At 28.4% G+C, this 57,671-nt stretch carries 57 protein-coding genes and 2 tRNA genes (2 of these 59 only partly in view); 32 read left to right on the plus strand and 27 right to left on the minus strand.

Annotation, left to right across the window (positions count from 1 at the left end; translation table 11 throughout):
* From Q0776_RS07985 to Q0776_RS08030, 10 genes are all read right to left on the minus strand, one after another.
* Nucleotides 1-2,220, minus strand: the 5' portion of a protein-coding gene (locus tag Q0776_RS07985; protein ID WP_298366819.1) for an exo-alpha-sialidase. The gene continues 1,062 nt to the left of window position 1, outside the view; the window shows 2,220 of its 3,282 coding nt (coding positions 1-2,220); the start codon lies at nucleotides 2,218-2,220; the stop codon falls past the left edge of the window.
* A 331-nt stretch (nucleotides 2,221-2,551) separates the two neighbouring features.
* Complete coding sequence (locus Q0776_RS07990) at nucleotides 2,552-3,859, minus strand: MFS transporter (RefSeq protein WP_298366820.1); 1,308 nt, start codon at nucleotides 3,857-3,859, stop codon at nucleotides 2,552-2,554.
* A gap of 6 nt (nucleotides 3,860-3,865) precedes the next feature.
* On the minus strand, nucleotides 3,866-4,780 hold the full coding sequence (locus Q0776_RS07995; protein WP_298366821.1) for an EamA family transporter: 915 nt from the start codon (nucleotides 4,778-4,780) through the stop codon (nucleotides 3,866-3,868).
* 78 nt (nucleotides 4,781-4,858) lie between these two features.
* A complete protein-coding gene (locus tag Q0776_RS08000; protein ID WP_298366823.1) occupies nucleotides 4,859-6,412 on the minus strand; it encodes a DEAD/DEAH box helicase in 1,554 nt (517 codons plus the stop codon).
* 76 nt (nucleotides 6,413-6,488) lie between these two features.
* Nucleotides 6,489-6,965 (minus strand): hypothetical protein, encoded by a 477-nt coding sequence (locus Q0776_RS08005; protein WP_298366825.1) that lies wholly within the window; start codon nucleotides 6,963-6,965, stop codon nucleotides 6,489-6,491.
* Nucleotides 6,966-6,979: 14 nt separating this feature from the next.
* Complete coding sequence (locus Q0776_RS08010; RefSeq protein ID WP_298366826.1) at nucleotides 6,980-7,834, minus strand: biotin-dependent carboxyltransferase family protein; 855 nt, start codon at nucleotides 7,832-7,834, stop codon at nucleotides 6,980-6,982.
* Complete coding sequence (gene pxpB / locus Q0776_RS08015; RefSeq protein ID WP_298366829.1) at nucleotides 7,827-8,558, minus strand: 5-oxoprolinase subunit PxpB; 732 nt, start codon at nucleotides 8,556-8,558, stop codon at nucleotides 7,827-7,829. Before pxpB ends, Q0776_RS08010 begins: the two co-directional genes overlap by 8 nt.
* Before the next feature lie 8 nt (nucleotides 8,559-8,566).
* On the minus strand, nucleotides 8,567-9,283 hold the full coding sequence (pxpA, locus tag Q0776_RS08020) for a 5-oxoprolinase subunit PxpA (RefSeq protein WP_298366831.1): 717 nt from the start codon (nucleotides 9,281-9,283) through the stop codon (nucleotides 8,567-8,569).
* Complete coding sequence (locus tag Q0776_RS08025) at nucleotides 9,280-10,482, minus strand: Nramp family divalent metal transporter (protein WP_298366833.1); 1,203 nt, start codon at nucleotides 10,480-10,482, stop codon at nucleotides 9,280-9,282. The genes pxpA and Q0776_RS08025 overlap by 4 nt, the downstream gene beginning before the upstream one ends.
* Before the next feature lie 172 nt (nucleotides 10,483-10,654).
* Nucleotides 10,655-11,095 carry a cold shock domain-containing protein gene (locus Q0776_RS08030; RefSeq protein ID WP_298366836.1) on the minus strand — a complete coding sequence of 147 codons (441 nt, stop codon included), beginning with the start codon at nucleotides 11,093-11,095 and terminating at the stop codon, nucleotides 10,655-10,657.
* 325 nt (nucleotides 11,096-11,420) lie between these two features.
* Here Q0776_RS08030 and Q0776_RS08035 point away from each other — a divergent pair, with 325 nt between their 5' ends.
* Both Q0776_RS08035 and Q0776_RS08040 read left to right on the plus strand, forming a co-directional pair.
* Nucleotides 11,421-11,858, plus strand: a complete 438-nt coding sequence (locus tag Q0776_RS08035; protein ID WP_298366839.1) for a hypothetical protein — start codon at nucleotides 11,421-11,423, stop codon at nucleotides 11,856-11,858.
* 74 nt (nucleotides 11,859-11,932) lie between these two features.
* On the plus strand, nucleotides 11,933-13,168 hold the full coding sequence (locus Q0776_RS08040) for a glycosyltransferase (RefSeq protein WP_298366841.1): 1,236 nt from the start codon (nucleotides 11,933-11,935) through the stop codon (nucleotides 13,166-13,168).
* Here Q0776_RS08040 and Q0776_RS08045 read toward each other — a convergent pair.
* The 7 genes from Q0776_RS08045 to Q0776_RS08075 form a co-directional block, all read right to left on the minus strand.
* The gene (locus Q0776_RS08045) at nucleotides 13,161-13,562 is read right to left on the minus strand and encodes a thioesterase family protein (RefSeq protein WP_298366843.1); all 402 of its coding nucleotides are present in this window, start codon (nucleotides 13,560-13,562) and stop codon (nucleotides 13,161-13,163) included. The genes Q0776_RS08040 and Q0776_RS08045 overlap by 8 nt on opposite strands.
* Nucleotides 13,563-13,945: 383 nt before the next feature.
* Nucleotides 13,946-14,089, minus strand: a complete 144-nt coding sequence (locus Q0776_RS08050; RefSeq protein WP_298366845.1) for a hypothetical protein — start codon at nucleotides 14,087-14,089, stop codon at nucleotides 13,946-13,948.
* Nucleotides 14,090-14,105: 16 nt separating this feature from the next.
* Nucleotides 14,106-14,600 carry a CAP domain-containing protein gene (locus Q0776_RS08055; RefSeq protein WP_298366848.1) on the minus strand — a complete coding sequence of 165 codons (495 nt, stop codon included), beginning with the start codon at nucleotides 14,598-14,600 and terminating at the stop codon, nucleotides 14,106-14,108.
* A 61-nt stretch (nucleotides 14,601-14,661) separates the two neighbouring features.
* Nucleotides 14,662-14,901: a hypothetical protein gene (locus tag Q0776_RS08060; RefSeq protein ID WP_298366851.1), complete on the minus strand. Its 240-nt coding sequence runs from the start codon at nucleotides 14,899-14,901 to the stop codon at nucleotides 14,662-14,664.
* 259 nt (nucleotides 14,902-15,160) lie between these two features.
* The gene (locus Q0776_RS08065; protein ID WP_298366853.1) at nucleotides 15,161-15,607 is read right to left on the minus strand and encodes a MarR family winged helix-turn-helix transcriptional regulator; all 447 of its coding nucleotides are present in this window, start codon (nucleotides 15,605-15,607) and stop codon (nucleotides 15,161-15,163) included.
* Between the two features lie 451 nt (nucleotides 15,608-16,058).
* Nucleotides 16,059-16,562: a hypothetical protein gene (locus Q0776_RS08070; protein WP_298366855.1), complete on the minus strand. Its 504-nt coding sequence runs from the start codon at nucleotides 16,560-16,562 to the stop codon at nucleotides 16,059-16,061.
* A 9-nt stretch (nucleotides 16,563-16,571) separates the two neighbouring features.
* Nucleotides 16,572-17,201 (minus strand): DUF2202 domain-containing protein, encoded by a 630-nt coding sequence (locus tag Q0776_RS08075; protein WP_298366875.1) that lies wholly within the window; start codon nucleotides 17,199-17,201, stop codon nucleotides 16,572-16,574.
* Between the two features lie 173 nt (nucleotides 17,202-17,374).
* Between Q0776_RS08075 and Q0776_RS08080 the strand changes: the two genes are divergently transcribed.
* The 9 genes from Q0776_RS08080 to Q0776_RS08120 all read left to right on the plus strand — a co-directional run bounded on the left by Q0776_RS08080 (nucleotide 17,375) and on the right by Q0776_RS08120 (nucleotide 27,810).
* Complete coding sequence (locus Q0776_RS08080; protein ID WP_298366877.1) at nucleotides 17,375-17,932, plus strand: hypothetical protein; 558 nt, start codon at nucleotides 17,375-17,377, stop codon at nucleotides 17,930-17,932.
* A 63-nt stretch (nucleotides 17,933-17,995) separates the two neighbouring features.
* Nucleotides 17,996-19,228 carry a peptidase T gene (pepT, locus tag Q0776_RS08085; protein WP_298366880.1) on the plus strand — a complete coding sequence of 411 codons (1,233 nt, stop codon included), beginning with the start codon at nucleotides 17,996-17,998 and terminating at the stop codon, nucleotides 19,226-19,228.
* Between the two features lie 153 nt (nucleotides 19,229-19,381).
* Nucleotides 19,382-20,587, plus strand: coding sequence for a diaminopimelate decarboxylase (lysA, locus tag Q0776_RS08090; RefSeq protein WP_298366882.1), 1,206 nt, complete (start codon nucleotides 19,382-19,384; stop codon nucleotides 20,585-20,587).
* A gap of 360 nt (nucleotides 20,588-20,947) precedes the next feature.
* Complete coding sequence (gene thrA, locus Q0776_RS08095; protein WP_298366885.1) at nucleotides 20,948-23,392, plus strand: bifunctional aspartate kinase/homoserine dehydrogenase I; 2,445 nt, start codon at nucleotides 20,948-20,950, stop codon at nucleotides 23,390-23,392.
* 3 nt (nucleotides 23,393-23,395) lie between these two features.
* Nucleotides 23,396-24,319, plus strand: a complete 924-nt coding sequence (locus Q0776_RS08100; RefSeq protein ID WP_298366888.1) for a homoserine kinase — start codon at nucleotides 23,396-23,398, stop codon at nucleotides 24,317-24,319.
* 6 nt (nucleotides 24,320-24,325) lie between these two features.
* Nucleotides 24,326-25,618, plus strand: a complete 1,293-nt coding sequence (gene thrC / locus Q0776_RS08105; protein ID WP_298366890.1) for a threonine synthase — start codon at nucleotides 24,326-24,328, stop codon at nucleotides 25,616-25,618.
* Nucleotides 25,619-25,649: 31 nt separating this feature from the next.
* Nucleotides 25,650-26,903 carry an ammonium transporter gene (locus tag Q0776_RS08110; protein ID WP_298366891.1) on the plus strand — a complete coding sequence of 418 codons (1,254 nt, stop codon included), beginning with the start codon at nucleotides 25,650-25,652 and terminating at the stop codon, nucleotides 26,901-26,903.
* A 24-nt stretch (nucleotides 26,904-26,927) separates the two neighbouring features.
* Nucleotides 26,928-27,269, plus strand: coding sequence for a P-II family nitrogen regulator (locus Q0776_RS08115; protein ID WP_298366894.1), 342 nt, complete (start codon nucleotides 26,928-26,930; stop codon nucleotides 27,267-27,269).
* A gap of 46 nt (nucleotides 27,270-27,315) precedes the next feature.
* Nucleotides 27,316-27,810, plus strand: a complete 495-nt coding sequence (locus Q0776_RS08120) for a DUF6265 family protein (protein WP_298366896.1) — start codon at nucleotides 27,316-27,318, stop codon at nucleotides 27,808-27,810.
* A 5-nt stretch (nucleotides 27,811-27,815) separates the two neighbouring features.
* On the opposite strand, the gene Q0776_RS08125 is transcribed toward Q0776_RS08120, so the two are convergent.
* Complete coding sequence (locus Q0776_RS08125; protein WP_298366899.1) at nucleotides 27,816-29,234, minus strand: aminopeptidase P N-terminal domain-containing protein; 1,419 nt, start codon at nucleotides 29,232-29,234, stop codon at nucleotides 27,816-27,818.
* 187 nt (nucleotides 29,235-29,421) lie between these two features.
* Between Q0776_RS08125 and gcvT the strand changes: the two genes are divergently transcribed.
* Nucleotides 29,422-30,504: a glycine cleavage system aminomethyltransferase GcvT gene (gene gcvT, locus Q0776_RS08130; protein WP_298366901.1), complete on the plus strand. Its 1,083-nt coding sequence runs from the start codon at nucleotides 29,422-29,424 to the stop codon at nucleotides 30,502-30,504.
* A 50-nt stretch (nucleotides 30,505-30,554) separates the two neighbouring features.
* On the opposite strand, the gene Q0776_RS08135 is transcribed toward gcvT, so the two are convergent.
* On the minus strand, nucleotides 30,555-31,100 hold the full coding sequence (locus tag Q0776_RS08135; RefSeq protein WP_298366905.1) for a 1-acyl-sn-glycerol-3-phosphate acyltransferase: 546 nt from the start codon (nucleotides 31,098-31,100) through the stop codon (nucleotides 30,555-30,557).
* An 84-nt stretch (nucleotides 31,101-31,184) separates the two neighbouring features.
* On the opposite strand from Q0776_RS08135, the gene rmuC reads away from it, so the two are divergent.
* On the plus strand, nucleotides 31,185-32,507 hold the full coding sequence (gene rmuC / locus Q0776_RS08140; RefSeq protein ID WP_298366908.1) for a DNA recombination protein RmuC: 1,323 nt from the start codon (nucleotides 31,185-31,187) through the stop codon (nucleotides 32,505-32,507).
* A gap of 44 nt (nucleotides 32,508-32,551) precedes the next feature.
* Here the strand turns inward: rmuC and Q0776_RS08145 are convergent, their stop codons facing one another.
* Nucleotides 32,552-33,262, minus strand: a complete 711-nt coding sequence (locus tag Q0776_RS08145; RefSeq protein ID WP_298366910.1) for a peroxiredoxin — start codon at nucleotides 33,260-33,262, stop codon at nucleotides 32,552-32,554.
* A gap of 151 nt (nucleotides 33,263-33,413) precedes the next feature.
* Entirely contained in the window at nucleotides 33,414-34,688 is a 1,275-nt protein-coding gene (gene glyA, locus Q0776_RS08150) for a serine hydroxymethyltransferase (RefSeq protein WP_298366911.1), read from the minus strand.
* Between the two features lie 120 nt (nucleotides 34,689-34,808).
* Here glyA and fahA point away from each other — a divergent pair, with 120 nt between their 5' ends.
* Together fahA and Q0776_RS08160 are read left to right on the plus strand one after the other, a co-directional pair.
* Nucleotides 34,809-36,092 (plus strand): fumarylacetoacetase, encoded by a 1,284-nt coding sequence (fahA, locus tag Q0776_RS08155; protein WP_298366914.1) that lies wholly within the window; start codon nucleotides 34,809-34,811, stop codon nucleotides 36,090-36,092.
* Between the two features lie 110 nt (nucleotides 36,093-36,202).
* Nucleotides 36,203-37,393 carry a hypothetical protein gene (locus Q0776_RS08160; RefSeq protein ID WP_298366916.1) on the plus strand — a complete coding sequence of 397 codons (1,191 nt, stop codon included), beginning with the start codon at nucleotides 36,203-36,205 and terminating at the stop codon, nucleotides 37,391-37,393.
* 15 nt (nucleotides 37,394-37,408) lie between these two features.
* Here Q0776_RS08160 and ytxJ read toward each other — a convergent pair whose 3' ends face one another.
* Nucleotides 37,409-37,744: a bacillithiol system redox-active protein YtxJ gene (gene ytxJ / locus Q0776_RS08165; protein ID WP_298366918.1), complete on the minus strand. Its 336-nt coding sequence runs from the start codon at nucleotides 37,742-37,744 to the stop codon at nucleotides 37,409-37,411.
* Nucleotides 37,745-37,873: 129 nt separating this feature from the next.
* Here ytxJ and clpB point away from each other — a divergent pair, with 129 nt between their 5' ends.
* The 8 genes from clpB (at nucleotide 37,874) to Q0776_RS08205 (ending at nucleotide 45,297) form a co-directional block, all read left to right on the plus strand.
* Nucleotides 37,874-40,462, plus strand: a complete 2,589-nt coding sequence (gene clpB, locus Q0776_RS08170; RefSeq protein ID WP_298366920.1) for an ATP-dependent chaperone ClpB — start codon at nucleotides 37,874-37,876, stop codon at nucleotides 40,460-40,462.
* A gap of 81 nt (nucleotides 40,463-40,543) precedes the next feature.
* Nucleotides 40,544-41,041, plus strand: coding sequence for a histidine phosphatase family protein (locus Q0776_RS08175; RefSeq protein WP_298366922.1), 498 nt, complete (start codon nucleotides 40,544-40,546; stop codon nucleotides 41,039-41,041).
* Nucleotides 41,042-41,153: 112 nt separating this feature from the next.
* On the plus strand, nucleotides 41,154-41,582 hold the full coding sequence (locus tag Q0776_RS08180; RefSeq protein ID WP_298366923.1) for an Hsp20/alpha crystallin family protein: 429 nt from the start codon (nucleotides 41,154-41,156) through the stop codon (nucleotides 41,580-41,582).
* A gap of 89 nt (nucleotides 41,583-41,671) precedes the next feature.
* Entirely contained in the window at nucleotides 41,672-42,130 is a 459-nt protein-coding gene (gene smpB, locus Q0776_RS08185; RefSeq protein ID WP_298366925.1) for an SsrA-binding protein SmpB, read from the plus strand.
* Nucleotides 42,131-42,136: 6 nt separating this feature from the next.
* Nucleotides 42,137-43,045: a geranylgeranylglycerol-phosphate geranylgeranyltransferase gene (locus Q0776_RS08190; protein ID WP_298366926.1), complete on the plus strand. Its 909-nt coding sequence runs from the start codon at nucleotides 42,137-42,139 to the stop codon at nucleotides 43,043-43,045.
* Complete coding sequence (locus Q0776_RS08195) at nucleotides 43,046-43,627, plus strand: Maf family nucleotide pyrophosphatase (protein WP_298366928.1); 582 nt, start codon at nucleotides 43,046-43,048, stop codon at nucleotides 43,625-43,627.
* Nucleotides 43,628-43,681: 54 nt separating this feature from the next.
* Nucleotides 43,682-44,635 (plus strand): transketolase C-terminal domain-containing protein, encoded by a 954-nt coding sequence (locus tag Q0776_RS08200; RefSeq protein WP_298366930.1) that lies wholly within the window; start codon nucleotides 43,682-43,684, stop codon nucleotides 44,633-44,635.
* Between the two features lie 50 nt (nucleotides 44,636-44,685).
* Complete coding sequence (locus tag Q0776_RS08205) at nucleotides 44,686-45,297, plus strand: porin family protein (protein WP_298366932.1); 612 nt, start codon at nucleotides 44,686-44,688, stop codon at nucleotides 45,295-45,297.
* A 203-nt stretch (nucleotides 45,298-45,500) separates the two neighbouring features.
* On the opposite strand, the gene Q0776_RS08210 is transcribed toward Q0776_RS08205, so the two are convergent.
* On the minus strand, nucleotides 45,501-46,292 hold the full coding sequence (locus tag Q0776_RS08210) for an FKBP-type peptidyl-prolyl cis-trans isomerase (protein WP_298366936.1): 792 nt from the start codon (nucleotides 46,290-46,292) through the stop codon (nucleotides 45,501-45,503).
* Nucleotides 46,293-46,379: 87 nt separating this feature from the next.
* Here Q0776_RS08210 and Q0776_RS08215 point away from each other — a divergent pair, with 87 nt between their 5' ends.
* Genes Q0776_RS08215 through Q0776_RS08230 form a run of 4 tightly spaced genes read left to right on the plus strand, consistent with a single transcriptional unit; the run spans nucleotide 46,380 to nucleotide 48,617 of the window.
* Nucleotides 46,380-46,751, plus strand: a complete 372-nt coding sequence (locus tag Q0776_RS08215; protein ID WP_298366939.1) for an RNA-binding S4 domain-containing protein — start codon at nucleotides 46,380-46,382, stop codon at nucleotides 46,749-46,751.
* The gene (locus tag Q0776_RS08220) at nucleotides 46,738-47,526 is read left to right on the plus strand and encodes an SDR family oxidoreductase (RefSeq protein ID WP_366139056.1); all 789 of its coding nucleotides are present in this window, start codon (nucleotides 46,738-46,740) and stop codon (nucleotides 47,524-47,526) included. Before Q0776_RS08215 ends, Q0776_RS08220 begins: the two co-directional genes overlap by 14 nt.
* 3 nt (nucleotides 47,527-47,529) lie before the next feature.
* Nucleotides 47,530-48,114, plus strand: a complete 585-nt coding sequence (locus Q0776_RS08225) for an SAM-dependent methyltransferase (protein WP_298366941.1) — start codon at nucleotides 47,530-47,532, stop codon at nucleotides 48,112-48,114.
* A gap of 5 nt (nucleotides 48,115-48,119) precedes the next feature.
* Nucleotides 48,120-48,617 carry a phosphoribosyltransferase family protein gene (locus tag Q0776_RS08230; protein WP_298366944.1) on the plus strand — a complete coding sequence of 166 codons (498 nt, stop codon included), beginning with the start codon at nucleotides 48,120-48,122 and terminating at the stop codon, nucleotides 48,615-48,617.
* On the opposite strand, the gene Q0776_RS08235 is transcribed toward Q0776_RS08230, so the two are convergent.
* Nucleotides 48,609-49,118: a shikimate kinase gene (locus tag Q0776_RS08235; RefSeq protein WP_298366947.1), complete on the minus strand. Its 510-nt coding sequence runs from the start codon at nucleotides 49,116-49,118 to the stop codon at nucleotides 48,609-48,611. The two genes, Q0776_RS08230 and Q0776_RS08235, sit on opposite strands and share 9 nt — an antisense overlap.
* 116 nt (nucleotides 49,119-49,234) lie before the next feature.
* Here Q0776_RS08235 and Q0776_RS08240 point away from each other — a divergent pair.
* The 5 genes from Q0776_RS08240 (at nucleotide 49,235) to Q0776_RS08260 (ending at nucleotide 52,511) form a co-directional block, all read left to right on the plus strand.
* Nucleotides 49,235-49,307: transfer RNA gene (locus Q0776_RS08240), tRNA-Lys, on the plus strand.
* Between the two features lie 48 nt (nucleotides 49,308-49,355).
* Nucleotides 49,356-49,439: transfer RNA gene (locus tag Q0776_RS08245), tRNA-Leu, on the plus strand.
* Between the two features lie 264 nt (nucleotides 49,440-49,703).
* Nucleotides 49,704-50,408 carry a hypothetical protein gene (locus tag Q0776_RS08250; RefSeq protein ID WP_298366949.1) on the plus strand — a complete coding sequence of 235 codons (705 nt, stop codon included), beginning with the start codon at nucleotides 49,704-49,706 and terminating at the stop codon, nucleotides 50,406-50,408.
* Nucleotides 50,409-50,519: 111 nt separating this feature from the next.
* A complete protein-coding gene (locus tag Q0776_RS08255; RefSeq protein ID WP_298366951.1) occupies nucleotides 50,520-51,338 on the plus strand; it encodes a carboxypeptidase-like regulatory domain-containing protein in 819 nt (272 codons plus the stop codon).
* A 60-nt stretch (nucleotides 51,339-51,398) separates the two neighbouring features.
* Nucleotides 51,399-52,511, plus strand: coding sequence for a hypothetical protein (locus Q0776_RS08260; protein WP_298366955.1), 1,113 nt, complete (start codon nucleotides 51,399-51,401; stop codon nucleotides 52,509-52,511).
* A 52-nt stretch (nucleotides 52,512-52,563) separates the two neighbouring features.
* Here the strand turns inward: Q0776_RS08260 and Q0776_RS08265 are convergent, their stop codons facing one another.
* From Q0776_RS08265 to Q0776_RS08275, 3 genes are all read right to left on the minus strand, one after another.
* Nucleotides 52,564-53,394 carry a prohibitin family protein gene (locus Q0776_RS08265; RefSeq protein WP_298366957.1) on the minus strand — a complete coding sequence of 277 codons (831 nt, stop codon included), beginning with the start codon at nucleotides 53,392-53,394 and terminating at the stop codon, nucleotides 52,564-52,566.
* 99 nt (nucleotides 53,395-53,493) lie between these two features.
* Nucleotides 53,494-54,618, minus strand: coding sequence for an efflux RND transporter periplasmic adaptor subunit (locus Q0776_RS08270; protein ID WP_298366959.1), 1,125 nt, complete (start codon nucleotides 54,616-54,618; stop codon nucleotides 53,494-53,496).
* Between the two features lie 2 nt (nucleotides 54,619-54,620).
* Nucleotides 54,621-57,671 carry the 3' portion of a CusA/CzcA family heavy metal efflux RND transporter gene (locus tag Q0776_RS08275; protein WP_298366961.1) on the minus strand. Its footprint extends 1,278 nt past the window's final position, so the window shows 3,051 of its 4,329 coding nt (coding positions 1,279-4,329); the start codon falls outside the window, past its right edge; it ends in the stop codon at nucleotides 54,621-54,623.

Consider the following 57,671-nt stretch of genomic DNA (forward strand, 5'->3'; position numbering starts at 1 on the left):
TCTTAACGCAGAATAATCATCTAACACATAAAACCCTCTACCAAATGTACCAAGTACTAAATCACTCTCACGTTCTTGAATAGTAATATCTCTAACAGCTATAGTAGGTAAACCATTTGATAATTGACTCCAAGATAAACCTTTATCAGATGAAAAGAAAGCCCCAAATTCAGTTCCACAAAAAATTAGATTTTCATTTAAATGATCCTCTTCTATTGAATAAACACTTCCACGTTCGGGTAAATTAGAACTTATATTTTTCCAGTTTTTACCTTTGTCTTCCGATTTAAATATATAAGGTTTAAAATCGCCATATTTATGATGGTTGAAAGCTACATAAATTACGTTTTTATTATGTTTAGACAAATAAACTGCATTTACATAAGACTGTTTTGGAGCTCCCGGAATTAAATCAACTTTATTCCAAGTAGCACCGCCGTTTTCAGAAATATGAATTAACCCATCATCTGTTCCAATAGCTAATAAATTCTCATCAATTGGAGATTCAGAAAGCGCAACAATACTCCCGTATAATGATGTTGAACCATTTTTTGCAACAGCATCAATACTTAAAACTCTGTCATATACCTTAAGCGTATTTCTATCAATTTGTCGCGATAAATCATTACTTAAAACATCCCAACTATTTCCATAATCATTAGAACGAAACACTTTATTAGCTGCAAAGTATAATCTTCCTTTTGCATGTTTACTAACTGCTAATGGAGCGTCCCAATTAAAACGGTAAGCATCTTCATTTTTTCTCTCTTTTGGTTGAATTCCAACCTTTTCTCCACTTTTTCTATCAAAACGAACCAAAACTCCATATTGCGATTGTGCATAAACAATATCCGGATTATATGGGTCTATTTGAGATTCAAACCCATCACCTCCATTTGTTATAAACCAATCGGAATTTGTAATACCATGATTAGTAATTACTCTTGAAGGACCACCTAAACTAAAATTATCTTGAGTTCCACCATAAACATTATAAAACGGAAAATCATTATCTACGGCTACTTTATAAAATTGTGTTACTGGTAAATTTTCTTTAAAATCCCAATTTTTTGCGGCATCAAAGGTTTCATACATTCCTCCATCGCAACCCACTAACCAATGTTTATTATTATTTGGATTTATCCACATACAATGGTTGTCTACGTGCTTATAAACTTCTCCTACTTTTTCGAAAGTTTTACCTCCGTTATGTGAAACAGACATCCAAGTGTCCATTGAATAAATTGTGTTTTCGTCAACAGGATCGGCAATAATTTCTTGATAATAATTACCACTTGTTACATGATTTCCACGTTTTTTCCAACTTGCGCCTCTATTTGTAGATGCAAAAAATCCACCTTTATTGTCTGCTGCCTCAACAATAGCATAAATAATTTCTGGATTTACAGGTGAAATAGCTAAACCAATTCTACCAAGTTCAGTTGTTGGTAAACCTTTCTCTATTTTATTCCAAGTAACTCCACCATCAATACTTTTTTGTAATCCAGAACCTGGTCCTCCTCCAACATACGTAAACACGTGTCTTCTGCGCTGAAATGTTGATGCATAAAGAATATCTGGATTTCTTGGATCCATTACAACATCATTTACACCTGTATGCTCATCAACATCTATAATTGATTCCCAAGTTTTTCCTCCATTTATAGTTTTATATAAACCTCTTTCACCTCCTTTACTCCATAAAGGACCAATTGCTGCAACATATACAATATCAGAATTTTTAGGGTGAACTATAACTTTTCCAATATGTTCCGATGTTTTTAAGCCCATATGCTCCCAAGTATTTCCACCATCTAATGATTTATATACGCCATCACCATATGAAACTGATCGTTGATTATTGTTTTCCCCTGTTCCAACCCAAATAACATTTGAATTATTTGGATCCATTGTTATACATCCAATAGAATAAGACCCTTGCTTATCAAATATAGGTTGATAGTCCACTCCAGAATTTATAGTTTTCCAAACTCCTCCTGAAGCTGTTGCAACATAATATTCAAAAGGATTGTTAGGATTCACTGCAATATCTGAAATTCTTCCAGAGGTTAAAGATGGACCAATACTACGCCATTTTAATCCGTCAATTTTAATAGTTTCTGTAAGTTGCTTAACCTCTTTTTTATTTTTCTTTTGAGCGTTTATTGAAAATAAACCAAAAAATAGTACTGAGATGTAAATAAGAATAGACTTTCTCATATATTTATTACTTTATAAAATGTTTAATTATTTAAGTTTTGCTATCAAATATAAGAAAGTAAATTGGTAATCAAATAAATATGTTTATAACATATGTTGCAAATTTAGATTGCTTAAATAAGCAACTTTTATATACAATTAACTCATAGTTATCTAGTAATTAATCATATTACTACAAATTTTTTCATTAGAATAATAGATACTTTTAATTATTACGGTTTTAAAAAATTTATAAAACTTACCAATTACCTAATAATTCTAAATAAATAAGTAAAATTCGAAACACTTAAGAATTTCATAAAAATAAATTCTTTAGAATTAGATTATTTAGTTATTCTTTTAATTTTGGGCGTTTTATTTTTAAAGAAGCTATTAGTAAAAATAAAACAAATGCAAATCCAATATATCCAATATAGCTATATGAACCAAAATTTGTAAAACTTGCACTAAACATACTTGGAGCAATTGCACTAGCAATTACTAAAAAGCTCATAATTTTACCAGTTATTGAACCTAAATATTTTCTTCCAAAGTACTTTGGCCAAGATACAGCGTTTACTACCGAGAAAAGCCCTCCTAAAACTCCTAAACCACCAATAATCATATATACACCAAATAGATAGTCTAAAAATATTAAACCTATTGAGGCTATAATTCCACTTAGAAGCATTGCATATAAATAAATTTTATGGTCTATATAATCACTTAATATGTTGCATAAAATAGAAACTGAAACTGCAATTATAGAAATTGGTAAAAATATTGCAATTGCCTGATCTTTAGTGTATTTTTGACTTTCAAAAATAGATATTACATGAAAAGTAAAACCTGTAATAAAAAAGCTGTTAAAAGCTAAGATTAAACCAAACATCCAAAAAATCCTAGTTTTTTTTGCTTCTTTTAAAGTGAAATTTATTTCTTGTTTATTACTAATTTCACTTTCTACATTCTTAATTCCATCTATTTTCAGATTAAAATCTTCGGGATTGTTTTTGTAAAATTGGAATACAAAAAAACTAAAAATAAATAAACATAGCGACATTATTTGCCAGGTTAATTGCCAACCATTGGCATCAATAAGTTTACTAATTATAATTGGTGAAATTGAAAAACCTAAAGAAATAGCAATACTACTTATAGAGTTAACTTTCCCTCTATTTTTACTAAACCAAATCATAATCATATTACGAGAAGCCATAGTTAGTATTCCTTGTCCACTTAACCGAATAAAGAAAAAGAAAACTGTTATAACACTAAAGGAAATTACCCAAGAATTAATACTGAATAATTTTTTTAAAAAATCACTTATTTCTACTGAAACCGAACATAATAAAAGGGAAAAAGCTAAAAATAATGTTGCTAAAAAGGCAATATAACGTGCACCAAATTTATCGAACCAAAATCCTGCTTTTGCTACTAAAAAAGAGCTTAAAAAAGTTCCTATCATATATGCATTGCTAAACTGGTTTCTAGAAAGTCCAAGAGCATCTTTAACAGGATCTGTAAAAACAGATACACCAACTGTTTGACCTGGAATACTTGCCCAAATACCAATAGTTCCTATTAACAAAACAATATAGCCGTAATAGAAGGGGAATTTTGTTGGGTTTACAAAAGTATACCTATTTAAATCTTGCATTATTAGTTATTTTTTAAATCTAGAATATAACGTAAGTTTTTTCTTTGTGTTTATAAAAAATACACCTGTTAATAAAACAATTGCTGCAATAACAGATTGGGTAGATATTTGTTCATTTAAAAAATACCAACCTAAAAATAAAGCAATTATGGGATTTACATAGGTGGATGTTGCTACTTTTTCTGGCGAAACAACTCTTAATAAAAAATTAAATGCTGTAAATGCAACTATTCCTCCAAAAACAATTAGACCTATTATAGAATAAAGTACTGGTTGGCTCCAATTAGATATTGGTACCCAGTGTTCTCCAAATAAAAAACTGGCAATTAACAGCATTATTCCTCCTGTAAACATTTGATAACCTGTATTAATAAAAAAATTAGAAGGTAAGTCTGCTTTTGCAACAAAAAGACTACCGTAACCCCAACTTAACATACACGAAAAAATCATTAACATTCCTGTAACGGTTCCTTCTTGAGTTACTATTTCCTTTTGGCTAACTAATAAATAGATTCCAATAATCCCCAATAAAACTCCAATAATTGACATTGGTTGTATTTTTTTACCTTCAAAAATTAACATTAAAAGCAAAACTACTAATGGTTGTGCAGATATTTCTAAGGCGGTAAAACCACTATCAACAAATTTCAAAGCCCAAACCACTACTCCATTTCCATAGGTTAAAAATAAAAATCCTGCAATGGTACAATTTATAAGTTGCTGACGTGTAATCGTCAATTTTAATCCTATTACTTTTGCAATGATGAAAATTAAAATTGAAGCCGATAAAAACCGAATAGCAGCTAGTAAAAACGGCTCAATTTCTGCAACAGCAATCTTATTTAATAAATATGTTGACCCCCAAATAACATAAATTGAAAAGAAAGCTAAAATTACTAGTACTTTGTTATTTGACTTCATTCAATAAATCTTTAACAATTGATAAATTTACTTCATTCCATTTCATCAATTGAAAGGAACACTTATTGAACTAACTATTTAATCTTCGGGAGGATAACCGTTAATTTCCTCGAAAATTGCATCAAAATTTGCCAATAAATAAGCTCTAAGTTTTTGTCTGTAATCTTCTTTTAACCAATCTGTAAAACTATTGGTACTTTTACAAATACATTTAAGGTATTGCTGAATTCTATGGTCAATATCGTCACCTATTTCTTTGGCTAATATTAAAGCATCATATACATCTTCACTATTTTCTGTACAAATTCGAGCATGTTGTTCAATAGATCTAGACAATACAACTTTTGAAGATTCTCCACTTTGAATAGCATCGGTATATGCCTTTTTAATGTTAAAACTTACATCGTCTGTTTTTGAAAATTTTTCTCTTAACTCTTTAGGCATTTCATACCTGAAATTGCTTTCTAATTCTTCATCATTAATTAAATTATCTAAATAATAATTTGGTGACTTAAATATTTTTTGCCAATTTAAATTTGCACCCCACATTCCAAATCTGTGAAAATTATTACCTAAATCAATTACATTAAATGAAGTTTTATCCTTTAAAATTCGAGATCCTCTACCAATCATTTGATAATATAATGTCAAAGATCGTGTTGCTCTATTTAAAATTATGGTGTCAACTGTAGGTTCATCAAATCCGGTTGTTAAGATACTAACTGAAGTTAAAATTGCATTTGGTGTTTTCTTAAACCATCTTAAAATAAATTCTCTTTCTCTTTTTGTAGCGGTATTATCTAAATGCATTATGGAATAACCAGCCATTTTAAAAGCTTCAAATACATTTATAGATGTATTAATACCATTGTTAAAAATCAATGTTTTTTTGCCTTTTGACCGCTCTTCATAAGCTTGTACTAACTTATTTAACATATCGCTATTTGAATATAAATCGTCTGAAGATTTTACTGTATAATCTCCATTTACTCCAACTACCAATGATGTTAATCCAACATTATATGAATAGGTTTTGGCACGTGCTAAAAATTTGTTTTTTATTAACGTTTCAATAGACTCACCAATAATTAATTCTTCGTAATTATCAGTCATAGGTAACTGAATATTAGAACTTAAAGGTGTAGCTGTTACTCCTAAAATAAATGAATTATGGAAAAATTTTAATAATTTAGTAAAAGAGTTATAATGTGCCTCATCAATAATTACTAAACCAATATCTGAAATATCTAATTTATTATCATTCAATCTATTGTTTAAAGTTTCAACCATTGCAACGTAGCAAGAATAATCTTGATGATCGTCCAAATTAGCTTTACTATCAATAACTTTATTAACAACACCAAAATCAGATAACATAGAACAAGTTTGTTTACACAACTCAATTCTATGCGTTAATATTAAAACTTTACTTTTATGGTGTTTTAAATATTGACGAACCAGTTCTGAAAAAATAACAGTTTTACCACCACCTGTAGGCAATTGAAATAATAAATGGTAGTCGTTTGGAGCTTCTTCAAATCTTTTGAAAATTTTATTAATAGCTTCTCTCTGATAATTATAAAGTTGTTTACCAGTTTTCTTTTCTTCTAGTTCTATTGTAGTTAACGTCACAGCTTAATTTTAAAAAACATACAAAAATAGGGTCTTTAAAAGGTCTTTTAAAGTATTTTACTATTTATTTTTAAAATTATTTTTTTAAACCTTGTATTTCAAGGCTATAATCGTACTGTAAATCCTCGTGAAGTGTTCCAATTATTTTTTCAATTAATGCAATTTGACGCTTAAAAATATTTAGTAGTTGTACATTTTTATAAATTGAAGGTTTTAAATTTTTTAATTGGTTACAAAAAAACAGTAATAATTCTACCTCGGTCTCTTTCTTTTTTGAATAACGAATATATGTTTTTATAATTCTTAAAATTTTCCGAACGCTTTTTTTTATAAAATAATAACTCGAAGTATTAATTTCACTAAACATGTTTTTTACTTCTTCTTTTATATTCGAAATATATAGTTCTTCATTTGAGGCTTCATACAACAAGTAGGTTAAAAGTTCTTTATTTTCTTTTTTAAATTTTGAAAGTCTTAAAACTAATTCCATTAAATCTGTGTTTGATAAATAGCTTAATTCATTTTTTAATTCTTTTACCGTTGCTGCTTTCATCTATATTAATTCGTTTATTTGTAGCTATTTAATTTAAATTTAACACTGTCATTTGTAGTTTTTTGAGCCAAAATAGCAATTGATTTTTCCGATAACTGCAATACCCTTGGATATCCCCCTGTAGTTTGAGAATCTTTCATTAAAATTATTAACTTTCCTTCTGGAGTTAATTGAATAGTTCCGGGAATAACCGGACTTGTTATCATAGAAATTGAATGTTTTAAAACTGTTTCACGAAGCCTATAACCCATTCTATTATTTTTACTCGAAACATTAAATTTGGTTGAAAGTAATTTATTTTGTTGTTGCTTGGAAAACATATCATATTCAGGCCCAGGGAAAACTTCTAGAATATCAGTTTCAAAAAAAGGTGTTTGATTGGTTAAAATTCCTTTAGAATCAAAGCTTTTAAAATTTTGAATAGAAATAGCAATTCTGTCATTTTTATTTAATTTCATTCTACTAGTAATCCCCGCGTAATAGGATTTACTATTTAAAATATTTTCTTCCAAAAAACCTCCTAAAACGGCCAAATAACATCTAAACCCAGTTATTAAAATACCAAATGATAGTACGTCCCCTTTATTTATAGTGTATACCTTATTATTTAAAATTGAAACGTTATTTATTTTAGGAGAAATATTAGCACCAGAAATTGCAATTTTTGTTGATACAAAAAATTCTAAGGTTGGACCTTGCATCGTAATCTCCATTACCGAATTAGTTAAATTATTATTCAGAAGTGAATTTGCAATATTAGCCGAAAATGAGTCCATTGTTCCAGCCAATGGTATTCCAAGTTGACGAAATCCAAACCTTCCTCTATCTTGTATACTTGAATATATTCCCGGTTTTAAAACTTTAATCATTTATAAAATGCTTTTGTAAATTAAATGTACCCATTTTACATTTCTCTTCAATTATTTCAAATTCATTAAATGAAACTGGGTAAAATTGAATGCAGTCACCAGTAGAAATTTCAATTGGCTTTTTTCTATTTATATTAAAAATATAAATGGGTGTTTTACCAATTATTTGCCATCCTCCTGGAGAGTTTTGAGGATAAATACCTGTTTGGCTACCTCCAATTCCAATAGATCCTTTTGGAACCACTAACCGAGGTTGAACTCTTCTCGGGAAATTTAACTTATCATTTAAACCGCCTAAATATAAAAACCCTGGTAAAAAACCAATCCCATAAACTGTATATATTGCATTAGAATGTAATGCTATAATTTCCTCTTCATCTAATTGCATTTCGAATGAAATAAAATGGAGATCCATTCCAAATATTTCATCGTAACAAACAGGGATTTTCCATAATATTTTGGATGTTTTTGTTTCTATTGAAACTGTTTCGTATATTTTTAAAAGTTCTTCTTTGAGTTGCTTAAACTCTATATTCAAATTATCGTACAAAACTAACATAGAGCTATATACGAAATTTATATCAATAATTTGTTTAATGTTTTTTTGTTTTATTCTTTCTGAAAAATCACAAATATCATTAAGTATTTCTTTTGAAATTACTTTTGGCCATTCAATTAAAATAGCATTTTCTCCATACTGTTTAAAAATAATATTGAATGGCATTTTTTTACTTATTTATTAAAATTAATAGCAATTTCATTAATAATTTTGTTAGCATTTTCAGTGTCTGAATGAATGCAAAATGTATCTGCTTTTATAAACACTTTTTTACCAGAAATTGTTTTTACAAAATTATTTAGAAAAATATTAGAAATTTGATTTATCACATCCTTGGGTGAGTTTAAAACAGCATATTCTTTGTTTCTAGAAACTAAACTAAGATCGTTATTATAACTTCTATCTCCAAAAGCTTCAAAAATAACTGAAAAGCCCATTTTTTCTGCAATATTAGATATTACCGAATTATAAGGAACATATAGTTTTACATTTTTTTTATACTCGAAAATTGCGTCTAAAAAAAGTTTTGATAATTCGTTATTTTTAGCAATATCATTATACAAGGCTCCGTGAGGTTTTATATGGTTTAACATTCCTCCTTTTTCCAAAACGATAGACTCTACTAATTTTATTTGCCCTCGAATAGAATTTATAAATTCTAATGAATCCATTTTTAGAGTTATACGTCCAAAATTATCCTTATCTGGATACGAAGGATGTGCCCCAATTTTAACACCATATTTAATGGCTAAATTAACAACGGTTTTTATAGTTTGAGCATTTCCGGCGTGTCCTCCACAAGCAATATTACAAGACTGAATAAAAGGCATTAAATGTTGTTCATTATTAATACCTTCTCCTACATCACAATTTACATCTAACTTTTTCATAATAATTCTAACACTTTTAGAACACTTTTAAAACCTAATACCAATGTTATAAAAATTACTATTGTTGATACTACATTTTGAAATTTAGTATTTCTATATACACCTAAAACCGATGATTTGTTTACAATCCACAATAAAAACAAGGCCACAACAGGTAATAAAATTCCATTTGCTATTTGGGCGAACTTAATTACCTCAATGGGGTTTAATTCTAAAGATGAAAATAAAACTCCAGTAATCAATATCACAAACCAAACACTTCTAAATTTAAAAGATTTTAGTCCGCCATTCCAACCGAAGCAATTATTTGCAACAAATGAAGCAGCTAAAGGCGCCGTAATAGCAGATGTAATACCAGCAGCAAACATCCCAATACCTAAAAAATATTTTGCATATACACCATACAACGGCAACAAACCTGCTGTTAAATCTTTAACACTCTGAATATTAGTGCTATTTATAGATGCTGCGGTAATAATTATTGACATTGAAACAATACCTCCTAAAATAATAGAAATTAAAGTGTCCTTTTGAGCATATTTTAAGTCTGAAGAATTCTTCCATTTTTCAGAAACTAGTGATGCGTGTAAAAATAAATTATATGGAACAACTGTTGTTCCAATCAAACCTATTATTATTAAAATACTATTTTGAGGAATTGAAGGAATAAACATTCCTTGTAAAATGGCAGAAATTGATGGTTTTGTAATAATTGCCGTAATTAAAAAAGAAAAACTCATTAGAAGAACAAGTCCTATTAATATTTTTTCTAATATTTTGTAATTCCCTATCCACAATATAATAAAAGCTATAATGCCAATTAAAAATGGATATATATTTATTGTTGTAAACTTAAAAACTTCATTAATACCAATAGAAGCTCCTGTAATATTTCCGGCTTCATAAGCTGTATTACCAATTACAATGGCCGAAAAGATTAATATTAATGCAATTTTTCTTAGAATTGGAGATGAAATTTGTTCTTTAATTACTAAAGCTAATCCTTTTTGAGTAATAATTCCAACTTTTGCCGACATCCCTTGTAAAACAATTGTTGCAATTACCGATAAGGTTAAAGCCCATAAAAGTTTAAAACCAAAATTAACTCCTGAAATAGAACAAATTGTAACTGTTCCTGGACCAATAAATGCTGCTGTAACTAATGCTCCAGGCCCTATATTTTTAAACCATTTAATCATTTAAAAGTAAATTGATTTACTCAAAAATACTTAAAAATGTTCTAATAATGGTTGCAAATAACTAATATTAAAAATATAGTTAAATAATTTATTATAAATTTTAAAAACTAACTGTTTTAAACGAAAAAAAGCTACAAATTGTAGCTTTTTTTAAAAATTATATTGTTAAAACTTAAATTTTCTTAACTCTTACTGCGTTCATACCTTTTAATCCTTTTTCTAGCTCGAAAGTAACTTTATCATTTTCTTTAATTTCTTCTAATAAACCACTAACGTGAACAAAAAACTTTTCTTGAGAATTGGTGTCTATTATAAAACCAAAACCTTTTGAACTATCAAAAAATGAAACCTTTCCTTGTCTATCTGCAGCTACTTCCTCTTCTCTATCCTCTTTTTTAGGAATTCCAATTTCAATGCTTTCTGCATCAACCTTAATTTTTTTGGTAGGATCTGGAGGAGTACTAGTCAATTGACCATATTCATCTACATATACAAACATGCTATCCTGCCCGCTTGCTTTACGTTCTTCTTTTCTAAGAAGTTTGTCTTTCTTTTTCTTTAATCTTTTCTTTTCTCTCTCTTTTTTACCAAATGTTTCTTGTGATCCTGCCATTAAAAATTATTATTAAGTTTTTTAAATGATTAAATATTAATTGGTTAAAACTTTTATACCAACAACCATACGTTAGTAAAGTTTAAATTTAAGATTAAAATTTATTAATTATAAATGAAGTTTTTATTAATAAATTGCAACAAATTCAGCAATATTAAAGCGCTTAACCAGTGCAAATATAAGGTTTACAATTTAATTTATTATTAAACTTTAATAATTATCTCTTTTTCATATAAAAAGAACTGTAAACATGCATTTTTTTATTACTTGTTTTACATTGTTAATTTTCATAATTTACAATTTAATATTTTTAAAAAAATCAATTATGAATTTATCTGCAAACAAACCTACCAAAGCTTTTTGGTTAATTGGTATTATAGCATTATTTTGGAATATTATGGGTGTTATGGCATATCTAATGCAAGCATTTATTACTGATGAGGCAAAGGCCTTACTACCAGAACCGGAACAAGCTTATTATAATGGAATTCCTGTTTGGGTAACTGCTGCGTTTGCTATAGCTGTATTTTCTGGTTTGTTGGGATGTATTGCGCTTCTATTAAAAAGAAAAATAGCTTATTTACTATTCATTATCTCTTTAATAACTGTAATTATTCAGTTTATTTACAACTTTTTTATTCAAGAGTTTATGGATGTCTCTGGCTTTTCTAAAATAATTATGCCAATTATTGTAATGTTAATCGCATTTTTTTTAGTTTGGTATTCTAAAGAATGTATTAAAAAGGGATGGCTATTTAAATAATCTAAGATTTATATAATTTTTTACGCAATCTTAGTATGCATTTTCAATTTAGAACTTCTACTTTTAATTTTCAAATGAAAAAATTATTAATAATAGGTTTTGTTTGGCCCGAGCCAAGTTCAACTGCTGCAGGAACAAGAATGTTACAATTAATTGAATTATTTCAAAAAAATAATTTCAATATTACCTTTGCATGTTCAGCAGCTAAAACAACAAACTCTTTTAATTTAGAAAGTTTAAATATTGAATGCAAAGAAATTGCACTAAACTGTAGTTCTTTTGATAAATTTATTAAAAACCTACAACCAAATTATGTGTTATTTGATCGGTTTTTAACCGAAGAACAATTTGGCTGGAGAGTTTCTGAAGTTTGTCCAGAAACCATTAGAATATTAGATACTGAAGATCTCCATTTTTTAAGAAAATCTAGAGAACTAGCCTTAAAAGATAACAAAACAGATTTTTTAGAATATTTACATAATGACATTACAATAAGGGAAATTGCCAGTATTTATAGGTGTGATTTAACCTTAATTATTTCTAAATACGAGAAAACCTTATTAACCAAATTTTTTAATATAAATAAGTCTTTATTAATTTATATTCCTTTTTTGTTGGAATCATTGAAATTAGAAAAATTAAGATCCTATCCTACATTTACTGATAGGAAAAATTTCGTTTCAATTGGCAACTTTAAACATAAGCCAAATTGGAATGCAGTGTTAAATTTAAAACACCATATTTGGCCTATTATTAAAGAAAAATTACCAAATAGCGAATTGCATATTTATGGAGCTTATTGTACAGAAAAAGTTTTTCAATTAAATAATAATTCTGAAGGATTTATAGTAAAAGGATGGGCTAAAGATATTGAAAATGTTTTTAAACATTCACGTGTTTGTCTTGCTCCACTTGAATTTGGCGCAGGATTAAAAGGTAAATTAATTAATTCTATGGAATTTGGCACACCAAATGTAACCACAAGTATTGGTGCAGAAAGTATGCATGGAAATTTAAATTGGAATGGTTTTATTTGTAACGATAATGAAACATTTTCTTTAAAAGCTGTGGAATTATATTCTTCTTCTAAAATTTGGGAGGAATTTCAAAATAATGGTGTTAAAATTATTAATAAATGTTATTCAAAGAAAAAGTTTGAAACAAAACTTTTAACAAAAATTAAAGTAATTGAAAATAATTTAAAACTTCATAGAAAAATGAATTTTATTGGCTGTATGTTATCGCATCATACTTTAAAAAGTACAAAATATATGTCTAAATGGATTGAGGAAAAAAATAAAATCAATTAGGTTTATATTTATTTAAAATTTCGAGAATATCTTTCGGAATTTTTGTAGGTTTCATTGTTTTTTTATTTAATAAACACCAATACGTTTTAACAGAACATAATAATTTATCAGCTCTATTTATTGTAACATATCTTACAGATTTTAAACCATTTAACTCTCCAATCCAAGTTTTAATTGTTAGTTTATCACCAAGTAATGCTGAAGAATAATAATCCACCTCATGCCTAACAACAACCCAAACAAAGTTATCTTTAAAATCTTTTGTGGAAATTTTTGTCCAATGTTTTTCAGCAATAAGCTGCGCCCATTCTAAATATGCAACATTATTTACATGATTTAAATAATCTATTGACTTTTCTTCAACAATAAGGTTATGTAAATATACTTTTGACATAATATACTTAAGTTTCTACGGATTTTTGGCTCTTTAGTAAGGAATAAGCATATAAAATAAGCTATTTTTAAATAAAGTGTAAAATTAGTTGGAATTATTAATGTTAAATTATAATTTTACTTCACCTATTTAGTTCAAGAATATGAAAATTTTTAAATTTTATTTCTTACAATAATATTTAAAAATTTACAGTCGTAATACTTGTTACAAAGAAATTTTCGTGGGGACGACAGTTTTTACAAGATTTTTGCGACTGTTTTAATTTGAACTTATTAATTATAATAAAACAGTTGTAAATATTGATATCTTACGATACTACCGTTGTGGGGACGACACTTGAATATTACAACTGTTTTAATTTTAGGGACGACAAAATCTCAAATTTATATGGCTATACAAGTTCTAAAACTTGTTATTTTTTCTTTTTGATTATTTAAAAATGTAAAATTTGGCACTAATGTATTTATATACATAGTTTCTGAATTATTGCTTCTTGTTTTTTCTACAATTTTCTCTTTAACTAACATAACTAAGGGTTTTATATTATTGTTTTATATAAATATGGGTAAAATAATTTCTTCCTTCATTATCCGTTTTTGTAGAAATTCCAAAATGTGTATAATCAGGATTAACAATTATTTTTTTATGATGCTCACTATTGAGCCAAGCGTTAACAACACTTTCCGCAGAATTGAAACCATAGGCAACATTTTCACCTACAGTTTTAGCATTTGCATTATGTACAAGTTTTTCATGCCTTTCTGGAAAATTATCATGATTTGCCTCTCCGACCTTTACCATATAACTCGAGTGTGTTTCAGCTACACTTGAAATTATATTTAATTTTTCCAACGTTTTTATACCGTTAGTCCTTCTAAATTCGTTAATAATATTAAGAATCTCATTTTCAATTGGAGAATAGGACACTTTTGTTTCTATAAATGATTCTTCGTAAATTTCAACATCATCCTTAGAACAAGATATTAAAACTGTTGTTATAAAAAGACATAGGGTTAATTTAATCAATGTAGTTTTCATAATTGCGGGGTTTTTACAAAACGAATTAACTTATTACTTTCAAAAAAATACAGCCGCAAATTTATCGTACCAAACTACCGTTGTGGGAACAAAATAATGGAGATAAATTTGATGCGGCTGCTTTTGAAATACCATAATTTTGCACTTGTTTAGCCATTAAAAAAATAGATAAACTAGTATAAAATGTGGCATCCATACACTTAAATAAAACTTGTTTAGTTTTATTATTATTAAGTGAATTGCTATAGAAAATAGCAGAGAGAATAATAATTACGAATAGTATTAATAATTCTATAATCATTGTTTTGGGGTTTGGGGTTTAAATTGTTATGGGGTTGATTTATGTTTTTTTCTTAAAAAAGAGGCAGAAACAAAGTTCTTACTAACCATCTAACTTATAAAAGCATTTTCGGGTTGCTTTTTGAAGTATGTGACTACAGTGAATCCACCTCTAAATGTTTGTTAATTTTTCATAATATTATTTTTAATTTATTACCTAACTAATTGATGTTTAAGGGGTGAAAAACACCAATTAGTTATTGGCAATTACTTGGGGTTGATTATTTATTTCTAATTTTTATTAATAATTTATTTAATGTTTCTAATTCAGTTAATGTTAAATTACTTACAATATCATTTTCAAAATCAGTATGAATTACTTCAATTTCATCTAACAGATTTAAACCTTCCTCTGTTATTCTAATTTCAACCTTCCTCCTATTCTCTTCATTTTGAAATCGGGTAATTAATCCTTTCAATCTAAGCTTTTCAACTAATCTTGTGGTATTACTATTTTTACTAACCATTTCAGCCTGTAAGCTTTGGAGGTCAGCTGGTAATCCATTCATTTTTTTTAAAGAACGTAACACTTGAAATTGTTGAATAGATATAGCGAACTGTTTTAAATGATCAGAGAACTTTTCATTCATCCAGTTACCTGCATGCAATATATTTGCAATTGTATAATCAGGTACGTTTAACGCTTCCTTTTTATCATCTTTATTCAACTTCGGGGGGACAACTAATTTCTATACTACTATTGTATAGACAACAAATGTATATACAATTATTAAATTATGCAAATAAAATTGTTGAAAACTCATATAAAAAACCACATACGATGGTTCTTATTAAAATTACAACAATAAAATTCTATAAGTTCTTAGTTCAAATACATAGAAGATATAATTACTCTAATATTATGATATACAGCTTTTTAGATACGTTTTTAATTGCTTTCAAAACTACATTTACTCTTTATCCGATGGTATAATTACAAGAAGAAAAAAAAGAAAAATTTTTAATATAACATTTTTAAAATTGTTAATAACTCAACATAATTGTTTAAAACCTTACTCCAGTTTTAATGATATTTTGATTATTAACCTTATTATTAGTGATTATTAATTGATTAAAATTACAATATTAAAAGAAGAAATTTATCCTTCTTTTATGTATTTAATTCGAATTTCTTATTCTACCTCTACCCTTACCCAAACCATTTCCCATTCCGTTAGGATGTTCTTCTGTAAAATGTTTATCAAACCATTGTGGCTTTTCTAATTCATTATTATAAACATAAGTTGCAATTTTAACAATATCATTTTTTTCAAAAGGTTGTTTTGGCATTACGTTAAAATTCATTACAGCTCCTCTCATTAATGCCTTTTCTTCTTTAGGGTCTAGTATCCAATTTGTAAAAGCGTTTACAAAATCCGACTCGTTTTTATAGGACATTTTATAACGTCTTTTAACAGCAACCATAGGCGGTGCAATTATTGCATCATGCGATGGTGAAATAACGGAATGACAAGCATAGCAATGTTGTTTTAATAACTTTAGTCCTTCATTTTCTAAATGCTCTTCATTAGACAATTGAGTGAGTTGTTTATTCTTTTTATTAGTATTACAACTAACAATAGATAAAATAACAAGTAGACTTAATAATTTAAATAGTTTCATAATTTTATTTTAATTGGTGCCACAAAATTCATTCGAAGTTGAGATTATTTCCTCAAATTCTTGATTTGAGATATAATTAGCCGTATAGTAGCCCGATTGTTGAACCACTTGTTTGTAAAAGTTTCTTAAATGGTTTCTAGATCCACATTTTAATAAACTGTATACTGCTAAAATTTCTGATTTTAAAGTTCGTTCTTCATTTTGAGAAATATCATAAATATCCATATCTTCAATTGTACTTCCAACTTTTAAAGCCTCAACTAAAGAAATATTAGATTGTTTAATTAAATCGTTATATACTTTTTGAAGTTGTTTATTTGTAAATTTCCCAGTTTCTTGTATAACCGGATCATTAATACCATATAAATCTAACAAAACCAAAACATTATCCATATGCGACTGTTCACTATTGGCTATATTTTTAAATATTATTTGTTTATATACATCATATGCATGCAAATAAACATCTCTTGCTAATTTTTCTTCTTCCCGTAAAAATAACAAGTCCGAAATTTCGTTTTCAGTTAATTCAATTTTAGAATCTAATTCAAACTCATTTATCCCATTGTCATTCGAATTATTTGAACAACTAATTAATACTATTGTAACTAGGATTAAACTAATTTTAAAAATTTTCATGATTAATATTTTTTTTCAAAATATGCTCAAATTTCATTCCTTAATTCAACAAAAGTGGTAACAATAGTTACCGTTACATGTCTTAAATATTACATAAAACAATTATTAAACTTTATATCAACACCATAGAAATTATGTTCTATTTATAAATGTGAAATAATTACATTTGTTTTATGAAGAAACACCTAATTATACTTATTACTGTTGTTATGCTTATTGGCTGCAATAATAAGTCGCAGTTAAACAAAACATTTAATTGTGGTTCGGCTAATTTTAATGAATTAACTACCAATTCCGATTTTAATAAAAACTTCACAATTAAAATCCCTTCTAATTGGAAAACAAACCTTTACTACGACCAAAATCAATCCGAATTATTTGCCGCAGACACTACCAAGCAATTAAGTAAAAGTTATATAATAGATGTAGCTTACAATTATGGTTCTATAAACTTAAATGAACCTTTTATAAAAAGTATTGATTCTACAATTACAAGTTCGAAATTAACAAAATTAAAATCTGGAAAAACCACTTTTAAAAATAAACCTTCATTTTGGTATTTAAGTAACGGCACAAAAAAAGGGTTTACCTATCATCAACTTAATTTAATAATTAAGGTTTCAAATACAGCATACATTACCTGTTATTCTCAAATTTATGGAGAAAAAAACATTGATGAACGAATTTGTGAATCCATTAGTTTATTTGATAATATTGATTTTTTACAATAATTTAAGAAAATCACATTGCAAATCCTTAATTGAAAACGTACTTTTGATAAAAAATTTAACATAATGCAAAAAATTATAGATCGCTTTGTAAAGTATATTACCGTAGATACACAATCTGACCCAAATAATCCAGATTTTCCTAGTACTGAAAAACAATGGAATTTAGCTAAAATATTAGTTAAAGAATTAGAAGATATTGGAATGGAAGATGTAACATTAGATGACAATTGTTATATAATGGCAACTTTACCTTCAAATGTTGATTATGAAGTACCAACAATTGGTTTTATTGCACATATGGATACAAGTCCCGATTATACTGGTACTAATGTAAAACCACAATTTCATCCAAATTATAATGGAGAAGATATTTTATTAAACAAAGAAGAAAACATAGTACTATCTCCAAGTTATTTCGAAGATTTATTGCTTTATAAAGGGCAAACCTTAATTACCACTGACGGTACAACACTTTTAGGTGCTGATGATAAAGCAGGAATTACAGAAATTGTTTCTGCAATGGAGTATTTAATTAACAATCCTGAAATTAAACATGGTAAAATACGAGTTGGTTTTACTCCTGATGAGGAAGTTGGTAAAGGAGCTCATATGTTTGATGTTGAAAAATTTGGTGCAGAATGGGCTTATACAATGGATGGAAGTCAGGTTGGAGAATTAGAATACGAAAACTTTAATGCTGCTGGAGCAAAAGTAACCATTAACGGGAAAATTGTACATCCAGGTTACGCCAAAGGAAAAATGATTAATTCAATGACAATTGCTTCGGATTTTATAAAAGGTTTACCTGCAAATGAAGTTCCAGAGCATACAGAAGGCTATGAAGGTTTTTTCCATTTACACACTATGAATGGTGAAGTTGAAAAAACAACCTTAGAATATATTATAAGAGATCACGATTTAAGCTTGTTCGAAAAACGAAAAGTTCAATTTCAAAAAGTAGCGGATGATTTAAATAAAAATTTAGGTAGTAACCTTATTGAAGTTGAAATTAAAGATCAGTATTTTAATATGCGCGAAAAAATTGAGCCTGTAATGCATATTGTTGATATTGCCGAAGAAGCTATGAAGCAATTAAATATAAAGCCATTAATTAAAGCAATTCGCGGTGGAACTGACGGATCTCAATTATCTTATAAAGGGTTGCCATGTCCAAATATTTTTGCAGGTGGGCACAACTTTCACGGTCGTTACGAATATGTTCCTGCCGAATCAATTCAATTAGCAACTGACGTTATAGTTAAAATTGCTGCAATTACTGCTGAAAGAACAAAATAATTGTTTTTGAATATCCATTTTAAAACTCTCTCCAATATACAAATGGTGAGAGTTTTTCTTTTTTAACAGAATGTTAAATATTGTTATTATTATAAAATAAGTTTTGAAAATATTTAAAACATTTTACTTTTGGCGCAACAAAAAAATCAGTGAATGAACAATCAACAATTAATAGCACTTGCGGAGAAATATGGAAATCCGTTATATGTTTACGATGCCGACAGAATTGTGTCGCAATATCACCGAATGGCAAATGCATTTTCTAGTGTAGAAAATTTAAAAATAAACTATGCTGTTAAGGCAAATTCGAATATTAATATTTTAAAGGTTTTAAATAAATTAAATTCGGGCGTTGATTGTGTTTCTATTCAAGAAGTAAAACTAGCGATTGAAGCCGGTTTTAATGTTAAAGATATTTTCTTTACTCCCAGTGGAATTTCATTTGAAGAAATGGAAGAAGCTACTATTTTAGGTGTTCAAATCACTTTAGATAGTTTATCTATTTTAGAAAAATTTGGAAATAAATATGCACATATACCTGTTTGCTTAAGAATTAACCCTCACGTAATGGCGGGTGGAAATCATAAAATTTCTGTGGGTCATATCGATTCAAAGTTTGGAATCTCTATTCATCAAATAGATGGAATTAAATCAATTCTTAAAAAAACGGGCTTAGTAATTAACGGTATTCACATGCACACAGGTTCAGATATTTATAATATTGAAGCCTTTTTAAATGCTACAGAAATATTACTAAATACGGTTAAAGAATTTGATACCATTGAATTTGTAGATTTTGGAAGTGGATTTAAAGTTCCATATAAAGATGGTGATATTGAAACTAACATCGAAGAAATGGGAGTTACTTTAAGCAACCGTTTTAACAATTTTTGTAAGGAGTATGGTAGAGATTTAACTATGATTTTTGAACCAGGTAAATTTTTAGTTAGTGAAGCTGGAAGTTTATTAGTAAAAGTAAATGTTGTTAAACCAACACCAAATATATTATTTATTGGAGTAGATAGTGGATTAAACCATTTAATTAGACCAATGATGTATGATTCGTATCATCATATAACAAATATTTCTAATCCAGATGGAGAGGAGAAAATATATGATATTGTAGGTTATATTTGCGAAAATGACACGTTTGGTTCAAATAGAAGCATTAGTGAAATTTCTGAAAATGATATCCTAAGAATACATAATGCAGGTGCTTATAGTTTTTCAATGGCTTCAAATTATAATTCACGTTTTCGTCCAGCTGAAGTTATGTTGTATAATGGTGAAGATTATTTAATCCGTAAGCGAGAAAATTTTGAAGATTTAATGAGAAATCAGGTAATCTTAGATTTATAATACTATAAAAAACTCCGTTGCATTGCACGGAGTTTTTTATTATTCATAATAAGTTCTTTAAAATAACGGTTAAAATGTAGATAAAGTAGTTGTAAATTATTTTTTTTGTAAAATTAATTTCAAATTATTGTAGTTTTAAAAAATTACCTACTTTTGAACTATGCAAATAGAAAAAAGATATAAGTTAAATACAAACGCAATTACTATGCGCAACTTTACTATTGCAACAACTACTACAATTACCCTTTAGGGGTTCTATTCTATTCATATAAGCCGTATATATATTCATTTTCATTAAGAAATGAAACTTTGAATATTGAAAACAAAAATAAAATAAATTAAACATATAAATTAATACAAATGAAAGTATTAAAATTTGGAGGTTCATCAGTAGCATCTTCGGAAAACATAAATAAAGTAATAAGTATAGTTAAAGAAAGTTCTTTTAAAAACAATGTAGCAGTTGTTGTATCTGCACTTGGAGGTGTAACGGATTTGTTGTTAGAATCGGGTAAACTTGCATGTGAAGGAAATGAAGATTATAAAAATAGTTTTAAAACTATTGAATCTAGACATATTGAAGTAGTTAGAGAATTAATTCCAGTAAACAACCAAAGTAGTGTTTTAGGTCAAATTAAATTGATGTTGAATAAATTAGAAAACACATTGGAAGGTGTTTTCTTAATTAATGAACTTTCATCAAAAACTTCTGATAAAATTGTTAGTTTTGGTGAATTATTTTCATCATATATTATTGCTGAAGCTATGAAAAGTAATGGCTTAGATGCAGTTTTAAAAAATTCGCAAGAATTAATTGTTACCGATGGAAATTTTTCAAACGCTGCTGTAATTTTTAATAAAACAAACAATAACATTACTAGTTATTTTAAACATAATAAGTCTAAAATTGTAATGTTACCAGGTTTTGTTTCAAAAACTGAAAATGGAGAAGTTTCAACTTTAGGTCGAGGCGGATCAGATTATACTGCCGCAATTATAGCTTCAGCTGTTGACGCATCTATATTAGAAATCTGGACAGATGTAAGTGGAATGTACACTGCAAACCCAAAATTTGTACGTCAGGCCTTCCCTATCAAAAGCATTTCATATCAAGAAGCAATGGAATTATCGCACTTTGGGGCTAAGGTTTTATATCCTCCAACAATTCAACCGGTGTTAAAAAAAGAAATTCCAATTTGTATTAAAAATACTTTCGACGCTAAGGCTGAAGGAACTTTAATTACAAAAGTTTCATCAAATACAAATCCTATTAAAGGAATAAGTCATATTGAAAATATGGCATTAGTTACATTAGAAGGAAGCGGAATGGTTGGTATACCTGGTATTTCTAAACGTTTATTTGGTTGTTTGGCTTCAAATAAAATAAATGTATCATTAATAACACAAGCTTCATCAGAGCATTCTATATGTTTTGCTATTAGCAATAACGATGGTGAAAAAGCCGAATATGCAGTAAACCAAGAATTCAGTTATGAAATTGAACAAAATAAAATAGACCCGTTAATTGTTGAAAAAGATAATGCTATTATTGCATTAGTTGGTGATAATATGAAAAGTCACCAAGGTATTAGCGGTAAAATGTTTAGTACATTAGGTAAAAACAATGTAAACATTAGAGCTATAGCTCAAGGAGCTTCAGAAAAAAATATTTCTGCGGTAATTTCGCATAAAGACATTAAAAAAGCATTAAACACACTCCATTCTGAATTCTTTGAAAATCAAACCAAACAATTAAATTTATTTGTTGTTGGTGTTGGAAATGTTGGAGGAAAATTATTACAACAAATTAAACAACAACAACAATATTTATTAGACAACCTAAAATTACAAGTTAGAGTTATCGCATTAACAAACTCTAAAAAAATGTTGTTTAATGAAGATGGAATTGATTTAGAAAGCTGGAGCACTCAATTACCAAAAGGACAAGATTTGGATATGAATTTGTTTCATAAAAAAGTAACAGATTTAAATTATAGAAATAGCATTTTTGTAGACAATACTGCTAATGAAAGTGTTTCTAAATTATACGCCAGTTATTTAAAAGAAAGTGTTGCTGTTGTTACTTGTAATAAAATTGCTTGTTCATCTAATTACACTAACTATTTAAATTTAAAACAGTTAGCAAGAGAATATAATGCTCCTTTCTTATTTGAAACTAATGTAGGTGCTGGATTACCAATAATAGACACTTTAAAAAACTTAATTGCTTCAGGTGATAAAGTAACTAAAATACAAGCTGTTTTGTCCGGAAGTTTAAATTTTGTTTTTAACAATTTTAACAGCGAAACTTCTTTTGCCGATGTTGTTGATGAAGCGGGTGTTCAGGGCTATACTGAGCCAGATCCTCGTATTGATTTAAGTGGTGTTGATGTAATGAGAAAAATCTTAATATTGGCTCGTGAAAGTGGAACAAGATTAGAATTAGACGACATTAAAAATAATTCATTTTTACCACAAGCCTCGTTAGATGCGGATTCTGTTCCTGACTTTTTAGAAACTTTAAAAACAGAGGCTGAGCATTTTAATAAAATACAACAAAGCGCAGAATCAAATAACTGTAGATTAAAATTTGTTGCAGAATTTGATAATGGAGCTGCAAATGTAGGCTTACAAGAAATTCCTTCAGATCACCCATTCTATAATTTAGATGGAAGTGATAATATTGTATTGTTCTTTACGGAAAGATATCCTGTGCAACCATTAATTATTAAAGGTGCTGGTGCTGGTGCTGATGTAACAGCCTCTGGCCTATTTGCAGATATTATAAGAATAGGAAACAACTAAACTATGGATCAGTTAAAAATATTTGTTCCTGCAACAATTGCTAATGTTTCTTGTGGTTTTGACGTACTAGGTTTGGCATTGGATAATGTTGGTGATGAAATGACTATTAAAAAAGTAGCAAAAAAAGGAGTTACAATAACAAAAATTATTGGTCAAGATTTACCACTTGAAACACATAAAAATGTTGCTGGAGTTGCTGCATTAGCATTATTAGCTGAAACTAACAGTGATTTTGGTTTTGAAATAGAAATTAATAAACAAATTAAACCCGGAAGTGGAATTGGAAGCAGTGCTGCGAGTTCTGCGGGTGCAGTTTGGGCCATTAATGAGTTGCTAGGTAAACCATTTAAACCTTTAGATTTAGTTCGTTTTGCTATGGAAGGTGAACGTTTAGCAACGGGTGTTGCTCATGCCGATAATGTAGCTCCAGCCCTTTTAGGTGGATTTACATTGGTTAGAAGTTATGAGCCTTTAGATATTATAAGTGTTAACACACCAAATGAATTATACGCAACCGTTATACACCCACAAATAGAAGTAAAAACCTCTGACGCTCGTGAAATTTTAAAAACTACAGTTCAACTAAAAGATGCTATAAAGCAATGGGGAAATGTAGGAGGATTAATTAGTGGTTTATATACTGAAGATTACGATTTAATTGGAAGATCGCTTCAAGATTATATTATAGAACCAATTCGTTCAATACTAATTCCAGCATTTGATTCTGTTAAAAAAAATTCTTTAAAAGCTGGAGCTTTAGGTTGTGGTATTTCAGGTTCGGGCCCATCTATTTTTGCATTAAGTAAAGGAAAAGAAACTGCTTTAAAAGTTGGTGAAGCTATGAAAGCTGTATACACTAAAGTTGGTATTGATTATGACGTTCACGTCTCAAAAGTAAACAAACAAGGAATAAAAATATTAGAATAAAAAATTATGAACTTTTATAGTTTAAATAAAAAAGCCCCAATTGTATCATTTCAAGATGCTGTGGTTAAAGGATTAGCACCAGATAAAGGATTGTATTTTCCTGAAAGTATTAAACCTTTAGAAAAGGATTTTTTTGATCATATAGAATATTTTTCAAATGTAGAAATTGCTTATGAAGTTATAAAACAATTTGTTGCTGATGAAATTCCTGAAAAAGAATTAAAGCAAATTATAGAAGAAACTCTTTGTTTTGATTTCCCTGTTGTTTCAATTACTGAAGATATTTCAACTTTAGAATTATTTCATGGACCTACAATGGCTTTTAAAGATGTTGGAGCTCGCTTTATGGCACGCTGCTTCGGTTATTTTAATAGAGATAAAACAGCTTCAAAAGTAACTGTTTTGGTTGCTACCTCGGGAGATACCGGTGGTGCAGTTGCTAGTGGTTTTTTAGGTGTAGATGGTGTAGATGTTGTTATACTATATCCAAGTGGTAAGGTTAGTGATGTTCAAGAAAAACAATTAACTACATTAGGCCAAAATATAAAAGCATTAGAAGTTCACGGAACATTTGATGATTGCCAAGCAATGGTTAAGAAAGCATTTTTGGATGAAGAAATTACTTCGAAGAGAAATCTAACTTCGGCAAATTCTATTAATGTTGCCCGCTGGTTACCACAAATGTTTTATTTCTTTTTTGCTTATAAACAATTGAAAAACAAAAAGAAAGACTTAGTTTTTTCAGTTCCTAGTGGAAACTTTGGGAATATTTGCGCCGGAATTATGGCACAACAATTAGGCTTACCAATTAAGCAATTTATTGCTTCAACAAATATCAACGATATTGTTCCTAATTATTTAGAAACTGGAGTTTATATACCAAAACCATCTAAGCAAACCATTTCAAACGCAATGGATGTTGGTGATCCAAGTAACTTTATTAGAATTCAAGAAATATATAAAAATGATGATAAGTTAAAAGAAAACCTTTCTTCCTATTCATTTACAGATGCTGAAACTAAATCTGCTATGAAAGAAATTAAATCTATTTCTGGTTACGTAGCTGATCCTCATGGAGCGGTAGGTTATTTGGGATTAAAAAAATATTTCGAAAACAATAACGCTCAAGGAATATTTTTAGAAACCGCACATCCTGTAAAATTTTTAGATGTTGTTGAACCAGTTTTACGCGAAACTATAGAATATCCTCAACAAATATTAGATGTAATAAATAAAGAAAAGGTTGCAAAAGAAATTTCAACATATAAACAATTAAAAGAATATCTTTTAAATTCTTAAATCAAAAATCAACTAAACTAAACTAACAATTATGACTGAAGTGACCACTACGGCTCTGGAACAAACAGAGCTTATTTGTGCTATTGATACCGTTTGGGTATCGATTTGCGCAGCAATTATTTTTTTAATGGAGGGTGGTTTTGCACTTCTTGAGGCAGGATTTGTACGAGCAAAAAACGCAATGAGTATAATTGCAAAAGTAATGATGGATATTGCTTTTGGAGGTATTGCTTTTTATTTAGTGGGTTTTGGAATTGCATACGGAAACTCAAACGGATGGATTGCTTTTGATATAGGGATTACCGAAAGTGACTTAGGATTAGGATTAACAGTCTCTAATAAACTGTTTTGGTTTATTCAACTTGGGTTTGCAATAGCTGCGATTTCCATTGTTTCAGGAGCATTAGCTGAGCGTATGAAAGTATGGTCTTATGCTATTTATGTTTTTGTATTCTGTGCTATTTTATATCCATTAGCAGCAAATTGGGTTTGGAATCCAAACGGATGGTTAGCAGTTAAAGGTTTTAATGATTTTGCTGGTTCAGGGGCAGTACATGCTATGGGTGGTTTTGCTGCTTTGGCAAGTGCAATTGTATTAGGGCCACGTTTGGGAAAATATGGAAAATCGGGCGAAATAAACTCAATTCCTGGACATAATTTACCTTTAGCCGCTGTTGGAGGATTTATTTTATGGTTTGGATGGTTTGGATTTAATCCAGGTTCTACATTAGGTGCAGTTGGCAATTGGGAACTTATTGGAACCATTGCTACAAATACTTTTTTAGCATCTGCCGCTGGAGGAATTTCAACAATGATTTACACTTATTTTCGATATGGTCAAATTGATGTAACAATGGCAATAAATGGTGTACTTGCTGGTTTAGTAGCTGTTACTGCAGGTTGTAATGTAATAGACTCTAATTCTGCTATAATTATTGGTGCTATAGCAGGAGTTTTAGTAGACATTGCTGTTGAAGTAATTGATAGAATTAGGATTGATGATCCTGTTGGAGCAATTGCTGTGCACGGAGTTAATGGTTTTTTTGGCACCATTGCTGTAGGTTTATTTGCAACTGAAAACGGCTTATTTTTTGGTGGAGGTTCAAGTCTTTTTATCACTCAATTTATTGGAGTAAGTGTAATTGCTATTTTTTCTTTCACAACAACTTATTTACTTATGTTTATTATGAAGAAAACTATAGGTATTAGAATCACTAAAGCAGAAGAAAAAGCAGGTATTGATGCTGTATCATTTGGAGTTGAAGCTTACACAACTTTCGAATAACTATTAATTAAATAGACATTAAAAATGAAAAAAATTGAAGCAATAATAAGACCCTCAAAATTAAAGGATGTACAAAAAGGGTTAAAAGAGGCAGGAATTCCATGTATAACAGTGGCTCCCGTAAAAGGTACAGGCTTACAAAAAACATATTCGGAACATTATAGAGGAACAGAACAATCTATGATTCTTCAATCTAGGGTATTAATTATGTGCGTTGTTAGTGATAATAACATGGAAAAATGTATCGATGTTATTTTAGACAATGCATCAGATGGAGAAACAGGTGATGGTAAAATCTTTATTTATGATGTTGCTGAAGCCATTAGAATTAGAACTAAAACAAGAGGTAAAGAAGCTATTCTTTAATATTTTTATAAAAAAATTAGTAGTTTAGCTAGATAAATTTAAAATTATGAAAATTTATCTAGCTATTTTGTTTCTGGTAGTTTCTTCCAATATGATCTCTCAAAACACCTTACAATTAAATGATAAAAACTCACCAAATGCCTCAATTAACGATGTCTCTTGGATAGCTGGTTATTGGGTTGGCGATGCTTTAGGAGGCCATGTTGAAGAAGTATGGACCACTCCTCTTGGAGATTCCATGATGGGTTCATTTAAATTAGTAATTGATGAAAAAGTGAAATTTTATGAATTTTGTACAATATCACAAGAAAATAAAAGCCTAATTTTAAGAATTAAACATTTTAACAACGATTTAAAAGGATGGGAAGAAAAAGAAAATTCAGTTGAATTTCCATTAGTGAAATTAGAAACAAATAAAGCTTATTTTGACGGACTCACTTTTGAGAAAGTTAGTAAAGACAAATTAACAATGTATGTTGTTTTTAAAAATAATGGTAAAGAACCTGTTGAAATGAAATTTCAATACAAATTAAAAAAATAAGATGATTATTCTAATTTTGGTAAAACAAAACTGTCTAAAACGCTAGCCTCTTTCATTAAAAGTTCAATCGCTTCTGAAGTTCTTGGAGCTTTGGATGATAAATTTATAGGTCCTTTGTCTGTTATTAATATATCATCTTCAATTCTTACCGCAATATCCCACCATTTTTCATCACAATTACTTCCTTTTGGAATATATATTCCTGGCTCAACCGTAATAACCATATTTTCTTTTAATTTTCCAAAATTTGAAGCATCATGCACATCTAATCCTAAGTGATGCGATGCCATATGAGGATAATAATTATGGTAATCATTTTCACTATCAATAATTCCCAATTCAACTAAGCCCTTATTTATAATATCTTTTGAAACTTTATTTGGTTTTGTAAATGATGATCCAACTTTAGCAGCTTTAATAGCTGCTTCTTGCGCCTTATATACTAAATCGTAAATTTGTTTTTGCTCTGTTGAAAAAATACCATTTGCTGGTATTGTTCTTGTTACATCTCCCGTATAACCGTGATATTCGGCTCCTAAATCCATTAAAACTAATTTCCCATCTTCAACTTCAACTTTGTTATTTTCAATATAATGTAAAATACAGCCATTTCCTCCTGCACCAACTATTGATGGATAACCCTCATATTCAGCTCCATATTTTTTGTAGACAAACTCATGAACACCTTGTACTTCTAATTCTGACATTTTTGGGTGCATTGCTTTCATAATTTCAATTTGTCCAATTGCCGAAATTTCAATAGCCTTTTTTAGTAAAACAAGTTCATCTTTTGTTTTAATTTCTCTAAGTGAAGCCATAAAATATGGTAAGGATTTTTTATTGATTTTTCGCTCGTCAACATTTTTTAACTTTTTTTCAAATGATGCAATTAAATTATATAAATCGGCTTCTTCCCTTGTATTTCTAACATCATTGTGCAGGTTTTGAAATAAAATTGTACTGTATTTCGAAAAATCTATTGCTATATTTAAAAAGGTTGTTCCATTAAAAACATCTTTATAACCTAATTTATCTTTAGCTCCATTAATTCCTAGGCGTTTACCATACCACATTTCTAAGTATTCATTCTTTTCTTGAACAAACAATAATTCATTAAATGATTTATTATTAAGTTTTTGTTCTTCCTTAAAAATTAAAACCAAAGAATGTGGTTCTTTAAAGCCTGTTAAATAATAAAAATTAGGATCTTGATGATATAAATAATCAACATCATTTGACCTATTTCGAATAGGGTTTGCAAAAATAATAGCAACACTATTTTTAGGCATTAATTTACGTAAAGCTTCTCTCCTTTCTTTATGAAAATTATTACTTAAATAATCTTCTGGTAAATATGGGTTTTGAGCATTTAATTTCATTAAAACACCTAGAAAAACGAAAACAATAAATTGAAATTTGTTCATTAATAATAATTAAAACTATTTTATTCAAATATAGAAAAATTAAAAAAAGTTCCTTTGTATATTTTAAACATTGCTTTTACATGTCTTTTTAATTCTATAATAGTATGTAATAGATAAGGAAATATAACTTAATATAATTTATATCTTTTAAATATTACTATTTTAGCAGTCGAAAAATACAATTACAATGAAAAATACAGCATTATCACATATTCATGAAAATTTAGGAGCAAAAATGGTGCCTTTTGCGGGTTATAATATGCCTGTACAATACGAAGGTGTAAACGCAGAACACGAAACCGTAAGAAACGGAGTTGGTGTTTTTGATGTATCTCATATGGGCGAATTTTTAATTGAAGGAGAGAACGCTTTAGAATTGATTCAAAAAGTAACTTCTAATGATGCAAGTAAACTTGAAATTGGAGATGCACAATATAGCTGTCTGCCTAACAAAATTGGTGGAATTGTTGATGATTTAATTGTTTATCGAATTAAAGAAAACACCTATTTGTTGGTGGTAAATGCTTCTAATATTGAAAAAGACTGGAATTGGATTTCGGAAAACAATAGTATGAAAGCCGAAATGAAGAATCTTTCAGAAGGATATTCTCTATTAGCAATTCAAGGGCCAAAAGCTGTTGAAGCTATGCAAAGCTTAACTTCTGAAGATTTATCTGCTATTAAATTTTACACTTTTAAAGTGAACGATTTTGCAGGAGTTGAACACGTAATAATTTCAGCAACTGGTTATACTGGTTCTGGCGGATTTGAAATTTACTGTAAAAACAGTGAAGTTGAACAAATTTGGAATAAAGTTTTTGAAGCAGGTAAAGACTTTGGAATTAAACCAATTGGTTTAGCTGCACGCGATACTTTACGTTTAGAAATGGGATATTGCTTATACGGAAATGATATAAACGACAGTACATCGCCTATTGAAGCAGGATTGGGTTGGATTACTAAATTCACAAAGAATTTCACAAATTCTGAAGCCTTAAAAAAGCAAAAAGAAAAAGGTGTTTCGAAAAAATTAATTGCTTTTGAAATGATAGATAAAGGAATTCCTCGTCAGCATTATACAATTGTTGATGCTAATGGTATTAAAATTGGAGAAGTAACTTCAGGAACTATGAGTCCTTCACTTAAAAAAGCTATTGGTTTGGGATATGTATCAACAGAATTTTCTAAAAAAGATTCAGAAATTTATATTCAAATACGTAAAAAAACTATTAAAGCAAAGGTAGTTAGATTGCCTTTTTATAAAGGGTAAAATCAAAAATATACTTATTTAAAGGTGCTAAATAATTTAGTGCCTTTTTTTTACAAATTAAAAAATTCAGGTATTTTCCCTTTTACGCCTCTGTAAAAATCAAAAATATAATTCTTGTCTTTTTCCATATCTTCGGTTAAATAATACGGTTCTGAGATTTTAACTTGTTTGTTTCCAAAATCAAATGTCATCATTACAATAGGTACGTTAGCCCCTTTTGCAATATGGTAAAACCCTGTTTTCCAAGTATCAACTCGTTTTCTTGTTCCCTCTGGAGACAAAGCTAAAATAAAATTTTGTTTGCTATTAAAAATATTCACAATAGCTTCCACTTTGTTTTGGCTTTTACTTCTATCAATTGGTGCCCCACCTAATTTTCTAAAAATAAAACCAAATGGAGGCTTAAAAAGTGATGCTTTTCCAATATAATTAGCAGGAACTTCTTGAATTAATTTTACAGCCAAACCCAATAAAAAATCTTGCCAATGAGTATGGGGCGCACCTATAATAACATATTTTTTTATGTCCTTAGGGCACTCACCAACTATTTTCCAGCCAAATATTTTATTAAAAATAAAAAGGGTAATTTGTTTCATTGTTGATAACTCAATACTGAAATTGTTAGAAGTATTGGGGAGGCAAATATAAAAACATTAATTTTATATGCTAATTTAATTAACATGAACAACATAATAATCTTTGTAGTTATTGCCATTATTTTTATGGTAATTGGCTTTATAATTGGTAAACTTATAACTAAAAACACCTATGAAAAAAGGGTCTCTGAATTAGATACAACTAATAAACTTTTACTTCAGAATAAAGATGCTAAAGCAAATGATATTAAAGAGTTAAACAATAGAATGTCTTTATTAGCAAATGAAAAGCATGACTTAGATATTGCACTTGCTCAAAAAAACTCTGAGTTTAATAATTTAAAAGAAAAGCTAGAAGAAAATAAAGCAGAAGTTGAAAAACTTCAAGAAAAATTCACAAAAGATTTTGAAATTTTAGCCAACAAAATATTAGAAGAAAAATCTTCGAAGTTTACCGAACAAAACAAAGAAAATTTAAAAACAATTTTAAATCCTCTTCAAGAAAAAATTCAAACTTTTGAGAAAAAAGTTGAAGAAACACAGAAGGAAAGTATTGGAATGCACTCAGCCCTTAAGGAACAGTTAAGCGGACTTAAAGATTTAAATTTACAAATGAGTAAAGAAACAGTGAATTTAACCAAAGCATTAAAAGGTGATAGTAAAATTCAAGGAAATTGGGGAGAATTAGTATTAGAACGTGTATTAGAAAAATCGGGCTTAGAGAAGGACAGAGAGTATTTTGTACAACAAAGTTTTACAACCGCAGCTGGAAAACGTGTTTTACCCGATGTTGTAATTCATTTACCAGATAATAAAAAAATGATTATCGACTCTAAAGTTACCTTAACAGCTTACGAACGTTATGTGAATGCCGAAGAAGACAATGATAAAGATGTTTATTTAAAAGAGCATGTAGCATCACTAAAGCGTCATATTGAACAATTGAGCGAAAAAAATTATCAAGAATTATATCAAATTGAATCCCCTGATTTTGTATTGTTATTTATTCCTATTGAACCTGCTTTTGCAATAGCACTTAATTCGGATAATCAACTGTATAACAAGGCTTTCGAAAAAAATATTGTTATTGTAACACCAACTACCTTACTTGCAACTTTACGTACTATTGATAGTATGTGGAATAATGAAAAACAACAAAAAAACGCCATTGAAATTGCTTTACAAGCAGGGCGTTTATATGATCAGTTTGTAAATTTAACTAACGATTTAATTAAGGTTGGAAACCAATTAAAAACAGTGCAAGGATCATATGATGTTTCAATGAAAAAATTAACTGGTACAGGTAATTTGATTAAAAAAGTTGAAACTATTAAAAAATTAGGAGCTAAAGGAATCAAAAATTTTAATGATAAACTACTTGAAAGAGCATTGGAAGATGAAAATTAATAAAAAAAGCCTGCTAAATTGCAGGCTTTTTTTATTTTCATTAATTACTTTTTAAGTACTTTTTTTAATACAGTATCTTTATCTAATTTTCTAGTACAAAAATACCAATCTTTACACTCCATATCTTCTTTACCTTGCATTCTGTTTTCTGCAGTACCGCAAGAACCTGCAGGTCCAATAATTACATCGTCACCAGGATTCCAATCAGCTGGTGTTGCTACTTCAAATTTATCTGCAGCTTGTAATGCAACTACAACTCTATACAATTCATCAAAATTACGTCCTAAACTAAGTGGGTAATAAATAATAGCTCTAATAATTCCTTTTGGATCAACAAAAAATACTGCTCTTACAGCTTTTGTTGAACTTTCATTAGGTTGAAGCATACCATATTTTTTGGCAACACTCATAGTAATATCTTCAATTAAAGGAAATTTTACTTCTACATTTTTCATTCCTTTATATTCAATTTTTTCTTTAATTGAACGTAACCAGGCAATATGACTATACAAGCCGTCTATTGATAAACCAACTAACTTACAGTTTGCTTTTAAAAATTTTTCTTCTAAAGAAGCAAAAGTTATAAATTCAGAAGTACAAACTGGTGTAAAATCTGCAGGATGGCTAAATAATATTACCCAATCCCCTTTATAATCATTAGGAAAATGTATATTTCCTTGTGTAGTAACAGCCTTGAATTCAGGAGCCTTATCTCCTATTCTTGGCATTGCAATAATTTCTTGTTCTGTTTCCATTATCTCTTTTTTTTATATTAATATTTAACACCTAAAGTTATAACATCAACAGCCATAAAATTGTAACTAAACTTACTTAGTGAAGTTAAAATTAGGTTAAAAAAAAGTCTCGCTAATTAGCGAGACTTTTAAATTTTATTTAAAATTGATTTTACCAATTAAATAATGCTCTATCAGACATTAACTCATTTACTTTTTCTGCTACAGTTTCTATAATTTCTTCATTTTCACTATTCATAATTACTTCATCAATTAAATTAACAATAGTAGCCATATCGTTTTCTTTTAAACCACGAGTTGTAACAGCTGCAGAACCAATTCTAATCCCAGATGTTACAAATGGAGATTTGTCATCAAATGGAACCATATTTTTGTTTACAGTAATATCAGCTTTCACCAATGCATTTTCAGCATCTTTACCACTAATATCTTTATTTCGTAAATCAATTAACATACAATGATTATCTGTTCCTCCCGAAATAATTTCATATCCTTTACTTACAAATGCTTCAGCCATAGCAGAGGCATTCTTTTTAACTTGAATTTGATAATGTAAAAAATTATCAGTTAAAGCTTCACCAAAGGCAACAGCTTTAGCAGCAATAACATGCTCTAATGGTCCACCTTGATTTCCAGGAAATACTGCCGAATTAATTAATGTTGACATCATTTTCAACTTTCCGCTTTTTAACTTTAAACCAAATGGATTTTCAAAATCTTTACCAATCATAATCATTCCACCACGTGGTCCACGTAATGTTTTATGAGTTGTAGTAGTTACAATATGGCAATGAGGAATAGGATCGTTTAAAATACCTTTAGCAATCAAACCTGCAGGATGAGAAATATCGGCCATTAGAATTGCTCCTACTTCGTCTGCAATTTCTCTAAATTTAGCAAAATCCATATCTCTAGAATAAGCAGAGGCACCAGCTATAATTAACTTTGGCTTATGCTCTTTAGCTTGTTTTTCTAAGTGAGAATAGTCAATTCTACCCGTTGCTTTATCTACTCCGTAAAAAACAGGATTATATAATTTTCCCGAAAAATTTACAGGAGAACCATGTGTTAAATGTCCTCCATGAGATAAATCAAACCCTAAAATTGTATCTCCAGGTTTTAAACAAGCCGCGTAGACAGCTGTATTTGCTTGTGAACCAGAATGAGGTTGTACATTTACATATTCAGCTCCAAATAATTCTTTAGCTCTATCAATAGCAATTTGCTCTATAATATCAACAACTTCACAACCCCCATAATAACGTTTATTTGGATATCCTTCAGCATATTTATTTGTTAATATTGAACCTTGAGCTTCCATAACTTGTTCACTTACAAAGTTTTCAGAAGCTATAAGTTCTAATCCACTTGTTTGTCTTTTTTTCTCGTCTTGAATTAAATCAAAGATAATTTGATCACGTTGCATTAGTAGTTACCTATTTTAAAAGTTAAATTATGTGCAAAAATAGTAATTTCATTTTGGATTTAGTAAATAACTTCTATATTTGATTAGAAAAATGTTAACAATACTTAATAAGTTTGAAATATGAAAATAACAGCTAATAATCCGGACAGAAAATCGTGGCTAAATGTAGTTAATGGTTGTGATTTTCCAATTCAAAATATACCATTTGGGGTTTTTATTACTAAAGATGATATTATTACAATAGGAACTCGAATTGGTGAATATGCAATTGACTTAGGTGCATTTCATCAATTAGGTTATTTTAATGGTATTCCATTAACCGATGATATTTTTATGCAAGATTCTTTAAATGATTTTATTGCAGATGGTAGAAAAACTTGGAGATTGGTAAGAAATAGAATTGCGGATGTATTTGATGCTGAGAACAAAACATTAAGAGATAACCCAAAACATAGAGAAGCAATTATTTTTGATGTAAATGAAGTTGAAATGTTATTACCAATTGATGTTGGAGATTTTACCGATTTTTATTCGAGTAAATATCATGCTCAAAACGTTGCAGAAATTTACAATTTAAAAAATGGTCCCTTACAAAATAACTGGTTACATATGCCACTTGGTTTAAATCAAAGAGCTTCTTCTGTTGTGGTTTCAGGAACGCCAATTAAAAGACCTTATGGACAAACTCTTTCTAAAGACGGAACTACACCTGTCTTTGGACCTTCTGAAAAATTAGATATGGAGGTTGAAACAGCTTTTGTAACAACAGCAGCTAATCATTTTGGAGAACCAATTCCAGTTGATGAAGCTGAAGAGTATATTTTTGGAATGGTATTATTAAACGATTGGAGTTCTAGAGATGTTCAACAATGGGAGTCTAAGCCTTTAGGACCTTTTTTAAGTAAAAGTTTTGCTTCAACTATTTCACCATGGATAGTAACTTTAGATGCCTTAGAACCTTGGAGATGTGAAAGTCCTAAACAGGAAAAATTACTTCCATATCTTAAACCAAAAAACACTGCAAATAGTTTTGATATTAATTTAAACACGTATTTAGAAACCGAAAATGGCGATTTAAATTTAATTAGTGAATCTAACTTCAAAAATATTTATTGGACTATGACACAGCAACTTGCACATCAAACAATAAATGGTTGTAATGTACGTGCAGCAGACTTGTTTGGTAGTGGAACAATATCTGGAGAAAGTAATAAAAGTGTTGGTTCTTTATTTGAATTAACTTGGAACGGTGAGCAACCTATAAAGTTAAAAGATAACTCAGAACGCACCTATTTAAATAATGGCGATAATATTATTTTAAGAGGCTATTGTAAAAACGATACAACCAGAATAGGTTTTGGTAAATGTACCGGTAAAATAGTTCCTTCAAAAAAGAAAAAATAACCTTTAATAAAATAATTAAAAAAGCTCTAAATTAAATTTTAGAGCTTTTTTTATATAGTTTTGGCATCAAAATTGAAAACCACATTAAACAACCCAAAAATTCTTGTATTATGAAACTAAAATTACCTTTATTTTTATTTGCTATAGCTATAATTTTTAGTTGTAGCAGCGTAAAAAAAACACAAGAAGCAATTAACTTTGGAAATTATGATGAGGCCATTAATATTGCACTTAAAAATTTAAGAACTAATAAGACAAAAAAAAGTAACCAACCATACATTAAAATGCTAGAAACAGCTTTTAAAAAGGTTACTGAAAGGGATTTGAATAAAATTGATTTTCTAAAAAAGGATGGAAACCCAGCCAACTTAGAAGGTGTATATAATATGTTTGTTAATTTAGAAAATAGACAACAACAAATTATTCCTTTACTTCCTTTATATAATATTAGTACTGGAAAAGAAGCTCAATTTAGAATTCGCAACTATAATAATGATATTTTAAACGCTAAAAATGACTTAGCTAATTACCTATATACAAAAGCTAAAAGTGTTCTAGAAAACTCAAAAAATAAATTCGATTTTAGAAATGCTTTTGAAGATTTAAATTATTTAAATGATCTAAATCCTGAATATATGGATGTTGCAAAACTAATGGACGAAGCGCATTTTAAAGGAACTGATTTTGTTTATGTAACTATGTTAAATAAATCTCGAAAAGTTATTCCGATGAGATTAGAAAAAGATTTATTAGATTTTGACACTTATAAATTAAATAATTTCTGGACAGTTTATCATAATAATCGTCAAGGAAATATAAATTATAACTACCAGTTAGAAATTTTGTTAAGAGAATTAAATATTTCACCTGAAAGTATAAAAGAAAAAGAATCTCTTTTGGAAAAAAAAGTAAAAGATGGCTGGGAATACAAAAAAAATTCTGATGGTGAAATATTAAAAGACAGTATTGGGAAAAAAATAAAAATTGATATTTACAAGCGTGTAAAATGTAAAATTAATGAGGTTTACCAAACAAAGTCAACTCAGGTTATTGGACAAGTAAAATATTACAATCTAAATACAAATCAATTGTTAAAATCATTTCCTTTAACTAGTGAATTTGTTTTTGAAAATATTTACGCAACATATATTGGCGATAAAAGAGCTTTATCAAAACAACAAAAAGCATACGTTGGAAATACATTTATTAAGTTTCCAACAAATGAACAAATGATTTATGATAGTGGTGAAAATTTAAAGTCCAAAATAAAGACAATAATTTCGAAATATAAATTTCAATAAAAAACAAAAGCAATTTTAACTAATTGCTTTTTTTATATCTTCTATTGAAATATAACTATGTGACTCACTGTATACCACTTCCTTATTTTTTAATACAATTACTTGAGGTGACTGATGTTGAACATCAAAAGTATTAGCTATTTCATTTGAAATTTCTCTAAATTTCAACAAATCTAAATAAAATGGTGTCAATTTGTCTTCTGAAATATCAAAACTTCGTTCAAAATTATTCAATGCAAATCTGCTAATTCCGCATCGTGTACTGTGCTTAAAAATAAGCACTGCTTTACTTTCTGAAACATTAACTAGTTTTTCTAGCTTATTTACATCTTCTAATAAATTCCAATTCATACTTTAAAATTTAGACAAAATGTCCGTTAAACCCTTATAAAACAAGACATATTGACTGTTTTAACTGTTATTTATCAAATGGAATACCTTTTGACTGCTCAAAGATATAAATGAAAAAATAAAAACGTTATGAACTTTAATAATTTAACAATAAAATCGCAAGAAGCTATTCAACAAGGGCAGCAAATTGCACAAAGTTTAGAACATCAACAAATTGAAAATTCTCATATTTTAAAAGGAATTTTTGAAGTTGATGAAAATGTAACTCCTTTTATATTTAAAAAATTAGGAGTTAATTTAGATTTAGTAAAAACTCTGATAGATAAAACTTTACAAAGTTATGCAAAAGTGTCTGGAGGAGATAGTATGCTTTCAAGAAATGCATCAAAAATGTTAAATACGGCAAATTCTGAAGCAAAAAAAATGAACGATGAATTTGTTTCAATTGAGCACTTATTATTGGCTTTACTAAAAACAAAAGATACTACCTCTCAAATACTAAAAGATCAAGGAATTACTGAAAAAGATTTACAAGCAGCCATTTCTGAATTAAGAAAAGGAAGCAAAGTAACATCTCAAAGTGCCGAAGAAACATATAATTCGCTAAATAAATATGCGCGCAATTTAAATCAATTGGCAAAAGAAGGAAAACTAGATCCTGTAATTGGTAGAGATGAAGAAATTAGAAGAATTCTTCAAATTTTATCACGTAGAACAAAAAACAACCCAATGTTAGTTGGTGAACCTGGAACGGGTAAAACAGCTATTGCTGAAGGTTTGGCACATAGAATTATAAAAGGTGATATTCCCGAAAATTTAAAGGACAAACAAATTTACTCTTTAGATATGGGTGCCTTAATTGCTGGAGCAAAATACAAAGGTGAATTTGAAGAGCGTTTAAAATCTGTTGTAAAAGAAGTAACTTCTGCTAATGGGGAAATAGTTTTATTTATTGACGAAATACATACCTTAGTTGGTGCTGGTGGTGGACAAGGAGCTATGGATGCTGCAAATATTTTAAAACCTGCATTGGCTCGAGGAGAACTTAGAGCAATTGGCGCAACTACTTTAGATGAGTATCAAAAATATTTCGAAAAAGATAAAGCACTTGAGCGAAGATTTCAAAAAGTAATTGTAGACGAACCAGATACTGAAAGCGCTATTTCAATTTTACGTGGTATTAAAGAGAAATATGAAAATCATCATAAAGTTCAAATTAAAGATGATGCCATTATAGCTGCTGTAGAATTATCTCAACGCTATATTTCTAATCGTTTTTTACCAGATAAAGCTATAGATTTAATGGATGAAGCTGCTGCAAAATTACGTATGGAAATTAATTCTAAACCTGAAGAGTTAGATGTTTTGGACAGAAAAATAATGCAGTTAGAAATTGAAATTGAAGCAATTAAACGTGAAAAAGACGAAAAAAAATTAGCATCTCTTAAAAAAGAAGTCGCTAATTTAAAAGAAGATAGAAATGAAATAAATGCAAAATGGGTTAGTGAAAAAGAATTGGTTGAAGCTGTTCAGGAAAGCAAAGAAGCCATTGAAAACTATAAGTTAGAAGCTGATAGAGCTGAACGAGAAGGTGATTATGGAAAGGTTGCAGAATTACGCTATGGAAAAATAAAAGAAGAGCAAGAACACTTAGAAGAACTTCAAAAAGAAATTGCAATAGATCAGGATGGCGCTTTAATTAAAGAAGAAGTAACACGAGATGATATTGCTGAAGTTGTGGCTAAATGGACTGGAATTCCTGTTACCAAAATGCTACAAAGTGATCGTGAAAAACTGTTGCATTTAGAAGTTGAGCTTCATAATAGAGTTGTTGGACAAGAAGAAGCTATTGTTGCTGTTGCAGACGCTGTTCGTCGTTCACGAGCAGGATTACAAGATGATAAAAAACCTTTGGGTTCCTTTTTATTCCTTGGAACAACAGGTGTAGGTAAAACTGAACTTGCCAAAGCATTGGCAGAGTATTTATTTGATGATGAAAACTCAATGACTAGAATTGATATGAGTGAATATCAAGAACGCCACGCTGTTAGTCGTTTAGTTGGTGCGCCTCCAGGTTATGTTGGTTATGAAGAAGGTGGACAATTAACTGAAGCGGTTAGACGTAAACCTTATTCTGTAATTCTTTTAGATGAAATAGAGAAAGCGCATCCAGATACTTTTAACATTTTGCTACAAGTATTAGATGAAGGTAGATTGACCGATAATAAAGGTCGAGTAGCCGATTTTAGAAATACTATAATTATCATGACTTCTAATATGGGAGCTCATATAATACAAGAAAGGTTTGAAAAAATGGATATGGCTAAACGCGACCAAGTAACAGAATCTACAAAACTTGAAGTGGTTGATTTACTAAGACAAACTATTAGACCCGAATTTTTAAATCGTATTGACGAGATTATAATGTTTACACCATTAAATAAAATTGAAATTGAACAAATTGTTCGCTTACAATTAAATGGTTTAATTAAAATGTTGAAATCAAAAGATATTAAAATTGAATATACCGAAGATTTAGTTGAAACATTAGCCGAAAAAGGATTTGACCCTCAATTTGGAGCTAGACCCGTAAAACGTGTTATTCAAAAAGAAGTGTTGAATGAACTTTCAAAAGAAATTTTATCCGGTAAAGTTACAGCAAGTAGCTATATTCTACTAGATGCGTTTGATGACAAAATTGTTTTTAGAAACAAATAATAATTAACATAAAATTACTGAGGCCGTTTATTTAATATTAAACGGCCTTTTTTGTATATCTTAGATTTTTAAAATTTTTTTATGAAAAATATAGCTTTCTTTTTGTTTATAGCCTTGTATTCTTTAAATATTCAGTCTCAAAATTCCGACATAACAACTTATTATTTTATTCGACATGCTGAAAAAGTAACAAAAGATAAAACTAATAATAATCCCGAATTATCTAAAAAAGGTAATAAAAGAGCTAAAGAATGGAGTGAAATATTTGAAAATATAAAATTTGATGCTATTTATTCAACAAACTATTTTAGAACCTTACAAACAGCCCAACCAACCGCACGTAAAAACAATTTAGAAATTCAATTTTACAATCCAAGAGAATTAGTAAGTCCAGATTTTCAAGTTAAAACTAAAGGAAAAACCATTTTAGTTGTTGGACATAGCAATACAACTCCCGCTATTGTAAATAAGATTCTAAATAATAATAAGTATAGTACTATAAAAGAGAATGTTTATGGTAATTTATACATAGTAACTCTTACCAAAACTGATAAAATTGACATACTTTTAAAAATTTAAAACGACTTTTTTTCATAACAATATGAAACATTGTCATATTTTTAAAAACGGCACTTAAATTGCTTATTACTAGGTGAGTAAAAATATTTGTTTAACCTTAAAATTTAAAAATATGTTAGTAAAAACAAATGGTATTCCTGTAATACCAACGTCGTTTAATGATTTTTTTAGAGATTTATCGTTGCCTAATTTATCACAAAATAACACTACATTACCAGCTGTTAATATTTCAGAAAATGATGACGAATTTAAAGTTAAAGTTGCCGTTCCAGGTATGGATAAAAAAGATTTTAATATTAATTTAGATAATAACATTTTAACAATCCAATCTGAAAAAGAAACGGAAAATGAAGAAAATGAATTAAATTATAGCCATAAAGAATATAGCTATTCTTCATTTAAAAGAACATTTACTTTACCTAAAAATGTGGTAGATAACGATAAAATTATGGCAACATATAAAAATGGTGAATTGGAAATTATAATTCCAAAATTGGAAACTGCAAAACCAAAACCAGTTAAATTAATAGAAGTTCTTTAAAGAAATATTAACTTCAAAAAATATAGCGCAGCTGATTTTCAACTGCGCTATTTATTTATCATTAAATTTATATTTACATTTGTACTTGTATGCAGAAAAAAATTAACATAAAAAATAAAAAAGCTCGTTTTGAATACGAGATTTTAGATAAATATATTGCTGGAATACAGTTAACTGGAACAGAAATTAAATCTATTCGAGAAAGTAAAGCTCGAATAACTGAAAGTTTTTGTGAGTTTAACGAAAAAGGTGAACTTTTTGCAATTAATATGTTTATTGAAGAATATTTATATGGACATTCTTTTAATCATAAACCCAAAAGTGAACGTAAACTTTTATTAAATAAAGGTGAATTAAAAAAATTACAAAAAGAAGTTCAAAATGTTGGGTTAACAATTGTACCTCTTAGATTATTTTTAACAGAAAAAGGCTGGGCTAAATTAGAAATTGCACTTTGTAGGGGTAAGAAAAATTATGACAAACGTGAGGTAATGAAAGAAAGAGACACCAAACGTGATTTAGATAGACTTAAGAAAGCTTTCAATTAAAGATTAATGAAAAGTGCGGTATATTTTAAATTAATTCGTTGGAAAAATCTATTAATTATTGCTTTCACTTTTTATATTTTGCGTTTCCATTTTTTTAATTATTTAAAAATTGAGCTGAATTTAACCTTACCTCAATTTTTTCAATTACTACTTTCAGTTATTTTTATAACCGCTGCAGGTTATATTATTAATGACATTTATGATATTGAAACAGATAAAATTAATAAACCAAATAAACTATTAGTTTCAAAAAAAATATCTAAAGAAACAGCAAAACGATGGTATTTATTTACAAACACTATTGGACTAATTTTGGGAATTTCTCTTTGTTTAAACACCTCCAATCCATCACTTTCTTTACTTTTTATAACAACATCTCTTCTACTCTATTATTATAGTAAAAAATTAAAATCAGTTGCTTTATTAGGCAATTTAATAGTGTCATTATTAGTTACACTAAGTTTTATTCTTTTATTCTTTTTTGAAATTAATTTAAATATTAAAAACGAATCAAATGAACTTGTTATTATTGTATTTACCTTACTTGCATTATTTTCTTTTTTTCTAAATTTAATACGAGAATTAGTTAAAGATATTGAAGATGTAGACGGTGATTATAATGTTAACCTTAAAACATTACCTATATTATTTGGAAGAAATAGAATTAAAAAAGCAGCATCATATTTATGCTTATTACCTTTACTTCTATTATTTATTGTTATTTGGAAATTCGCTGATATTTACCAAATAACTAGTTTGTATTTGCTACTGTTTGTTTTAATACCATTAGTATATGTATCTATTAAATTAAGATCAATTTCCACTAAAAAAGCATTTCATAATATAAGTTCTATTCTAAAAATAATAATGTTTTTGGGAATTACCTCAATATTCATATTCACAAAATTTCAATAAATGTTATCTCAAAAATTAAAAGATAAAAATATTATTCTAGCTTCTGGATCACCAAGAAGACAAGAACTTTTTAAAGAGTTAGATATAAAATTCTCTATAAAAGTAAAACAAATTGATGAAGTTTATGATTCTACTTTAAAAGCAGAACAAATCACTAATTATTTAGCATTAAAAAAGGCAGAAGCATTTGAAAGTGAATTACTTGAAAACGATTTGGTAATTACCTCCGACACCATTGTTTGGCATAACAGTAAACCTTTAGAGAAACCAAAAAACGAACAAGAAGCCATTATAATGCTTCAAAGTTTATCTGGCACATCGCATACTGTAATTACTTCGGTATGCTTTAAATCGAAAAAAAAGCAAAAAGTTTTTTACGACAGTACTCAAGTCTTTTTTAAAAAATTAACCCATAATGAAATAACATATTATGTTAAAAAATACAAACCTTTTGATAAAGCTGGAGCATATGGAATTCAAGAATGGATAGGTTTTATAGGGGTTACAAAGCTTATTGGAAGCTATTTTAACGTAATGGGATTTCCTGTTCATAAAGTTTACGAAGAATTATTGAAATTTTAGTTTCATTACACATAATATCATTATTTTTGACAGATTTTTATTAATAATTATAACATGAAGAAATACACTTTTACCGAAAAGAAAGATACAAGATCGGGATTTGGAGCTGGATTAGCAGAATTAGGAAGAAAGAATCCAAATGTGGTTGCATTATGTGCCGATTTGATTGGTTCTTTAAAAATGGAGAAATTTATAGAAGAAAACCCAGATCGTTTTTTTCAAATTGGTATTGCAGAGGCTAATATGATTGGTATTGCAGCTGGATTAACAATTGGAGGTAAAATACCTTTTACTGGAACATTTGCAAACTTTTCTACGGGTAGAGTTTATGACCAAATTCGTCAATCTGTAGCATATTCAGATAAAAATGTAAAAATTTGTGCTTCACACGCTGGTTTAACTTTAGGTGAAGATGGAGCAACTCACCAAATATTAGAAGATATTGGTTTAATGAAAATGCTTCCAGGAATGACCGTAATTAACACTTGTGATTACAACCAAACCAAAGCTGCTACCATTGCAATTGCAGATTACGATGGTCCGGTTTATTTACGTTTTGGTCGTCCTGTAGTTCCTGTTTTTACACCAGAGAATGAAGAATTTATTGTTGGAAAAGCAATAAACCTTACAGAAGGAAATGACGTAACTATAGTTGCAACTGGACACTTAGTTTGGGAGGCATTACAAGCTGCCGAGCAATTAGAAGCTAAAGGTATTAGTGCTGAAGTTATTAATATTCATACTATTAAACCTTTGGATGAAGAAGCAATTTTAAAATCTGTTGCAAAAACCGGTTGTATTGTTACAGCTGAAGAACATAATGTAATTGGTGGCTTAGGAGAAAGTGTATCGCGAGTTTTAGTTCAAAATAATTTAGTTCCTCAAGAGTTTGTAGCTGTAAACGATAGCTTTGGAGAATCTGGTACTCCGGCTCAACTAATGGAAAAATACAAATTGAATGACAAAGCAATTATAAATGCTGTGGAAAAAGTTATAGCAAGAAAATAATTAAATTCTTTTTTCGTTATTATTAAATCTAACTACTAAATTAATATTTTATGAAAAAAAGAATAGTATTATTTTCAATTGCTTTTATAGCTTCATTTTTGGTGATGAATGCCCAAAATGGTTTTGGTATAAAGGCTGGTTTAAGTTATAATTCAAATGGAGATTTAAAAGAATTTACCACAGATGTAGACAATATTTACAAAGGTCAATCAAAATCAGGATTTAATGTTGGGTTATTTGGAAAAATAAACCTTGGTGCTATTTATATACGTCCAGAATTGGTTTACACAAAAACAACAAGCGAGTATGAAATTAATTCTCAGGCTGAGGATTTTGAAATGTCGAAAATAGATGTTCCTGTATTAGTTGGTTTAAAATTAATAGGACCTATTAATGTATTTGCCGGTCCTGCTTTTCAATATATTTTAGATAATGATTTAAATGGATTGGATTTTGAAAAAGTAGAAAATGAATTTTCTTTAGGTATAAATATTGGCGCTTCTGTTGAGTTTGGAAGAATCGGAATTGATGTTAGATACGAAAGAGGTTTAAGTGAAAATGAAGCCTCTTGGTCTAAAGCGGGTGAGGAATTTACTTTAGATTCAAGACCTGAACAAATTATTTTTAGTTTATCATATAGTTTAACTAAAAAGAAAGAATAAAAGCTACAATACGTTTTAAATATAAAAACCTCTCAATAATTGAGAGGTTTTTATATTTAAAGCAATAAACAGACTTAATTATATGTATAAAAGATATTTTAAACAAAACTAAAAGCTTAAAAAATAATCCTAACAATTAGTTTATATAAAAAAAATCTCCACTCAAAAAAGCGGAGATTTTTTAAAACTATTTTCTATGTATTTTAATTATTAGGATCTAAATATTTTCCATCCTCTAATTCGTCTTTAGTCAAAATTCCATCTCCATCATCATCAGCATCCAAATAATTTGGAATTAAATCACCGTCAGTATCATCGTTTCTAACATCTCCATCATTATCAATATCTTCATCAATTGATAAAATTCCATCGGTATCGTGATCAGTTTGTTTAACTGCCTTTAAATCAATTTCAAAAATTAAAGGAGAATTCTCTGGAATTAAAGTTTGTGTAATATTCCCATAAGCCAGACCTGAAGGTATAAACAAAATTCCTTTTCCCGAATTTTCATAATAAAAGGATTCGTCATCATTCAGTTTTAATTCACCACCTTTAAAATGCTCAAATCCATAAGACCAACCATCAATTACACTTGTAAGAGGCAACCATACAATATTAGATGCAGAATCAAATACCACACTATCTAATTTCATACCAGTATAAGTTACAAGTACTGAATCTGCTCTTGTTGGAAAAATATCACCGCTTCCTTCAAATTGTTTTAAATAATATAAGGTATAATTAATATCGTTTTTTTCAATAGTTTGAGATTTTAATCTAACATCATCCATTAATGAAGATTCACCATTTTCTATAGTCCATAAACCTCCATCCTCTTCATTTAAATAATGTGTTTGCAAATAGCTTATTAAAGCATCATTATCTATAACTGCTTGTGCTTCTGCATCAAAATTATCATTTTCATCATCATCTTTATTACAAGAAAAAATAGCTAATCCAATTACAAATAAAACTATAAAATATTTAATCTTCATTTATATTAATTTTAAGCACGCAAGATACTATTTTCATATCTTTGGCGAAAGAGAAAATTTAAAATTTAACTTTATTATAGTATTTATATGAGAATTGATAAATTTTTATGGTGTATTCGATTTTACAAAACAAGAAGTATTGCAACTGAAGCTTGTAAAAAAGGACATGTAAAAATTAATGATTCCAATACGAAACCTTCAAAATTAGTATTTAGCGGTGAAATAATTTCAATTCGAAAAAATCAAATTAATTATAAAATTAAAGTTTTGGATATTCCCGCAAATCGTGTAGGTGCAAAATTGGTTGATTTATATAGAAAAGATATAACACCTTCTGAAGAATTTGAAAAACTTGATTTGTTAAAATATTCGAAAGATTATTATAGAAAAAAAGGAACAGGAAGACCTACTAAAAAAGACCGAAGAGACATAGAAGATTATCAAGATGATGAAAATTGATTTATTAAATAAAAAAGCACTTGTTGGAGGAAGTACCCAAGGCTTGGGAAAAGCAATAGCAGTTCAACTGGCCAAATGCGGTGCTAACATTACTTTAATGGCTCGTAATGAAGAAAAATTAATAAATGTTTTAAAGGAATTAGATACTACTTACAATCAAAATCATCAATATTTGGTCGTTGATTTTTATAATTTCGAATCTTACAAAGCAATTTTAACTAGTTTTTTTAATAACAATAGTGTTGACATTTTAGTAAATAACACAAATGGACCAGAAAGCGGAACAGCGTTACAAAAAAACACCGAAGATTTTCAAAAAGCATTTGACTTATTATTTAAAACAACTCAATTAACAACTTCTTTAGCCTTAAAAGCAATGGAGTCAAAAGGTTTTGGAAGAATTATAAACGCAACATCAATAAGTGTTAAAGAACCCATAAACAACTTAGTTTTATCCAATTCAATAAGAGCAGCAGTAACAACCTGGGCTAAAACATTAGCTACCACTATTGCTAATAAAGGAATTACTGTAAATAATATTTTAACTGGAATATTTGATACTGAAAGAATTACACAATTAAATAAATTACAGGCAAAGACTAGAAGTATTGCTATTGAACAAGTACTCGAAGAATTAGAAAACTCTATTCCAATGAAAAGAATTGGCAAACCTAAAGAATTTGCCTATTTGGTAACATTTTTAGCTTCGGAATATGCTTCATATATTACAGGTACAAATATTGTTATCGATGGTGGATTAATTAAATCTCTTTAATTAATGAATAAATTTGATAAATCTTATTGGGAAGAAAAATACAAAAAAAACAAAACTGGCTGGGATATTGGCTATATCTCCACTCCTATTAAAACATATATAGATCAACTTAAAAATAAAAATGTTTCTATTTTAATTCCTGGTGCAGGTAATAGTTACGAAGCCGAATATTTACATTTAAATGGTTTTAGCAAAACTTCAGTTATAGATATTGCCAAACAACCTTTATTAAATTTACACACAAGATTTCCTGATTTTCCAGAAGAAAATTTAATTCATTCAAACTTTTTTAATCACCAAAACAAGTATGATTTAATTATTGAACAAACTTTTTTTTGTGCATTACACCCTTCTCAAAGAGAAGATTATGTAAATAAAATGTATAATTTATTAAATGAAGGTGGAAAATTAGTTGGCTTGTTTTTTGATTTTAAACTAACCAAAGAAGGACCTCCTTTTGGTGGAAACATCATTGAATATATTCAATTGTTTTATGCTAAGTTTGAAATTAAAGTATTAGAAAGGTGCTATAATTCTATAAAACCTAGAGATGGAAGAGAATTGTTTTTTATATTTACAAAAAAATAAATTTAATGGATAGTTCAATTATTTTAACAAACGAGCAAATAGAAAATAAAACTCGAAGAATTGCTTATCAAATTTATGAAACCAATTCTAGTGAAAAAGAAATAGTAATTGCAGGTATTAATGGTAATGGTTATGTTTTTGCTGAAAAAATTGTAAAACTTTTAAATGATATTTCGGACTTAAAAGTAACTTTATGTGAAGTTAAGATTGATAAGAAAAACCCATTAAGTAAAATAACTACAGATATTGATAAAAGTACTTATACAAATAAATCTTTAGTATTGGTAGATGATGTTTTAAGCTCAGGAACTACATTAATGTACGGGATTAAACATTTTCTTGAGGTTCCATTAAAACGATTTAAAACTGCAGTACTTATAAATAGAAATCATAAAAAATATCCGGTAAAAGCAGATTTTAAAGGAATTTCTCTATCTACATCAATGCGAGAGCATATCAATGTAATTTTTGAAAAAGAAAACTCCTATGCTTTATTAGAGTAAACTTTGTAATTCTTTTACAATCTCTAAAATAGATTTATCATTTACAGAAATACTTTTATGTGCTTTATTATAAAAAGCAGAACGCTCAAATAAGTGCTTACCAATATATTCGAGCAAATTTTCAATACCAATTGTAGCAACAAGCGGTCGCTTTGATGTTTCACTTTTTATTCGATTAAAAATAGTTTGAACAGATGCATTTAAATAAAACGATTTGGATTTTTCTAAAACTATATCCATATTATTTCCATAACATGGAGTTCCACCACCTAGCGAAATAATACAGTTTTCTTCTAAATTTAATAACTCTTTTAAATATTCGCTTTCTTTTTTTCTAAAATAAATTTCTCCTTTATCTGAAAATATTTGGCTAATTGTTAATTTTTCAGATTCTTCAATGTATTCATCTAAGTCAAAAAATTGCATTTTTAACCTCTGAGCCAGTATTTTGCCTACCGCAGATTTTCCTGATGCCATATATCCTAAAAGTACAATTTTCATAAAAATTCTTTATTAAATTTTAAGAATACAAATATCAACTAAAAAAGTACAAAAAAAAACTTGCATAATAAACAATTGATAGTATATTTGCACTCGCATTTGCGAATGACAAATACGACCTGGTAGCTCAGTTGGTAGAGCACCTCCCTTTTAAGGAGGTGGTCCTGGGTTCGAGCCCCAGCCAGGTCACAAAAAGTTAAGTGAAAACTTAACTTTTTTTATACCCTAAACTCAAATGCACATATGGCGGAATTGGTAGACGCGTCAGCTTGAGGGGCTGGTGAACAATAGTTCGTGTAGGTTCGAATCCTATTATGTGCACACTTTACATTTCAAACAAGTATTTAGTATATAAAATTCCTTTAAAATTTAGATATTTATATTGTTAAGTTTATTAATAACATATAATAAAAACTTATTTGATAATTTAATAAAAATAGGAAATGTATGTTCTAATAATAGAGATCAAATTAACTAAGAACATAAAAACAGTATTTCACTAAAATTAATAAACCTTTCTTTTGTTTGTATTTTAAAATTATCGTATTTTTACCGCTTATGTAATACCCAAATCTATAAAAGAACATGAAAAAAATATTAGTTTCTATGGTGGTTTTAAGTACTTTGTTATGGTCTTGCGGAGGATCAGGTGGAGATACCCCAGATCCAGATCCAGACCCAATAAACAAAGCTCCCTCAACACCTAGTTTGGTATACCCATCTGCAAATTTACTTTGTATAGATAATTCTATTGAATTTAAATGGAATGCTTCAACAGATCCAGATGGAGACAATATTTCTTATGTAATTCAAATTGCAAAAGATAATGCTTTTACAAACATTGTTGAAACCGTTACAAATTCTTCAACTACAAGAACTATTTCTTTAGAAAAAGGTGTTGCATATTATTGGAGAGTTAATGCAAAAGATAGTAAAAATAATTATAGTGCATATACTTCGGCAAATTCATTTTATACAGAAGGTATTGGAGTTTCAAATTACGTTCCTTTTTCTCCTTCTATTGTATCCCCAAGTTTAAATGCTGTAGTTACAGAATCTACTGCCACTTTAGAATGGGATGCTTCTGATGTAGATGATGATCCATTAACCTATGATGTGTATTTTGGCACTGATAACCCTCCAACTTCTAAAAAAGCTACAGATCAATCTGGAAAAACTTATACTACTGCTAGTTTAAATAGTTCTACCGACTATTATTGGAAAGTAGTTGTAAAAGATGGCAATGGTGGAGAAGCCATTGGTCAAGTATGGAATTTTAAGACAGATTAAAAAATATCATATTTTATGAAAAAAGTAGAGCTGTCATTTTAACTAAAAGACAGCTTTATTTTTTTGTAATAATTTAACAAAAATATTCATCATTAATAACTATAATTGTAAATGAAAAAAAAGTTATTTCTACCTATAATATTATTTATTACAACACTTGTTTTTTCACAAGAACCAATTGAAAAAGATTCAATAATAAATAATGCTTTAACTACATCATTAAAAGGACAAGTAGTAAACCAACTTGATAAAACTCCCTTAAAAGGTGCTCATTTATTTAATTTAAACTCCGTATTTGGAACAATTACAGATGAAACTGGTAAGTTCGATATTGCCACAGCTGTTAATGACACCATTTATATATCTTATTTAGGATATCAATCCATAAAGTTAAAAATTACCAATGATTTACTAAAAGGAAATGAACTTGTTATAGAGTTATATGAAAAAACAGAACAAATTGAAGAAGTTGTTTTAAAATCTCATAAATTAATTGGAGTTTTAGAAATTGATTCAAAAAATGTACCTAAAGATAAGTTTTCACGTATTCATATTAATGGACTGCCTCAAACTTATGAAGTTGGTGTTAGGCAACGTCGTGAATTTAATTCGCCCGTAGATGCTCTATTTAGACCTATTGATTTTGTTTATAATATGTTTGGTAAAAATCCGAAACAATTAAAAAAGCTAAAAAAAATGCGTGATAATGATGAATTACGTCAGCTTTTGGAGGCAAAATTTAACCGAGAGTTAATGATGGAATACTTGGAAATGGACGCTAATGAATTAAATGAATTATTAAATGAATGTAATTATTCTGATTACTTTATTAAACAAGCCAGTGATCTTCAATTAATTGAAGCTGTTTTGCTTTGCTATGAAAATTATAAGGCAATTAAAAAAGGAAGCACTATTAAAGACAAAAATTAAACATATTATATTACAATATAATTTAAAGCCAACTATTGTTGGCTTTTTTTAACTACTATTATGGAATATAAAGAAATAGATTCGAACATTGATTTATTAAAAGTTCTTGAATTTGAAAATGAATTAACCTATTATGCCTTTCAAAATATAGATTTTAGTAATATTTTAAATGTATCCACAAACATATCATTTTACAATTGCATATTTTTAGGTTGTACCATTCCAGATCATATAAACACTAAAGTTTCTAAAGATTGTCTTATTTTTCCACAAATTAAAGCTCCTTTTAATCCTTTTATAAACTCATTATATACTAAAGAAATACTTTATAATAATTATAAAGTTGGAGTTCCAAAAAGTTACGAACTTACCCTTGACAAAGTAGTTTATAATCATTTTATTAAACACGGAAAAGAAGCTAAGGATATTAAAGAAACTTTAACTAGACGTTTGCACGATCATTCTATAACAAACGCATTAAACGATTTTATTTCAAACTATGAAAAACGTAAAATAGTTGCAATTATGGGTGGCCACAGTCTTTCTAGAAACGATAAAAATTATTTATCTGTTGCCCGGATTAGTAAAAAACTTACAGAGTTAGGTTATTTAATGATTTCTGGTGGTGGTCCTGGAGCTATGGAAGCAACCCATGTTGGAGCTTGGTTTGGAGGAAAAAATGATTCGGTATTAGTTGATGCAATTGAAATATTAGCAAAAGCACCTTTATATAATCATGAGCTTTGGTTAGATCAGGCATTTAAAGTATTAGAAAAATATCCTAGTACTAATTATAAAAGTTTAGGTATTCCAACTTGGTTATACGGCCACGAACCTCCTACTCCATTTGCTACAAATATTGCTAAGTATTTTGCCAATAGTGTACGTGAAGAAGGCTTATTAGCTATAGCTAAAGGAGGTGTTATCTTTTCTCCTGGAAGCGCAGGTACAATTCAAGAAATATTTCAAGATGCTACACAAAACCATTATTTAAGCTACGGTTTTGCAAGCCCAATGGTATTTTTAAATAAAGATTATTGGACTGTAAATAGACCTATATATCCACTTCTTTTAAGTCTTACTGAAGAAGAAAAATATAAAAATATGATTCTCTCTATTTATGATACCGAAGATGATGTAATTGCTGAGATAGAAAAATTTCCAAAAGCATAAAACAAAAAAGGCAACCAAATTGGTTGCCTTTTTTTATATAAAATTCTATTTTTTATTGATTTCCTAATATTATTGGTAAACCATCTTTACCACTTCCAATAACTATTATTTTACTATTTGGTGAATTAGACAACTGCATTGTTGCTTCAATTCCTTTATCTTGTAAAATTTTATCAGTTAATGAAGCACTTAATATTTTATTGGCATCAGCTTTACCCTTTGCTTCAATAATTTGCTTTTCAGCTTCTTTAGCCGCTGTAACTAATCTAAATTCATATTCTAATGATTCTTGCTCTTGTTTTAATTTACGTTCAATAGCGTCTTTAATTGTTGCAGGTAAGGTTACATCTCTTACCAATACTTCATTTAGCTCAATATATTGACCGTCTAATATCTTTTTAGCTTCATCAAAAATTTCACTTTGAATTACATCTCTTTTACTTGCATATAATTGTTCTGGTGTATAACGACCAACAACACTACGAGCAGCAGAACGAAGTGTAGGTTTAATTACTCTTTCTAAGTAATTTTCACCTTTTTCTTGATGCAATCTACCCAAATCTTCTGGTCTAGGCATATACCATGACGATGTTTCCAATATAATATCCAAACCATTAGATGAAAGTACTTTCATTTTCTCAAATAATTCTTGTTGACGTACTTCATAAACCACAACATCATTCCAAGGAGCAACAATATGAAACCCTTCTCCTAAAGGTGGTTTGTCGGTCACTACCCCTCCATCAAATCGTTTCCATAATACTCCTGCTTCACCAGCATCAATATTAACCGCTGACTTTGATATAAATATAATTGCAATAATCCCAATAAAAATTAGAGGCATTAATGTTTTTGGTAATTGTAATTGTCCGTTACTGGCCATAATTTAATTTAGTTTTAATTTATTCAAAAATACAAAACAGTTTTCATTAAAAATCTTTTTTGACTTATTTATTACTTTTAAGTATAATTTTACTTTCTTTTAAGGTATAAAAACACCATTTAATAATATTTGCTTATCTCTTAACTGTAAATTATTTTCTAGTATTTCAACAAAATCTTCATTTTTTACACCAATAGAAACAACCGTTTTTTCGAATAAATAGGTATCCGGATTTTCTTTATTTAAAACCATAATATAGGCTTTTCCATTATCTTCAATAACTGCAGAAGCCGGTAATGCCATTTTTTTAAGTAATCCTGTCACTATTTCTCCTTCCATATACATTCCAACAATAAAAGACTTACTTTCTTTTAAATGAACGTGAACTTTAACAGATCTACTTTCTTTAGAAATAGTATTAGCTATTAAATCAACTTCTCCATTATATATTTTCGAAGAATTTTCGGGTGATTTAAAATTAACTTGTTGTCCTTTTTTTAAACTCATTACATCTTTTTCAAATACAATTAATTCTAGATGTTTTTTCTGGTCATCAATAATTTCTAAAAGCACTTCAGAAGTATTCATATATTTACCTACACTTGTATTAACCATAGATACAATTCCTGAAATTGGTGCGTAAACAGGTATAATTGATGTGATTTTACCTAATTTAACATTTGAAGTATTGATGTTCATTAAACCTAATTTTTCTTCTAAACCATTACATATTGCTTTAGATTTTTTTAAATTAACTTCTGCTTTTAAATAATTTTTATGAGATGTAATTTTTTCTTTAAATAACGTTTTTTGTCGTTCAAATTCACTTTCTAAATAGTTTAATTCTTCAACAATTTCTAGATATTGTTGCTGAATCTCAATAAATTCTGGGTTTTGAATAGTTAACAGCAATTGTCCTTTTTTTACCTTATCACCTACTAATAAATTTGCTTTTTTAACAAAACCACCCATTATGGTGCTTACGCTTGCTTTATTTGCTGGAGGAACATTAATATAACCATTGGTTTTTATAGATGCTTTAAATAGTTTTGGTTCTATAATTCCTGTTGACATATTGGAATTTATAAATTGCGATTTAGTAATTTCAACTAGATTATCATTTTCAACTATATTGTTTTCTGAATTGTTCTTTTCTGAAGAATTATCGCAAGCAATTAGTGTTAATAAAATTATATATATAATTTTTATCAGGTGTTTTTTCATTTTTATAAGTTTAAATAATTAATTTCTAAAACAAGTTGATTGTATTTATTTAAATTGTCTAAATATTCAATTTTTAATTGATAAACCATTTCAAGACTTTGTATGTATTGAAAGAAATCAATTTCACCATTTTTATAGCTACCATTTGCTGTTTTTAATATTTCTTTTGCTAAACTTTCCCCACTCTTTTCAAAATATGTTAATTGAAGTTCAATTTTTTCCAATTCCTGATTTAGAACCTTATATTTTGATTTAAGTTTAAGATTATTTTCAAAAATTAAATCATCAGCAATATCTTGTTCAATTTTAGCTACCGATATTTTTGAAGTTTTGTTTGCCAAAAAAATGGGCAATGCTATTCCAGCTTGGAAACTATTAACTGTGTTATTTGCATCTTTAATTTTACTAGAAAAATAGTTAAATTGTAAATCGGGTAATAATTGTTGTGTTAGCATTTTTTTTTGAAACGTAACTTTTTCTTTATTTCTTTGAAAATACTGAGTAATTGTATGATTTAATATATCAATTTTTTGAAGATTTATTTTTTTTAAATCAATTGGATTAATTTCAAAATTATCCTTTATTTGAACTAATAATTTTAATTCTTCAAAGGCAATTAACCTATCTTTTTTTAACGATTCCAATTCAACAGAATACAATTTATATTTAGATTGAGATGTTATTTTTTCTAAGTAATTAGACTCACCTAATTCAAATTTTCGATTTGCAGCATTTGAAAAATTACTATACAAGCTATCTATATACATCAATTCTTCTAATTTTTCATCTATATACACAAGTTTATAGTATGCTTGAGAAACTTTCTTTATTAACTCATTTTCAGTAGTTTTACTTTTTATTTCTTGAAGTTCTAAATTAATTTTAGCTATATTTTTTTTACTAAAATAAACCGTTGGAAATTCAATTGTTTGTTCCACTCCAAAGGTTTCAAACGGAATTCCATTTTCATTTAAATTAGTACGATCTTTTAAATAATAGAGTGTTGTTTTTTCTAAATCAAAGGCTCCTTTCAAATTCTTTTTACTCTGTAAAACTTTTTGTTTTTGAATGTTCAAATGTTTGTTATTTTTAATTGCTAGGTTTTGCAAATCATTTAAAGAAAAAAACTTACTTTGAGAAAAACTCAAAAATGGAACAATAAGAAACACCAAAAATGGTAATGTTTTTTTATTTATTATTCGATTTATTTTAAAATCTTTATTCTCAAAAATAGCATATAACACAGGTAAAACAACCAGTGTTAATAACGTTGCTGTTACTAATCCTCCAATAACTACGGTGGCTAAAGGTCTTTGAACTTCTGCTCCTGCATTTGTTGAAACTGCCATTGGTAAAAAACCTAATGCCGCCGCCGCAGCAGTTAAAACTACTGGACGTAAACGTTCTTTTGTTCCTTTTAATATTCTTTCATTTACATTATATATACCTTGTTCTTTTAAAGATTTTAAATGTTCAATTAAAACTATTCCATTTAAAACAGCAATACCAAAAAGCGCAATAAATCCAACACCTGCAGAAATGCTAAATGGCAAACCTCTTAACCATAAAAATAAAACCCCACCTACTGCAGATAATGGAATTGCTGAAAAAATCATTAAAGCATCTTTAATAGAATTAAATGCAAAATGAAGTAAAATAAATATTAAAATTAGGGCTATTGGAACAACTATTTTTAAACGATTTTTTGCACTATTTAAGTTTTTGAATTGTCCTCCATAAGAGATAAAATAACCTATTGGTAATTTAACATTAGCATCAATAATACTTTTTATATCTTTTACTACAGTTTCCATGTCTCTATTTCTAACATTTACACCAATTACAATACGCCTTTTTGTATCATCTCTTGAAATTTTTGCAGGACCTTTTGTATAATTTATTTCCGCTACCTCGTTTAATGGTATTTTTATTCCCATTGGAGTATCAATATATAAGTTTCGAAGATTATCAATATTTTTTCTAAAATCTGAGTGTAATCTTACAACTAAATCAAATTTTCGTTCCCCTTCAAAAACACTTCCTAAAGTATTTCCTGCAAAAGCCATTGATACCATATGATTTAATTCTTTGATATTTAAGCCATACCTTGCCACTTTGCTTCTGTTATAGATTACCGACATTTGAGGTAAGCCTTCAATTTTTTCAACAATTATATCAGATGCTCCTTCAACATTTAAAATTTTTCTTTTTATTTCATCTGCCTTGCTGGCTAAAATGTTTAAATCATCTCCAAATATTTTTATGGCTACATCTGCCCTTACCCCTGTAATTAGTTCGTTAAAGCGCATTTCTATGGGTTGTGTAAATTCAAAATCAATTCCAGGTATAATGGACAATTTATCTTTAAACTTATCAGCTAACTCGTCTTTTGAACTTGCAGAAACCCATTCACCCTTTGGTTTCAGTTTAATAATAACATCACTTTCTTCCATAGACATAGGATCTGTAGGAACTTCTGCGGCTCCTATTCTTGATACAACTTGATCTACTTCAGGAAAATTATCTAATAGTATTTGTTCAATTTTAGTGGTTATTTGGGTTGTTTTTGAAAGCGATGTTCCAGTTTTTAAAACAGGCTGAATAACAAAATCTCCTTCATCTAATGTTGGAATAAACTCGCCTCCCATATTTCCAAATATTAATCCCGTAATTATTAATAAAACCACTGATGCGATTACAACAAGTTTTTTACTTTTTAATGCAAATTTTATTACGGGTTCGTATAAAGTATAAAAGAAACTTATTATTTTTTTTGAAACATTATTTTCTGAAACCTTTTCTGGCTTTAGAAACATAGATGAAATTACTGGTACATAGGTAAAACAAAAAAACATAGCACCAATTAGTGCAAAACTAAATGCCATTGCCATTGGTTTAAACATTTTTCCTTCAACACCACTTAAAGATAAAATAGGAATAAATACAATTAAAATAATCAATTGTCCAAAAATTGCCGATGTCATCATTTTAGAACTACTTTTGTAAGTAATTTCATCAATAGAATTTTGTCTATCTCTTTTAGATAGTGTTAT

It is taken from the genome of uncultured Lutibacter sp. (genome assembly GCF_947495725.1).
GTDB lineage: Bacteria > Bacteroidota > Bacteroidia > Flavobacteriales > Flavobacteriaceae > Lutibacter.

Excerpts from the sequence above, each read along its gene's own strand:
- Q0776_RS07990 (WP_298366820.1), bottom strand. The coding sequence starts at position 3,859 with ATGCAAGATTTAAATAGGTATACTTTTGTAAACCCAACAAAATTCCCC.
- Q0776_RS07995 (WP_298366821.1), bottom strand. The coding sequence starts at position 4,780 with ATGAAGTCAAATAACAAAGTACTAGTAATTTTAGCTTTCTTTTCAATT.
- Q0776_RS08005 (WP_298366825.1), bottom strand. The coding sequence starts at position 6,965 with ATGAAAGCAGCAACGGTAAAAGAATTAAAAAATGAATTAAGCTATTTA.
- Q0776_RS08010 (WP_298366826.1), bottom strand. The coding sequence starts at position 7,834 with ATGATTAAAGTTTTAAAACCGGGAATATATTCAAGTATACAAGATAGA.
- pxpB (WP_298366829.1), bottom strand. The coding sequence starts at position 8,558 with ATGCCATTCAATATTATTTTTAAACAGTATGGAGAAAATGCTATTTTA.
- pxpA (WP_298366831.1), bottom strand. The coding sequence starts at position 9,283 with ATGAAAAAGTTAGATGTAAATTGTGATGTAGGAGAAGGTATTAATAAT.
- Q0776_RS08025 (WP_298366833.1), bottom strand. The coding sequence starts at position 10,482 with ATGATTAAATGGTTTAAAAATATAGGGCCTGGAGCATTAGTTACAGCA.
- Q0776_RS08030 (WP_298366836.1), bottom strand. The coding sequence starts at position 11,095 with ATGGCAGGATCACAAGAAACATTTGGTAAAAAAGAGAGAGAAAAGAAA.
- Q0776_RS08035 (WP_298366839.1), top strand. The coding sequence starts at position 11,421 with ATGAATTTATCTGCAAACAAACCTACCAAAGCTTTTTGGTTAATTGGT.
- Q0776_RS08040 (WP_298366841.1), top strand. The coding sequence starts at position 11,933 with ATGAAAAAATTATTAATAATAGGTTTTGTTTGGCCCGAGCCAAGTTCA.
- Q0776_RS08045 (WP_298366843.1), bottom strand. The coding sequence starts at position 13,562 with ATGTCAAAAGTATATTTACATAACCTTATTGTTGAAGAAAAGTCAATA.
- Q0776_RS08050 (WP_298366845.1), bottom strand. The coding sequence starts at position 14,089 with ATGTTAGTTAAAGAGAAAATTGTAGAAAAAACAAGAAGCAATAATTCA.
- Q0776_RS08055 (WP_298366848.1), bottom strand. The coding sequence starts at position 14,600 with ATGAAAACTACATTGATTAAATTAACCCTATGTCTTTTTATAACAACA.
- Q0776_RS08060 (WP_298366851.1), bottom strand. The coding sequence starts at position 14,901 with ATGATTATAGAATTATTAATACTATTCGTAATTATTATTCTCTCTGCT.
- Q0776_RS08070 (WP_298366855.1), bottom strand. The coding sequence starts at position 16,562 with ATGAAACTATTTAAATTATTAAGTCTACTTGTTATTTTATCTATTGTT.
- Q0776_RS08075 (WP_298366875.1), bottom strand. The coding sequence starts at position 17,201 with ATGAAAATTTTTAAAATTAGTTTAATCCTAGTTACAATAGTATTAATT.
- Q0776_RS08080 (WP_298366877.1), top strand. The coding sequence starts at position 17,375 with ATGAAGAAACACCTAATTATACTTATTACTGTTGTTATGCTTATTGGC.
- pepT (WP_298366880.1), top strand. The coding sequence starts at position 17,996 with ATGCAAAAAATTATAGATCGCTTTGTAAAGTATATTACCGTAGATACA.
- lysA (WP_298366882.1), top strand. The coding sequence starts at position 19,382 with ATGAACAATCAACAATTAATAGCACTTGCGGAGAAATATGGAAATCCG.
- thrA (WP_298366885.1), top strand. The coding sequence starts at position 20,948 with ATGAAAGTATTAAAATTTGGAGGTTCATCAGTAGCATCTTCGGAAAAC.
- Q0776_RS08100 (WP_298366888.1), top strand. The coding sequence starts at position 23,396 with ATGGATCAGTTAAAAATATTTGTTCCTGCAACAATTGCTAATGTTTCT.
- thrC (WP_298366890.1), top strand. The coding sequence starts at position 24,326 with ATGAACTTTTATAGTTTAAATAAAAAAGCCCCAATTGTATCATTTCAA.
- Q0776_RS08110 (WP_298366891.1), top strand. The coding sequence starts at position 25,650 with ATGACTGAAGTGACCACTACGGCTCTGGAACAAACAGAGCTTATTTGT.
- Q0776_RS08115 (WP_298366894.1), top strand. The coding sequence starts at position 26,928 with ATGAAAAAAATTGAAGCAATAATAAGACCCTCAAAATTAAAGGATGTA.
- Q0776_RS08120 (WP_298366896.1), top strand. The coding sequence starts at position 27,316 with ATGAAAATTTATCTAGCTATTTTGTTTCTGGTAGTTTCTTCCAATATG.
- Q0776_RS08125 (WP_298366899.1), bottom strand. The coding sequence starts at position 29,234 with ATGAACAAATTTCAATTTATTGTTTTCGTTTTTCTAGGTGTTTTAATG.
- gcvT (WP_298366901.1), top strand. The coding sequence starts at position 29,422 with ATGAAAAATACAGCATTATCACATATTCATGAAAATTTAGGAGCAAAA.
- Q0776_RS08135 (WP_298366905.1), bottom strand. The coding sequence starts at position 31,100 with ATGAAACAAATTACCCTTTTTATTTTTAATAAAATATTTGGCTGGAAA.
- rmuC (WP_298366908.1), top strand. The coding sequence starts at position 31,185 with ATGAACAACATAATAATCTTTGTAGTTATTGCCATTATTTTTATGGTA.
- Q0776_RS08145 (WP_298366910.1), bottom strand. The coding sequence starts at position 33,262 with ATGGAAACAGAACAAGAAATTATTGCAATGCCAAGAATAGGAGATAAG.
- glyA (WP_298366911.1), bottom strand. The coding sequence starts at position 34,688 with ATGCAACGTGATCAAATTATCTTTGATTTAATTCAAGACGAGAAAAAA.
- fahA (WP_298366914.1), top strand. The coding sequence starts at position 34,809 with ATGAAAATAACAGCTAATAATCCGGACAGAAAATCGTGGCTAAATGTA.
- Q0776_RS08160 (WP_298366916.1), top strand. The coding sequence starts at position 36,203 with ATGAAACTAAAATTACCTTTATTTTTATTTGCTATAGCTATAATTTTT.
- ytxJ (WP_298366918.1), bottom strand. The coding sequence starts at position 37,744 with ATGAATTGGAATTTATTAGAAGATGTAAATAAGCTAGAAAAACTAGTT.
- clpB (WP_298366920.1), top strand. The coding sequence starts at position 37,874 with ATGAACTTTAATAATTTAACAATAAAATCGCAAGAAGCTATTCAACAA.
- Q0776_RS08175 (WP_298366922.1), top strand. The coding sequence starts at position 40,544 with ATGAAAAATATAGCTTTCTTTTTGTTTATAGCCTTGTATTCTTTAAAT.
- Q0776_RS08180 (WP_298366923.1), top strand. The coding sequence starts at position 41,154 with ATGTTAGTAAAAACAAATGGTATTCCTGTAATACCAACGTCGTTTAAT.
- smpB (WP_298366925.1), top strand. The coding sequence starts at position 41,672 with ATGCAGAAAAAAATTAACATAAAAAATAAAAAAGCTCGTTTTGAATAC.
- Q0776_RS08190 (WP_298366926.1), top strand. The coding sequence starts at position 42,137 with ATGAAAAGTGCGGTATATTTTAAATTAATTCGTTGGAAAAATCTATTA.
- Q0776_RS08195 (WP_298366928.1), top strand. The coding sequence starts at position 43,046 with ATGTTATCTCAAAAATTAAAAGATAAAAATATTATTCTAGCTTCTGGA.
- Q0776_RS08200 (WP_298366930.1), top strand. The coding sequence starts at position 43,682 with ATGAAGAAATACACTTTTACCGAAAAGAAAGATACAAGATCGGGATTT.
- Q0776_RS08205 (WP_298366932.1), top strand. The coding sequence starts at position 44,686 with ATGAAAAAAAGAATAGTATTATTTTCAATTGCTTTTATAGCTTCATTT.
- Q0776_RS08210 (WP_298366936.1), bottom strand. The coding sequence starts at position 46,292 with ATGAAGATTAAATATTTTATAGTTTTATTTGTAATTGGATTAGCTATT.
- Q0776_RS08215 (WP_298366939.1), top strand. The coding sequence starts at position 46,380 with ATGAGAATTGATAAATTTTTATGGTGTATTCGATTTTACAAAACAAGA.
- Q0776_RS08220 (WP_366139056.1), top strand. The coding sequence starts at position 46,738 with ATGATGAAAATTGATTTATTAAATAAAAAAGCACTTGTTGGAGGAAGT.
- Q0776_RS08225 (WP_298366941.1), top strand. The coding sequence starts at position 47,530 with ATGAATAAATTTGATAAATCTTATTGGGAAGAAAAATACAAAAAAAAC.
- Q0776_RS08230 (WP_298366944.1), top strand. The coding sequence starts at position 48,120 with ATGGATAGTTCAATTATTTTAACAAACGAGCAAATAGAAAATAAAACT.
- Q0776_RS08235 (WP_298366947.1), bottom strand. The coding sequence starts at position 49,118 with ATGAAAATTGTACTTTTAGGATATATGGCATCAGGAAAATCTGCGGTA.
- Q0776_RS08250 (WP_298366949.1), top strand. The coding sequence starts at position 49,704 with ATGAAAAAAATATTAGTTTCTATGGTGGTTTTAAGTACTTTGTTATGG.
- Q0776_RS08255 (WP_298366951.1), top strand. The coding sequence starts at position 50,520 with ATGAAAAAAAAGTTATTTCTACCTATAATATTATTTATTACAACACTT.
- Q0776_RS08260 (WP_298366955.1), top strand. The coding sequence starts at position 51,399 with ATGGAATATAAAGAAATAGATTCGAACATTGATTTATTAAAAGTTCTT.
- Q0776_RS08265 (WP_298366957.1), bottom strand. The coding sequence starts at position 53,394 with ATGGCCAGTAACGGACAATTACAATTACCAAAAACATTAATGCCTCTA.
- Q0776_RS08270 (WP_298366959.1), bottom strand. The coding sequence starts at position 54,618 with ATGAAAAAACACCTGATAAAAATTATATATATAATTTTATTAACACTA.